The organism is Streptosporangium sp. G11, from assembly GCF_051192615.1.
Lineage (GTDB): Bacteria > Actinomycetota > Actinomycetes > Streptosporangiales > Streptosporangiaceae > Streptosporangium.
The window spans coordinates 1-57,121 of sequence record NZ_JBPJUQ010000060.1 but is presented as its reverse complement, the minus strand read 5'-3'; the positions used below and the strand labels follow the sequence as shown (position 1 = coordinate 57,121).

Here is a 57,121-nt window from a genome sequence, read left to right as displayed (position 1 = left end):
CCGTCTTGCCCCATGTCCGATGGATTTGCACTCTCTCATTGGATCCGGGGCACTAACGCCCGTTCAGTGCTTCGCGGACCTTGAGGCCAGAGCGTGATGCGATATGCCGGTGAACGCCGAAGCTGCCGCCACGGTGCAGGCCGCCCTGGTGGTCGACGAGTAGGCCAGCGCGGCGGGGGAGAGCGGGGGAGAAGAGTGGCCAGGCGGGGGAGTTTCACTCGCTGGAGCGCGCGGCCTTCCACAGTTGCATCCTGGCGGCGTACTGGTCGTCGATGTCTTGCAGCCACGGGTGCTGGTCGCGCTTCTCCTGCGCCTGCAGCCGCACCTCGCGGGCCTTCTGTACTTCGTCCTCCTGCTTGTCGGTGGTCTTCGGTTTGCCGGTCATGATGTCTATCGTCGAGGGGAGAGCGGCGACCAGTTTTTCGACGTGGGCGTCGGCTTGCTCGTAGTCGCGCTGAATCTCTACCAGGTCATTCGGAAATTCGTATGCAGACACGTGTGAATCCAATGGTTTACGGCATGTCGCCCCGGAGGGGCCTCCGTGGTCGGCCTGGACCTGCGGCCGATGTCCTGCATGTGCCCGAGGACTGCCGTGCTAAGCGCGCGAAGCTGAATCGGGCACACGAGACAGCCGGGCGGCGAAGCCACAGAGCAGGCCGTACCGGGCGAGCCGCGTAGTGAGCCCCTGTATATAGGTGTGCGCTTGACTGCGCTTACCCGCCCCTTGACTCTCCGTGCATTTCCATGACTGTTCCGTGAACCCGCGATAAGGAACCATTCATCTGCCGGAGCTTCGCTACCGGACCGGACTCCCTCGACCACGGCGCCGGAGTCGTCGGCGTCCGTGAAGGTGAAAACCAGTCCTTGCTCGGAGTCGTTGCCGAGCCGGAACGGCGCCTGCTCAGTGCCCCTCTGCTCAATGACGGTGTACGTGCCATCCTTGTCGTTCCAGCGAAGCCAAGCCGAAACGGTGAAACTCTGGTCGGTGCGGATCACGGGTCCGCTCGTTTGCGCGAGAGGCTCCTGCCAGGCTTGATCAGTTGGACGATGCCGTCCTGCCAGTCCGACCAGGCCGATGCCACTGTGGGCGAGACCGCGCGGGCGCGCCAGCGGACCTGCCAGCCGTCGGTCAGTTTCCCCGCCGGAACGGCGAGGCCGGCCTGGCCCCGGAGGCGACGTTGTCCACGCCGCCGGCCCGGATCTGGCCGGTGCCCTGTCCCGTGGTGGCAGGGTCGTGCTCGACCTTGAACTCGGCCCTGAGCCTGCCCCCGGCGGGGTCGGTGACCTGCGCCAGGAGGCTCGGGGTGAGCGAGGTGGTCAAAACCTGGCCATCGATGACCTGGGACGGATTGACTTGTAGCGCGCCCACGGCCGGTTCGGAGACGGAGTCCGGCACGTCGACGGTCAGGGCCTGCCAGTCCGACCAGGGCGAGCTGAGCGTGGCGGCGGTGGTATTGGCCGCGCGGGCGCGCCGGCGCACCTTCCAGCCGTTGGTCAGCTTCGCCGTGGGAACGGTGAGGCCGACCTGGGTGCCAGAGGCGACATTGTTGAGGCTGCCTGCCCAGATCTGGCTGGTGCCCTGCCCGGTGGCGGCCGGGTCGTGTTCGATCTCGAATGTCCCCGTCAAGGTACCGGTCGCGGTATCGGAGACGGTGGCCGCGAGTTGCGGGGTGAGCGAGGTGACCGTGGTGATGCCCGCCACGTTCTGCGCCGGGGTCACCATCAAGCCAGTGATCGTCGGAGCCGAGGCCGGACAGAGGTGGTGACGGTCAGTTTGGGCGAGGAGTTGAACTCGAAGGTCTCCTCGGAGGAGGGGAAGACCCGGTAGTTTTCGGCGGTGTTGGCCTCGTTGGGGTGCTAAACGTCATCTGTAGCCACCCTGAAAGCCATCGAGCTGTTAAAACGCCTACTCCATGTCCTGGGAGTCATGGGAGCCAATTTGGGGAGCCAACGCCTTCAAACCGGCTTCGACCGCTTCCGACCTCCTCGGAAGTTTCCCCAGGTAGAAGGCTCCCCGTCCGACACCCTCAGATCGTCCCAGACACCCAACTCGTGGCTGGGGGTCAAGGGGTCGCAGGTTCAAATCCTGTCGTCCCGACAGATCGAAAAGGTCTGTTGGTCTGGTTGAAAGTCCAGATCAACGGGCCTTTTTGCATTCCCCTCTCGTCACTTGCGATCACCTAGACGACCCGCAGCCGGGGACCATCTGGGGACCGCCGGACCGTGAGATGAGCGCTCAGCGCCTCCCCGGCATCGGCGATCGAGCGCGCGTTCGGGTCTAGGTATCACTGAGTCGTCGTGAGCGAGCCGTGACCGGCGATCTTCCGTAGGACGTGCACGGGAACGCCGGCGTCGGCCATCCAGGTAAGACCGGTGTGGCGGAGATCATGATGGCGAAGGTGCTCGTAGCCGAGCTTCGTTCCAATGGGGCGTGTCCCGGAGAACCGCGGTGGTGATGCCTCCGCCCCCTTCAGGAGAGGTCGGCATGGTCATCCACAACCGCACACCGCCGCCTGGAACGCTGATCCACTCCGATCGCGGGGTGCAGTTCACCTCCTGGGCGCATCCCTGGCGCGCCAAGGCATCCGGCCTGGTCCCGTCCATGGGATCGATCGGTGACTGCTTCGACAACGCCGTCATCGAGTCGTTCTGGGGACGGACGCAGACCGATCTGCTCAACCGTAAGCGATGGAAGACCCGCATCGAGCCGGCATGAGAGTCGACCAAACCGACTCCACCGAACTCGGGGTACATCATGGTCGGAGCGGCTCTGGGTAGGCTCCGGATGTGGATCATCGAGCCTTGTTCGAGTCCAGTAAAGCCGTCGCGCGTGCCTCCGCTCGGATGATTCGGATGATGAGGTAGCACGGTGACCGACCACGATGAGGTGGCGACTGTCCGACCGTTGACACTGGCCTGGGTGAGCCGGCACCTGGAGGTCGGCGAACGGATCGTCAGAGCTGAGGCACTGCACGGCGGCATCACTGCCGAAATGCGGAGGCTGACCATCCGCACGCAGGACGAAGGCACCCGTGACCTGGTGCTACGGACTTTCGTCAATGTGGAGCACGCCGAGGACTGGCTGAACAGGGAGGCAGGCGCACTGACCCTGCTCCCGGGGACCGGCGTGCCGGCTCCTGGACTGGTCGCGGTTGATCCGACCGCCGCGCATTGCGAGTATCCGTCGCTTCTCATGACACATCTGGCGGGCCGGAGGGTCCTCGACGATGAGGGATTGGAAGCGCGCGTCCCTCTGCTGGCCCGTCAACTCGTGGCGATCCACGCGTTGCGACCCGCCGAGCGGCCCCGGGAGTATGTGGCGTTGACGACCGCCGACACCGTCGTGACTCCAAAGGGCGCAGACGCGGCGGCATGGGCCGCGGCGATCGACGTGATCCGCAGGCCCGCGCCGTCCTATGAAGGGCGATTCCTGCACCGGGACTTCCAGCCCGGCAACGTGCTGTTCGACGTGCCGCCCCCACAGCCGGCAGGTGCCCGGATCACCGGCGTCGTCGACTGGGCGGCCACCTCCTGGGGCCCGGCGGATCTCGATGTGGCGCACTGCTCCACCAATCTCGCGCTGCTGCACGGCCCCGCGTGGGGTCTGCGGTTCGCCGAGGCGTATCAGGAGGCCGGCGGGCTGCTGGCCGCAGCCGCGAGCGAGCGGCTGTACTGGCAGGTCCGGGACGGGCTGGCGTGCTCGGAAGAAGTGCAGTCGGTGGCGCGGCCATGGCGGGAAGCAGGGAGGACGGAGCTGACGACGCGAACCGTGGAGGAGCGGCTGGATGCCTATGTCACCGCCCTGATGGACGCGCTGGGCTGAGCCAAGACGGTCCTGGGCGCAAGGCCCCGGCCTCATCGTTCACCGCTCGACCAAGTGGGGGCGGTGCGCGACGGTGACGACGCCCGTGTCCGCGATCTGCTGCGGGCGTTGGCGCAGTACGCGGACGGCGAAGTACTATCCGTAACCCCTTTTTCCGATCTTCGGGAGCCAGGCGGGGAGCCACCGGGTCACGCGGACCGGCTCTGCCTCTTCAGGATCTTGTCCATGGCCTGGGCGCCCTTGGTGAGCGCCGGCCTGATCTCGTGACGGTAGACCGTCTCGGTCACGTGTGTGCTGACGTATCCCACGAGATCGCTGATGTCCTCCACAGGCACGTCACAGGCGTCGGCATCGCGGAAAACGACCGTGACGAACCAGCCCGGCCCTTGCTGCGGGTCGGGCTGGCCACGCCGAGCGCGTCGTGGAGGGTGGCGCCCGTGCCGGAGCACGGGGCCCGGCTGAAGGCCGACATCGGGAGCAGGACAGCGGGCAGCCCGCTGGGACATCTCCTCCTGGCCGGATACAGGGTGGTTACGGTGGGTATCGGCGGCCACCGTTCCCAAGCCGTCACGGGTGCGCCCACCACGGGTGATGCCGTGAAATGTCTTTTCCGGTGGGGTGGGCTATGGTCGGCCCTATGACGGGACCGTGGAAAGCTCCACAAGGGTCCATCGCGTTCACCAGCGTGATGGGCCTGGTTCTGTTGTTCCTGGTACTGGCCGGTGCTCCGTGCAAGGCGAGCTGCGACGGCCCGGCTGTTGCGCAGAGTTCGACCTCCGGCCCGGCGTGGGAGCTCGGCGGATGGGATGCCGACCTGTCCAGCCTGCCGCCGCAGGCGGGCAGCGCCCGCGCGCACCACGTGCTGTCCCTGTGGCCGCCCATGCGCGGCGAACGCCACGGCGAATCCGCACATCTGGTGCTGCTGCCGTCGCCGGGCTCGGACGCGGATACGCTGCGCGAGCCTCAACAACTGGCTCACCGCACCACGGGATCGCGCAGCCCGCCGCTGACCTAGCCGATGTCTTCCCGTCGGGCTCTGTGGCCACGCGCGCCGCGGAGTCTGACAACGCGCACCCAACGCACCCCCACGCCCGCATCCAGGCTTTCCCCTGGCGCCGGCCCGGGCGTGCCGTCGCGCCCTGAAGACGCCTTGCGACTGTCCCCTTGGCAGGAGAAGCGGCAGGCCGTCTTCGTCTGAAGCCGCTCCTTTGTTCGAGCTGCTTTCGCCTTGCCACCTTTCCTGTCGGCGTCCGCTGGGAGCTGATCATCGTCATGGCCGTTGTCGCATCAGTCCATGCCCATCCGCGGCTGGAGCCTCCGGACCGACCCGCCGTCTACCGGTCCGCTGCTCCTGCCGCGTGGCCTCGCGCGGCAGAGTGGAGCACGAAATGAGTCCGACCCGGCGTTTGATGGCGCTCGACCTGAGCACCGCCCGCACCCGGTCGCTGACCGTATGCGGACCCACGATCGCCGACCGGCCCTCGAGCATCGTGAGGCGGTCGTCCACCTCCGGTGAAAGGGACGTGGTGCGGCCATTCGGCACGGCATGGTGGCCGACCCGGATGCCTGCCTGCGGCTGGTGCGCATGGCGGTGCGGGACACTCTCCACTACGACCCTCAGCCGCTGGAGCAGGTGCTGGCCGGGGTGCCGGTGGCGGCCTCGCCCAGTGATCGCCGGGCGGTCCGCGCCGCGGTCGCCGAGATCGCCGGATGCGAGGTGCGGCTGGTGGAGGAGCCGCTGGCCGCCGCCGTCGGTGTCGGCCTGGACGTCATCGATCCCCGGCCCTGCCTGCTGCTGGACGTCGGGGCGGGAATCGTCGAGGCCGTGGCCATCAAGCAGGGAGCCGTCACCGATGCGGTCGCCCTCCAGCTCGGCGCCACCACCAGCGTGGGGTTGGTCGCGTACGCGCTGGAAAACGTTGTCGACATGACAGCGGGCTTGCTACGCCGCCTGCCCGATATCTCGTGCCCGGCCGCGCGCGCCCGGGGCGTGGTGGTCACCGGTGGCGGTGCGCACCAGGAGTTGCTGCTGCGCCGGCTGCGCGCCACCCTGCGGCTCCCGGTCAGCGCGGCGCCCCAGCCTCAGCACGCCACCGTCCGCGGCCTGATGCGGCTGTGCCTGCAGCCGGCCCTGGCGGCCGGCCTCACCTCGTCTGCCCGCTGACGCGCTGCGACGCAAAAGAGACCCCGCGCGAGGGCTCCTTCCCCAGCGCCTTCCTGATCCATCACGGAAAGGATCATATGATCATGACCGACAGTCACACGACATCACATCTCAGTAGCGTGCAGCTCCAGTCACTGCGCCAGGACCTGCGTGAGCAGCTGGAGCAGCGCAGCAGGCACCTGCACGACCTGCGGGCCCAGGAGCAGGACAGCAGCGGCGCCGACGGCACCTGGCAGGAACTGGTCGTCTCGATCACCGCTGCCGAGCGCACCGTCGCGGAGCTGTCCCAGGCCTGCGACAGGCTGGCGGCCGACACCTACGGCCGCTGCGCCCACTGCCAGGGGCCCATCCCGTTCGAACGGCTCAAGGTCCGGCCGCTGGCACGCACCTGCATCGACTGCCAACGACGGCACGAGGCCGCCTGAAACCATGAAAGGGGGCGGAGCAGTCTGCCCCCTTTTCAACCACCCGGAGCTGACCATGATCACATTGGACCGTCTGGTGAACGTGCTCGGCGGGTACGGCGTGCGACTGTGCGGCCATCCTGGGGCGCGCTCGACCTGGCTGCGCAGCGTGGCGATACCGGACGCCACCGATCACCACGTCGCGGGCGACGTGCTCCTCGCCGTCGGAACCTCCTCACTCGCCGAGGCGGTCCAGTGGGCAGCCGCGGCCAAGGCCACAGCCGTCCTGGTACGCCCCGTCCGAACCGGCACCGGCGGCGAGAGCGAGAGCGGGAGCGGCGCGGACGTCGAGCGGGAAGCCGCCGCGATCGCCGACCGGTATGGAGTGGCCGTGTTGCTGGCCGACCCCGCTGTCTCCTGGAGTCAGCTGGCCGGCGTGGTGTACGGGTTGGTGCTGGAGAGCCGCGAGACCGCCTCGGGACGCGGCCCTACCGATCTGTTCGCCCTGGCCGACAACCTGGCCGACGTCATCGGCGGTGCGGTGACCATCGAGGACCGGCACTCGCGGGTACTGGCCTACTCCCGCTCCCAGCAGGCGGGAGATCCGGCCCGGGTGGAGACCATCCTCGGACGGCGGGTCCCGGAACGGCTGCGCGAGCTGTTCCAGCAACAGGAAGTGTTCGCCCGCCTGGCGGCGACGGACGAGCCGGTGTTCGTCCCCGCCGATGCCGGACACGGCCTGACCGGACGGATGGCGGTGGCGGTGCGGGCCGGCCGCGAGCTGCTCGGTTCGGTGTGGGTCAGCTGCGCCGGCCCGCTGACGGGCGCCCACCGCCGCGCGCTGGCCGACGGCGCGCGCACCGTCGCCCTGCATCTGCTGCGATCCCGGGCCAGCGCCGACCTGGAGCGGCAGGTGGAGTCCGACCTGGTCATCCGATTGCTGGAGGGCAGCGCCGACGCCGCGACGGTGATCAGCCGGCTGGGCCTGGCCCCGCAGGGGATACGCGTCATCGCGGTCCGCGCGTACACCCCCGACGATCGCCATGCGGCGCTGCTGCTGGCCCTCGAGCAGGCCACCACCGGCTTCGGCTGGTCCCGGCCCGGGCGCAGCGCGCTGCTCGGCGACACCCTTTACACCATCCTGCCGGCCGAGCGGGCCGAGGCTGCCAGGCAGTGGATCGCGGCCCTGCGCTCCGAACTACCCGTCCGGGTGCGCGTCACGGCCGGGATCGGCGCACCCGCCGAGGCGGCGGACCTGGCCGCCGGCCGCCAGGAAGCCGACGAGTGCCTGGCGCTGCACGAGAGCGCCGAGCCCGGCGCCGCCCCGCCCGCCTACGACGAGTCCTGGGACGACATCCTGCTGCGGCGGCTGCGCGCGGCCGCGCGAACCGGTCGGGCTCCGGCCCGCGGGCCGGTGAGCACGCTGCTGCGGCACGACACCCGTCACGGCACGCGCTTCGTCGCCACGCTGCGTGCCTGGCTGGAGAGCCAGGGCGACCTCACCCTGGCCGCCGAGCGACTCGCGGTGCATCCCAACACCGTCCGCAACCGGCTGCGCAAAATGGGCGAGCTCGGTCCGCTGGACCTGTACGACACCCGCCAGCGCCTGGCCATGACCATCATGCTGGCCGCCTTGGAGGACGAACCCCGCCGGTGACCTGTTCAAGACCCATCACCGTTCCCGGTGCCGGCGTTGTGCCGGATCGACAACGGTGGCGCCGCGATTGTCGCCCGCTCACAACGCCGCTGGTCGCCACCCGGACCATGCTGGCCAGGACATCGACATTCGTACTTGTTGGAGGTTGGCATGGTCGGCAACTGGCCACGATCGGTGATCGTGGTGGGCGCGGGCATCGTGGGCCTGTCGACCGCGTGGTTCCTGCAGGAGCGCGGCGTCCGGGTTGACGTGATCGATCGCGGCGGCGTGGCGGCCGGCGCGTCCTGGGGCAACGCCGGCTGGATCGCGCCTGGTCTGGCCATCCCGCTCAACGAACCCACTGTTCTGCGCTACGGCCTGCGCTCGCTGCTCAACCCGGCCGCGCCGCTGCACGTGCCCATGAGCTTCGATCCAGGCCTGTGGAGTTTTCTGGCCCGTTTCGCCGCCAACAGCCACTGGCGGTCGTGGACCCGCGCCGCGCGCGCCAACCTGCCGCTTAACGACGAATGCGTCGAGGCCTACGAGGTGCTCGCCGCCAACGGTGTGTCCGCACCCGTCATCGCGGCGCCGATCACCGCGGCGTTCCGTACGCCGCGTCAGGCCGAGAGCCTGCTGCGCGAGCTGCGCAGACTACAGGCGGCCGGGCAGCGGGTCGAGCACACCGTGCTGGACGGCGGCCGGCTGGCCGAGCAGGCCCCGCTCGTCGGCGAGGCGCTGACAGCGGGGGTGCGGATCGACGGCCAGCGTTACGTCGACCCGGGCGCCTTCGTGCACGCCCTGGGAAAGGCCGTCATGCAACGCGGCGCGACCATGTACGCCGTCGAGGTCGACGAGGTGCGCACCGACGACAGGAAGGTGATCGTCCGCTCAGCCAAGGGCACCGTGCTGTCCGCCGACGCGGTGGTGCTGGCCACCGGCGCTTGGCTGCCCCGCCTGGCCCGGCAGTGGGGCGTGCGTGTCCCGGTGCGGGCCGGCCGCGGCTACTCCTTCACCGTGCCGGTCGACCATCCTGTCCCCGGCCCCATCTACCTGCCCGAGGAGCGGGTAGCGTGCACGCCGTACCGCAACGGGCTGCGGGTGGCGGGCACCATGGAGTTCCGCGACCCGGACGCCCCGCAGGTGCCCGCCCGGCTGGAGGCCATCATCGCCTCCGCCCGGCCGCTCCTGCGGGGTGTGCACTGGGAGGAGCGTACCGACGTCTGGGTGGGGCCCCGTCCCGTCACTCCGGACGGACGGCCGCTCGTCGGCGCGACGGTGGCCCCCACCGTCTACGTGGCGGGTGGCCACGGCATGTGGGGCCTGGCCCACGGCCCGATCACAGGCAGGCTGCTGGCCGAGCAGATCACCACCGGCAAGCAACCCGCCGCCCTGGCCGACCTCGACCCCCTCCGCTGACGCGGACCGCGCACAAACCGTCCAGCCCGCCGCGCCGACACGACGAGCGGACGGGCAGCGCCGCACCCCGCGCGGCGGCCTGGCGGCTGCACCGGCCGATCCCGCAGGCGGCTCTTGCGGACTGCCTGAACTGCGAGCGGATCGGCCGGTGCAGCCGCCACCGGCTCGATGCGGACCGGCCTTTCCGCCACCGGGCCGAGGCCGGGCCGTCCTCCCGCCTGCGATCACCCTCGTCACCGACCGTAACCTGCGCCGCCGGGCCGAGACCGCCGACGCCCGGTGCCTGTTCGCCTTCGACACATACGTCTCCGCAACGCCATGTGGCGGGCGGGGCGCTGTCCGTGACGGTCAAAGCCGCCGCGCTGCTCCGGCACGCCGAGGCGCTCCTGGCAGAGGCTCCGGCCGAGTACGGCCGCTACGGGCCGCTCGTCAAAGCGCTCAACCCGGGCGAGCTCGACGGGGCGGCGCTGCTGCACGCGGACCTGCACGCGGGCAACCTGCTCGTCGACGGCGACCGGTGCCGGGTCGTCGACTGGTCGATGGCCTGCCAGGGCGCCCCCCCGGGTCGATGTGGCGTTCTTCATCCCGCGGATGATCGACGCCGGCCACACGCCCGCTGAGGCTGAGAACGTCGCCACCCGGGTGCCCGCGTGGAGTTCAGCTGTCGGGGACGCGGTGACCGCGCTCGCCGCCATCCGAGCCCTGTTCGCCGCCCGCATGGCCGAGACCGGGCCGCAGTGTCTGAGGGCGAAGCGGTTGCGGACCGCGACGGCGTGCCGGGCGTGGGTGGAGTACCGCACCAGCTGAGCCGCAGCGCGAAAACGCCCCGCCGGTCCAAAGACCGGCGGGGTGCCGTCATTAAGACCTGTGAAAGCGCTCGCGAGAAGACGCACCATAGAGCCGCAATATGGAGAACCAGTATCTCCTCAAGCCCGGTAGCCGGTGCTCATCTGAAGGTGTTCTCCTTCCCGGATGTGAGGAGTCACCCACAATGAAGATCCGCCGATTACATTCCGCTGTACTCGCCGTGGCGCTGGGCGCCAGTGTCCTGGCTGGTACCGCACCCGCCTTCGCCGCCACCCAGACCAGCGCGGCCGCGGTCGCCGCGAATTGGCCGACACCGGACTGGTACCTGCAGGGCCCCTACCAGACCCTGGCCGCCTGCGACCTCGCCTACGAGGACGCTGCGCAGAACGGTCAATACACCGGGCTCGCCTACTGTCACTGGTTCCGCGGGGGTGGCCCTTATCTGGCGGGCTTCTACTACGAGGTGTACATCCCCTGAGCTTCAACAGGTGTGAGGGGCGAGCCGCAGGTGGGGGATCTTCTTGGCTGCGCACTCATCTTCGATCCAGGTCGCCCGGCAGCCGAGGAGCTCGGCGAGCCGGTGCTTGTCGATGACGATCGGCGCGGCCATCAGGCGCTCCGGCGGACGGGCCGGGCCGACATCGCCTTGATGGCGGGGAGCATGCTGGTTGTGGTCATGTTGGGTCCGACCCTCTGCGGTCGCGGATCGGGCGAGGGAGCAGGTCCTCGAACCCTGTGCTCCGCAGCGGCGATGTGGACGCTTTCCTCTGCGGCTTCCGTTTGTCGTCCGGTATGTCGGTGAGGCCGATGAACCCGCCCGCTGCCCGCCGCCTGCCGGGCGCCGCGCGACCTCGGCGGCGGGGGAGCTGCTTCCCGCCGCCGGGTGGCGGGGTGGGTGATCAGCCGCTCGATCTCGGCCACGTCTTCGGGAGAAGCGCAGCTTGCCGAGCACCTTGTGGGCCGGTCAGTCGCCGGACGCGGTGTTGCGGTGGATGCCGTGCACCGAGTCGAGGTTGAAGCGCTCAGCAAGCTGCTCGGGGGTGAGCTGGCGGCCGGGAGGAGGGGACATCACTCCAGTTAGCGGCATAACGCCTTGTTAGCCAAGCTTACCGAGTGTCTCCGCATTCCGGTGCATATGCGTATGAGAGCTGACGAAGTAGCGGCGCCCCCACCTGAGGACGAGTCAAGGTGGAGGCGCCGATCACGGCTGGCGTTCACAGGGAGCCCGTCCCTGAGGCGTCGCTCCGGTCGCGCTCACCCCCCGCAGGCGGCCCCTGGTGTGCGCGCCACCGCCCGCGGGGAGTTCAGGAAGTGAAGGTGTGGCCGGCTCGCGCCCGGTGTATCCGCTCCATCTGAGTGGCCAAGGCAGTCGCGAGCGCCTCCGCGGAGAACCGCATGAGCTCGGCCGGCACCCCGGCCGCCTTCTGCTGGTCGGTCGGCGCGGTGCGGAGAACGGCGTGCCAGACCGGGGTGGACGGCTCGGCCACACGGGTGATGTCCCAGCCAGGGAACTCCTGCCCACCCAGGTGCGCACCGTCTCGGCCGTGTCGATCCCCAGTTTCGCCGCCAACGCCTTCGAACCGGTTCCGACCGCTTCTGACCTCTCCGGAGGTTTCCCCAGATGGGAGGCTCCCCGTCAGATCTCCCCAGATTTCTCACTCGTGGCTGGGGGCAAGGAGTCGCAGGTTCAAATCCTGTCGTCCCGACCAGGTTTTAGCTGGTCGGGAAGGGTTTCACCCGAAAGGGGCGTTATCTTCATGGTTGACTGGAATCGCCGGTGCGGCGGAAGCTCTGTCGCTCCTTCCGTGCCGTCAACGCGTTCCGGTGATCCTGGTCGGGGCCGGACATGTCTGACGCGCGCGAAAACGAGGTGAGACCGCGGGGGCTCGCTCGGTAGTCTCACCTCAACGCGCAGGGGCTGAGCACGTGGTGAGCTCACTCGGTTGTAACCCGGACGCTTCGGCTGTGGCGGTTCGACTCCGTCCTCCTGCACGCCTGCATAGCTCAGTCGGTGAGAGCGCCGCACTCATAATGCGGAGGTCCCAGGTTCGAATCCTGGTGCAGGTACGTCTCGGTGTCGATCATGCGGGCTGTGGTCTGGGCGCCCGGGGGTGGCACTCTCGCGGAGGGGCCACATGTGAGGGGTCACGGGTCAGGGTTGGCACTCCTGCGTTGCACCCCCGTGGCATCTGCCATGGCAGGGGTGGGGCATCTGGCCGTCGCACCCCGTGGCAGCGAGATCAAAAATTTCCGGGGTTTCCCACCCGCGCGCAGCCGTACGCGAAACCGCGGGTGGCGCCGGCGGGGGCTGGTATGTCGCCCCTCGGCCTGCGAGAACCCTCGATAACATCTGTCATGCGAGCCGACGACATTCCTTTTGATCATGAGGGGCTAACGGGTGAACGGCGCGATCGATCCTGAAGCCGATATCCGGGCTCGGCTCAAGCGGCACTGGGAGGCCTCCGAACGCGGGGACCTCGACGCTGAGCACGCGATCTACGCTGCGGACGCGATTCTGGACTACCCGCAGTCGGGCGAGCGCTTCAGAGGCCGGTCAAGGATCCAGGCGCAACGCGGCGGGCACTCGGCCGAACGCCACTTCGCCATCCGACGGATCCTGGGCGCCGGCGACCTTTGGGTGAGCGAGTGCGTGATCACCTATGACGGCGTGCCCACATACTCGCTCAGCGTCATGGAGATCACCGATGGTCTCGTAACGCACGAGACCCAGTACTTCGCAGACCCCTTCCCCGCGCCTGCTGGGCGCGCTGCGCCGGCTGAGCCCATTCCGGGCCGCGACCATTGAGCTGATCGAGCCGTCAGGTCGATGGGCGACATCGACCGGGCGCGCCCGCGTGGTCCTGGCCCCTCTCAAGCACTACGCCGATGTTCCCCACGTGCGCGAACCGCTGACTCGCCACCCCATGAGCGCCTGACCTCTTTGCCTGTCACCGCGGCCGGCCGCATGGACGCGAAACCGGTCACCGGTCACGAACCGCGGCACCGAGGAATCGCGTGCTCAGCATGTCCTCGGAGAAGGAGAGGCCGGTGATCCTTTTCGCCAGGGCGAAGGACCGTGGGAACGGGGCATCGCCGCCGGGCCCCTCCCAGGACAGGCCGACTTCGCGCATCTTGCCGGCCAAGCGGTCTGGATCACTGCCCCAGCGTGTACCGGGAACCAGCTGATCGAAGCATGTGATCTGTTCACCGTCGACCGCGTAGACGAAATAGTCCGAGGCATGGAGGTTGCGATAGATGGATACGACCTCGGTCGACTGGGAGAGGCTGCGCAGTAGGAGCTCGTTGAGGCCGATCGATCCAGTCCAGAGCTGGATCAGCACGGTCCAGCCGTTCACCTCCAGTGCGCCCACATAGCTGGTGCGCATGTTGTCCGAGTCGATGTACTCCATCGTTCGTTCCTGGTGCTCTTCAAAGGTCACCTCTTCGATCCCGCTGCTGTCCGCGCCGAGACGCGTCAGCGCCTCGCGAGGGCTGAGGGATCGGGCGAAGGTGACACAGGAGATGTCATGGAACGGGCCGTGTTTTGTAAGCCAGCCGAATTCTTCGCATGAGTTCGTCACCGTGTCTCCCTTGATCACTTACGTGTGATGATGACAGCCGTCACCGGCGGGGACGGCGTTTCGGAAGACGTAGGCGTGAGTGACCAACCGGGTGGCAACGACCGGGGACGGGGCCGGGCGCCGGGAGGCGACCAGGGACGGTCTTTGCAGGTCAGGGCTGGTATTTGGCCCTGGTTGCGCCCCTGCTCGGGTTCCTGGGGGTCGAGGGGGTCCAGGTTCGAATCCTGTCGCCCCGACCAGGGTTTGCTGGTCGGCAGGGATTTCGGAGTTTCTCCGGAGCCCTTTTTCCGATCTTCGGGAGCCGGACGGGGAGCCACCGGGTCACGCGGACCGGCTCTGCCTTTTCAGGATCTTGTCCATGGCCTGGGCGCCCTTGGTGAGCGCGGGCCTGATCTCGCCGTCAGGGTGAGACCGGTCGCGTGCTCTTCCGGAGATGTCCTCACCGGCCCGCGGAAGCGCGCGAGCCCGCTGTCGCTTACTTGAACGCTGTTAGGGTTGAACGGTGTTCAGGTTTTGTGCGAGACTCCGCGTATGCAGTTGAAACGGGCGGACGTCGTGACCGGGGCCCTGGCCCTGCTCGACACCGACGGCCTCGACGGGCTGACCATGCGCAAGCTGGGCGCGCGGCTCGGAGTGCAGGCCGGCGGCATCTACTGGCACTTCAAGAACAAGGAAGCGCTGCTCGGCGCCATGGCCGACCGGATCGTCGGCGAGATCACCGAAACCCCGCTCGCCCCCGGCCCCTGGGACGCGCAACTGAGGGAGATCGCCCACCGCACGCGCCGCGCCCTGCTCGCCCACCGTGACGGCGCCCGCGTGGTCGCCGGCACGTACGTGGTGGAGCCGAACACCGTACGCGGCGGCGAGCAGGCCGCGCGAATCCTCATCGACGCCGGTTTCCCGCTCGACCGGGTCGGCTGGGTGATCTTCGCGACCATGTACTACGTGCTCGGTCACACGATCGAGGAGCAGGCCCAGCGCACCGCCGGTGACTGGGAACAGCGCGGAGCGGCACTGGCCGACACGGAACTGCACCGCGTGATGGACGGCGTGATCAAGGCCGACCCCGAGGAGCGTTTCGGGTACGGCCTGGAGCTTTTTCTCGACGGCGTACGCCTGCGGCTCGCGGCGGCCCAGGCGTGATCCCGAAGGTCAAGCGGTCCAGGCAACGGCGCATGATCCCGCTGGAGGTCCGCGCCAACGTCCGGGTGAGCCCGTCGTTCAACCGGCTCACCCTCGGCGGTGCGGCCCTCGCCGGGTTCACCAGCCCCGGCCGCGACCACGCCGTGCGGCTCTTCTTTCCGCGTACGGGCCAGGCCCGGCTGTGGCTGCCGAGCCTGCACAACGACGCCTGGATGGCCGAGACGCTGCTGCAGCCCGCCTCCCGGCGCCCGTGGGTGCGCAACTACACCGTGCGCGACCACCGGCCCGAGAAGCAGGAACTGGACATCGAGTTCGCCCTGCACGGCGACCAGGGGCCCGCCTCCGCCTGGGCCGCCCGCGCCCGCCCCGGCGACCCGGCCGGCATCTTCGAGGAGGGCTACAGCTATCTGCCGCCCGACGGCGCCGACCGGCAACTGCTGGTGGGTGACGAGAGCGCGCTGCCCGCGATCCTGTCCATTCTGTCGACTGCTCCGGCCGCCCTCACCGGGAACGTTTTCCTGGAGGTTCCGGAGACCGCTGATATCCGCAGCCGAATCGAAAGCCCTGTGGGCGTACAGGTGAAATGGCTGCCTCGCGACGGCGCCGGCACGATCCCCGGAGCCCTCGCCCTTGAAACCGTCCGGAAGACCCCCGACCTGGGCACGCCCTCCTATACCTGGATCGCCGGCGAGGCGAAGCTCGTCACCGGCGTGCGCCGCCACCTGGTCAACGAACGACGCATCGAGAAAAAGGACATCGCGTTCATCGGCTACTGGCGGCACGGCCGCTCCAGTCCCGGCTGACCGGTAGGAGAAAGTGTGACGAAGATAATCGGCACGACCGCGGAACTGCGCGAATACGTGAAACCGCCGCTGCGCGTCATCGCGGGAAAGGGCATCGACCACATCGACGCCGAGTCGCGCCGCTTCATCGAACTGAGCCCGTTCTTCCTGCTGGCGACCTCGGCGGAGGACGGAACCTGCGACGTCTCGCCCCGCGGCGACCCACCCGGAGGCGTCCTGGTCCTCGACGACCGCACCCTGGCGTTCGCCGACCGGAAAGGCAATCGCCGCCTGGACAGCCTGGAGAACATCCTCCAGCGCCCGCACGTCGGAATGCTGTTCCTCGTGCCCAGATCGGGGGAGACCCTGCGGGTCAACGGCCACGCCCGAATAGTCGCCGAAGCCCCTTACCTGGAGCGGATGACCATGCAGGGCGTAACGCCCCGACTGGCCGTGGAGGTACGCGTCGAGGAACTGTTCCTGCACTGCAGCCGGGCCTTCGCCCGCTCGTCGCTGTGGGATACGGGCAGTTGGCCGGAGCGCGGAGAGGTGCCGAGCGCGGGAAAGATCGCCCGCAGCCAGGCCGGATTGAAACTACCGGCCGCGATGTTCGACGCCGTCCTCAACCGCGCGGCCCGCGACCCGTACTGAGCCGTTTTCATGTCGGTCCCGGTGGTGAGGCCGATCACTCTCACCGCCGGGCTCACGGTCGCGGGCGTGGTGGTCGGGGTCGCGGCCTGTCCCGACGCGCGGCCCGGTCCCCCCGACGGACCGGCCTCGGGCCTGGTGGTCGTCCTCGCGACCGCGTTCGTCACCGCCAATGCCGGAGCCGGTAGGCAACGGTGTCGTGCTGCTCCCAGTACCCGGTTCTCGGCCTTGCCGTATTCGCTGTGCGGGATGTGGCGGCCATCAAGGAGAACCCTGTGATCCACGCCATCCTGATCTTCGGGATGGCAGGGCCTGATCGCCGCCTGGGTGAGGTGCCGCACCGGCTGAGCCCGCACCCGGCGAAAGCGCCCCGCCGGTCCGAAGATCGGGCGGGGCGTTCGCGTGTTCAGCCCCGGGCCGCCTTCTGGAGTGCCATCCGCGCCTTGTGCGGGTCGTCGACCTGCTGGAACCAGGGGTGCCGGTACAAGATGTCGACGAGGCGCAGCCGTTCGGCGCGCGCGTCGGCCAACTCCTTGCGCTGCTCCTCGCTGACCTTGGCCTCCCCGGTGAGCACCGCCACCGACGGTGGCATCGCGTCCGCCGCGGCCCGCACGCGGGCGTCCGCGGCGTAGAAGGCGCGCTGGGCTTCCAGTAGATCTTCCGGAATGTCGTAGTCAGCGGTCATCGGTAAGTCCCCCCGGGTCGTGCGATACCGGGGCGAGCCTACGAAGGGCGTTGAGACAGGGAAAAGCCGCCTCGCCCTCCATGGAGGAGAGCAAGGCGGCTCGTGGTCCGGCGCTGGGCTCCGGGCGGGCCGGCCGGAGTCGGCCGCGGCGTTGCCTCGGCGGCGGGGGAGCCGCCGAGGGCGCGCCGTCCTCTCAGGCGCGGGTGGGACTCAGGGGCTCGTGCACCGGTAGCCGGACGGCGTCTGGGTGTTGCCGTTCGGACGGTTCGCCTGGAAGCCGAAGGTGGTGCTCTGGCCGGGACCGAGCGTGCCGTTGTGCCCGGTGCTCCTCGCCGTGACGGTCTGCCCGTCGGTGGTCAGCGTGGCGTTCCACGAGCCGGTGACGGCGTGGCCGCTCGGCAGCGTGAAGGTCACCGTCCAGCCGTTGATCGCGGACGTGCCGGCGTTGGCGACCGTGACCGGCTGGACCACGTACCCGTTCCCCCACTGTGCCTGGACGGCCGCCGTCACCGAGCATCCGCCGGTGCCCCCGCCGCCCGTGGTGGTGACCGTCGCCGTGTTCGACACCGGCGAGAGGTTGCCCGCCGCGTCGCGGGCCCGGATCTGGTAGCGGTACGTGGTGTTCGCGGTGAGCCCGGTTTCCGCGAACGAGGTGGTGGCCGAGGTCCCCACCTGCGTGAAGGCGCCACCGGACGCGCCCGGCGCGCGCAGGACGTCATAGCCGGTCACGCCCACGTTGTCGGTGGAGGCGGTCCAGGCCAGGGTGGTGCCGGTGGAGGTGGTCCCCGACGAGGCGAGGCCGGCCGGTGCGGTCGGCGGGGTGGTGTCACCCCCGGTGGTGGCCGGTGGAACGCGGACGACGCGGTCGTCCTGCGCCACCGGGCTGCCGCGGCCGTCCCGGTTGCTGGTCGTCACCCAGAGCCAGCCGTCCGGCCCGACCGCGACCGTGCGGAGCCGCCCGTAGGCGGACTGGAACTCGGCCAGCGGCGTGCCGGGCGTGCCGGCGCCGGTCAGCGGCACCGCCCAGAGCCGCTGGCCGCGCAGCGCGGCGACGAAGAGCGTGTTGTTGGCCCAGGCCAGCCCGCTCGGCGACGCCTCGGCGGTCGTCCACGTGACGATCGGGTTGCGGAAGGAGGGGTTGGTGCAGGTGCCCTCGCACGTCGGCCAGCCGTAGTTGGAGCCCGCGACGATCTGGTTGATCTCGTCCCGAGTGTTCTGCCCCAGTTCGGCGGCGTACATCCTGCCCTGGGAGTCCCAGGTCAGGCCCTGGACGTTGCGGTGGCCGTAGGTCCAGACGCGGGAGCCCGCGATCGGATTGTCCGCGGGCACACCGCCGGTGGGCGTCATGCGCAGGATCTTCCCGGCGAGGCTGTTGACGTTCTGCGCGTTCGCGGTGTTGCCGGCGTCGCCGGTCGCCACGTAGAGCATGCCGTCCGGCCCGAAGGCGATGCGGCCGCCGTCGTGGAAGGTGTTGCTCGGGACCCCGGAGAAGACCACCGGCTGCGTCTGGGGCGCGGTCAGTTGAAGCCTGACCAGGCGGTTGTCCCCGGCGGTGCTGGTGAAGTACGCGTACACCCAGCCGTCCTGGGCGTAGGTGGGCGACACGGCGATGCCGAGCAGGCCGCTCTCACCCGAGGCGCTCACCCCGCTGACGGTGGCGACCGTCGTGGGCGTCTGGCCCGGCCGCACCTGCAGGATGCGTCCGGTGTTGCGTTCGGACACCAGCGCGCTGCCGTCGGGCAGGAACGCCAGGCCCCAGGGAACCTGAAGGCCCGTGACGGAGACCTGCGCCCGGGAGAAGTCGAAGCCGCCCACCACCTGGGCGCGGGCCTCGGGGGCGGTGACGACCAGCGCGAGCAGAGCCAGAATCAGGGCCGGGATGACGCGGGCGCGCATGAATGGACTCCTTGACCGGATCACTGTGCGGATGTCAGCACCGTAGGCACGCGGGCCGCGGAACCTCAAACACCGTGATCGGTTCGCCCTCCCAATCTGGGAGGACTACACCGCGACGGTGAAACTTTCATGTGAGTGGCGAAAGTTGCGGTACGGCGAATGCTCCGGTCCTCCGGTGACGGGCGAGGCAGGGCGGTCCACGCGTCCTCGGCCCGGCCTGCCGCCGAGTCGGGCGCTGAGCGGCCGGTCCTCGATCGCCATGACGAGTTTCCGGAGCATCCCGCTCATGCCGGGAATAAGACTTTGATCTCTACTATTCATGTAGGGATAGAAGAGATAGAGAGGAACGACATGCCGAAGGCGTACACGTACACCCAGCACGGCGGGCCCGAGACGGAGACGTTCGCCGACCTTCCCCGGCCGGTTCCCGGTCCCGGCCAGCTCCTGGTCGCGGTGAAGGCGGCGGGGGTCAACCCCGTCGACTGGAAGCGGAGGGCGGGTTACCTTCCGCCCGGTGCGGCGGCGGCCGAGCTGCCGGCCGTCCTCGGCGGCGAGGTCGCCGGGGTGGTCGAGGAGGCCGGCGAGGGCGTCGAAGGGTTCAAGCCCGGTGACGCGGTGTTCGGCAACCCCCTCACCGGCGGATACGCGGAGTACACGCTCCTGCCGGTCGAGCTGGCCGCGCACAAGCCCGATGCCGTGTCGTTCGCGGACGCCGCCACGTTGCCCATCGCTGCGGCCACCGCCTACGACGGTGTGCACCAGCTCGAACTGCCCCCCGGTGCCACACTGCTGATCGTCGGCGTCGGTGGCGGGGTGGGCGTGGCCGCGGCGCAGATCGCCAGGAACGCCGAGCTCAGGGTGATCGGCATCGCGAGCGCCGCCAAGAAGGACTTCGTCGAGGAACTCGGCGTGGTCCACGTCGAGCCTGGGCCGGATGTCGCCGACCGGGTGCGTGCCGCCGCCCCCGACGGAGTCGACGCGATCTACGACCTGGTCGGCGGGGACGCGCTGGCGGCCGTGGCAGGCCTCCTCGGCGACCCCTCGAAGCTGATCACCGCCGCCGACCGGGACACCGTGGCGCGGCTGGGTGGTTCGCCCGTGGAGCGTAAGCGCAACCGCGAGGTGCTGGAGGCGGTGGCGCGGCTCGTCGCGCAGGGCGTGCTGCGGCCGTACGTGACCGAGACCTTCCCGCTCGACGAGGCGGCCGAGGCGCTGCGGACCGTGGAGGCCGGTCACGCGCGAGGAAAGATCGTCATCGAGGTGGCCGGGTGAGCGAGCCCCACCCGCTGGACAACCCCGCCTGGTCGTCCCTGACCGGGCCGCACGCGTACCTGGCCGAACGGCGCGGCAATGTGCTGCGCTATCCGGTCGACGTCTCCCCGTTCATCGCCCTGCCCGAGGAGCCGGAGGCCGCCGACTGGGACGCGGTGGCGGCGATGGCCGGTCCTGGCGCCCTGGTCCGCTTGTCAGCCTGGTCCGCTCGTTACCTTGGTCCGCTTGTTACCCTGGTCCGCGCCGGAGTCGTCTCCGCGGGCGGCGAACTCGTCGAACGCCCCCGCGACCGGTTCAGGCTCCAGGCGGCCCGAGAATGTGACGCGGCACCCGCGGGACCGAGGCCCCGAAGAAAGGCGAGCGAATGAGAATCGTCCTCGACGACCTCTCCGGTCCGGAGATCGCTGGATTTCTCGATGAGCATGTCCAGGAGATGCGATCCATCACGCCCCTGGAGAGCAAGCACGCCCTCGATCTGGACGGGCTCCGCAAGCCCGAGATCACGTTCTGGTCGGTTGTGGACGGTGACAGCCTGGTGGGCTGCGGTGCGATCAAGAGGCTGGACGCGGGGCACGCCGAGGTGAAGTCGATGCGCACCGCGCCGGCGCGAAAGCGGAGCGGGACCGCGTCCCTGCTGCTGGAGCACATCATCGTCGAGGCCAGGCGCATGGGGTTCACCCGGCTCAGCCTCGAGACCGGCGCGAACGAGTTCTTCCTGCCCGCCCGGAAGCTGTACGAGAAGTTCGGGTTCGATTACTGCGAGCCGTTCGCGGACTACCGGCCCGACCCGTACAGCGTGTTCATGACAAGGGTGCTCTGAAAGACCTTGGTCCACGGGGCCTGATGATCGCTCGGGTCCAGACCGCGGGAGGACCACTGATCGGCTGGAGCCCCGGCCTGTACGGGGCCCGCCTGTACGGGGTCCGCGCCACCTGTGAGAAGGGCGAGGGCGCCCACCCCCGCACCGGCATCCAGGACGAGCACGTTCCGAGTGGTTCGGTCAGGACACGGAGCGGCCCGGCCGCGCTGCCGCTGTCGAGCGGGACTCCTGGAGCTTCGCGCGGGTCAGGGGCTACTCGCTCCGGGGGGAATCCGGCCAGTACGGGACCGACCGCTCGGCGGCGGACACGATGGCCGCGCCGTCCAGGACGGCGATGCTCAGCTCGATTCCGCCGGCGGGCCACTCCACGGCGAGTTCGAAGGTGTCACGGGGTGGCGGGGGCCAGAGCCACAGCCCCATGGTGATGACACCCGCGTCTTCGTCACCGCTGCGCATGGACACGCCGCCGAGCAGCCAGGAAAGCCGCGGGGCCGGTGGCGGATCGTGCGGGAGCCGCGTCATGTCGAAACGCTGTCCGATGGTGGTGGCCTTGGTGCCGTCGGCGAAACGGACGCCGAACCGCAGCAGGTTGTCCGGTAACCGGCCGGCGCCCACACCGGTGATCATGTGGGGGTACACGGACATTCGAAGGGCCTGGAAGTCATCGGGGGACAGGGTGTGCCGCCTCATGACGATGTTCACGTTGATCAGGCAGCCGGTCTTGAACGCCTGGATCGTCGGCACGGTGATGGCGACATTCGGGCTGCGGGCCAGCACCAGGCCGCTGACCGTCACCGCGCCCATTTCCTCCGCCGGCGGGGCGTACCAGGCCGGCAGCCCAGGTTTGGGCGGGCGAGTCGATTCTTCCTGTGCCGGTGGGGGCTCGAAGAACATGATTTCACCATACGGAAAAATCCTGTGGTCGCGCGGTCCGCGGAAACGCCTACCTCGGTGTCCTGGGGCAAGGGGGCGAATGTGCCGAAGCCGATGTCCTCGCGCCGGCTTCGGCGCATGGCTTCACCGACGCGACGTAGCCGCCGACCACCGGGCGGTCGGAGCGGACGGGGTAGACGGAGCGGACGGGTGGCCGGGGTAGACGGGGGCCGGGGAAAGGCGCCACGACGGTCGCGGCCGGCCGGCCAGGTGGCCGAAACCCCCGCCGGGCCGACATCACGGCGTTCGATCCCGTAGGCGCCGCCCGACCCCATGGAAAAAGCTTTACCCTTATTGCCATCGATGTGAGCCGAGACGTCTTCCTTGGTGTATGCATGGCGTCGGCTTGATCGAGAATTGACTTTTTGGTGAATAGCGTGGAAGGCTGATAGTCGAGTCCGACAAGGCTCAATCCGTTAAACAGACGCTGGGGCATCGCCATCTCGGTCCGTTCGGAGGGACGTTGGACGGCCCCAACACCAGCGAGGCGCGGCCCATGTCTATTTTCTGGGACCTCAAACACCGGTTGGGTGAGGCGATCAACGCCCACGACCTGCGAGGAGTGCTTGACTGCTACGATCCGGACGCTGTCTATGTCACCCCGTCAGGCGTAGCGGAAGGGCGTGAGCAGATCGCCTCGTTGTACGAGCAGTTGTTCAACGGATTCCCGGACCTTCACCTGACGCCGTGGTTCGAGCTCGGTGACCACGACAATCCCGCTGTCACGGAATGGACGATGACCGGGACGCACTCCGGGCCTTTCCTGCTTCCGGACGGCCGTGAAATAGAGGGCACCGGCCGTCGCATCGCTATTCGCTCCACGTGTTCCACTTTCGTCGAGAACGGCAAGATCAAAACGCATCGGGAATACTTTGACCAGCTGGAGCTGTACAACCAGCTCGGCTACGGATTGACGGAGCTCAAGCACGCCTCCGCGTGAGTCGTTCGTCCTGACGCGGCCCTCGTTCAGGCCGGGTGTGGCACAGCGTGACCCCGAGACCCCTCATCCGGAGCGCTCGGCCCGGGCCTGGCGGTAGCGGGTGGGGGAGACGCCGAACTCGGCGACGAACGAGCGTCGGAGGTTCTCCGCGGAGCCGAACCCGCAGCGGGTCGCGAGGTCCGCCACGGAGAGCGAGGACGAGACGAGGAGCCGCTCGGCCGCCTGCGTGCGTGCCTGCCTGATGAAGCGACCGGGCGTCTGGCCCAGATGCTCCAGGCTGAGCCGAGTCAGGTGACGCTCGCTCACGTTCAGCCGGGCGGCCAGCGTCGTGGGGCTCAGATCACTGTCGAGGTTGCCGACGATGTGGTCGACCATCTGCCGGATCAGTGGATGTTCCGGCGGCGGCGCGCTCACGAACATGCTGATCTGCGCCTGGTCGCCCGGCCGCTGCAGGTAGGTCACCAGGGCGCGCGCCACGATGCGGGCCAGGTGAGGACCGTGGTCCTCCTCGATGAAGGCGAGCGTCAGGTCCAGAGCGCTGGTGACGCCCGCCGCGGTCGATACGCGTCCCTCGCGGATGTAGAGCGGGCCGGGATCGACGGTGACGTTGGGGTGGTGGGCGGCGAGCGTTCCCGCGTACCTCCAGTGCGTGGTGGCGCGCCGCCCGTCCAGCAGCCCGGCGGCGGCCAGCAGGGTCGCGCCCGTACACACCGACGCCACCCGCCGGCTGACCGCGGCCAGCCGGCGTATGTGTGCCAGGAGCACGGGGTTGCCCGCGGCGATCTCGTGACCGACCCCGCCGGAGACGACCAGGGTGTCGAGCGGCCCGGTGATGTGCTCGAGGGCTCCCTGGCTTTCCAGCGTCAAACCCGAGTCGCACGACAACGACCTGCCACCCGAGGTGGCGAGGCGTGTTCGGTACGGGGGAGCGGCCCCCAGCTGGTTGGCCATGTGGAGCGGCGTGGTCACCGAGGCGATGTCCAGCAACTCTGACTGCGGATACCCGATCACGACGGTCAGTCGCTCGTCCATGAGTGCCCACCCTGGTGGAGAACCGACACGAATCCCAAGTTTACCGACAGGACCGTGACCGGCCGTGGTTCGCGCGACCGGCCGGCCGTTAGACCTGAAGCGCGAGGGGGCCACGGCCACCGAGCGCGCGGTGTGCGCGGCGGGGACGACGACGCACATCGGAAACAGTCCACACGGGAAAGGGTGGGATCGAATGGTGAAAGTAGTCTCCCGGATGGCCATCGCGGCGGCCGTGACCGCCGCCGCGACCGGATTCACCGTCGTCGCCGCGTCGCCGGCGCGGGCCGACTATTCCGACTGCCTCTCATACCTCGAAGGAGCGGGGTATCCGATCAGTCCCCCGAGAAGGGACGCCTGCTGGACCGGCTCCACTTCCGCGGCCGGAAGCTGGTTCCTCTGCTGGGACGGCCTCGTGGACACGCGAATTCCGTCGCGGGTGGCCGCGATGGCCTGCGATCGGGCGAAACGGTAGCGGCGGCGCGTCCACGGACCCCCGGACGGCGCTCGACGGCAGCCATGCCCGCAGGGGCCGAGCGCATCGGTGGTCCGCGCCGTGGACGCGAACGGGCTCTTCGGCCCGCGGAGCGCCGCTCCCCGTACAACGAATGTGGGTCCCCGGCCGTGAAGCTTCCGGGGACCCACGAACACGGCCGATCTCAGCCGGGCGCCGCTACTTCGTGAGCGGGGCCAGCTTGGGGTCGTTGGCGTACGCCTCGACGACGTTCTCCTTGGTCACGATGAGCGGCTCCAGCAGGTACGACGGGACGACCTTCACCCCGTTGTTGTACGACTTGGTGTCGTTGACCTGGGGCTGCTTGCCGGTCTGCAGGTCCTTGGCCATCTGGATGGTCTGCTTGACCAGCTCGCGGGTGTCCTTGTTGATCGTCGAGTACTGCTCGCCGGCCACGATCGACTTGACCGACTCCGCCTCGGAGTCCTGGCCGGTGACCACCGGCAGGTCCTTGCCGGCACCCTTGACCGAGGTGATGATGGCGCGGGCCAGCGTGTCGTTGGGGGAGAGCACCCCGTCCAGGGTCTTGCTGCTGTAGGTGGAGGTCAGCAGCGAGTCCATCCGACGCTGAGCGTTCTCGGCCTTCCAGCCGTCGGTGGCGGTCTGCTTGATGTCGACCTGGCCGGAGCCGACCACCACGGTGCCGTCGTCGATCTTCGGCTTCAGCACCTCCATCGCGCCGTCGAAGAAGACCGCCGAGTTGTTGTCGTCCGACGAGCCGGAGAACAGCTCGATGGTGTAGGGGCCGTCCGCCTTCTTCGCCTTCATGCCGTCCAGCAGGGCCTGGCCCTGGAGCTGGCCGACCTTGAAGTTGTCGTACGCGATGTAGTAGTCGACGGCGTCGGTGTTCTTGATGAGCCGGTCGTAGGCGATGACGGTCGTGCCGGCCGCCTTGGCGGCCTCGACCTGGGTGCTCAGCTGCGCGGCGTCGGTCGCGCCGATGACGATGACCTTGGCGCCCTTGGTGACCATGGCCGAGATCTGCGCCTGCTGGTCGGCGACGGTGGTGGAGGAGCCGGCGTACTGCACGTCGGACTTGAAGCCGGCCTCCTTCAGGCCGTTGGTGAACAGGTCACCGGCGAGGACCCAGTTCTCCGAGGTCTTCGAGGGCAGCGCGACGCCGATCAGCGAGTCGGCCGCGAAGCCCTTCGCGGCCTCGGTGGAGCCGGGGGAGGCGTCCGTGCCGGCGGCGGGGGTCTGCGAACGCTCGGAGGCACAGGCGGTGAGTGCCAGAAGCGCGATGGCCCCGGCCGCGACACCCCTGACGAGAATATTGCGCATTTTCGAAATGCCCTTCTTAGAAGTAAAACGGGGCGGAGCCTTCCGCCCCGTCGGCGGTGACCGTCAGCCGGCCACCGGACTCTTGCCGCGTGCCTGGTCCGTTTCGGTGCCGGGCGCCGGACCGGCCGGTGCGTCCCGGCGGAACGGACGCGTCAGCGATCCGATGATCGAGAAGCGTCCCTGCTTCTTGTTGTAGACGTCGAGCGCGACGGCCAGCAGCAGGACCAGACCCTTGATGATCTGCACCCGGTCGGACCCCACGCCCATCAGCTGCAGGCCGTTGTTGAGCACGGCCATGACGAGACCGCCGACGATGGATCCGCTGATCGTGCCCAGGCCGCCGGAGACCGCCGCGCCACCGATGAAGACGGCGGCGATCGCGTCGAGCTCCCAGCCGATCCCGTCCTGCGGCCCGGAGGCGGCCGAACGGGCGACGAAGATCATGCCTGCCAGGGCCGCCAGGACCGACATGTTCATCATCACCAGGAAGTTGACCCGCCTGAGCTTGACGCCGGACAGCTCGGCGGCCCGGGCGTTGCCGCCGACCGCGTAGATGTGCCGGCCGCCCGCCGTGTTACGGGTGACGAAACTGTAGATCACGACCAGGACGCCGAGGATGATCCCGGAGATCGGGAAGCTGGTCCCGACCCGCCCGCCGGCGAACTGCAGGGTCGCGAACACCACCACGACGACCGGGACGGCGATCCGGATCGCCGAGATCCATATCGGGGCGACGTCGGCCGCCATCTCCCGCCGGGTGCGGCGGGCCCTCCACTCCCGGACCACCACCGCCGCGCAGATCAGCAGGCCGAGCAGGAGCGTGAGGTTGTTGTACCCGGTGTCGGGGCCGACCTCGGGCAGGAAGCCGGCACCGATGGCCCTGAACCCCTCGGGCACGGGAATGGTGTCGGCGTTGCCGATGTACTGGTTGCCGCCCCGGAACAACATCATGCTGGCCAGGGTGACGATGAAGGCCGGCACCCCGACGTAGGCCACCCAGAAGCCCTGCCAGGTGCCGATGAGGACGCCGACCGCCAGGCCGATCAGGATGGCCGGGAACCACGGCACCGAGTACTCCTGCATGACCTTCGCGACCACGATGCCGACGAACGCGGCGATCGAGCCGACGGACAGGTCGATGTGCCCGGCGACGATGACCATCAGCATCCCGATGGCCAGGATCAGGATGTACGAATACTGGCTCACCAGCGAGATGAGGTTGCCGGAGTTCAGGGTCAGGCCGTCGGTCAGGATCTGGAACAGCAGGACGATCGCCACCAGCGTGAAGATCATCCCGAACTGCCGGGCGTTGGAGGTCGTCCCCCCGAACAGGGACTTCTGAAGTTCTTTCACGCGGCTCATGATCGATGTGCCTTCTTCGCTGAGGTCATCTGCTTCATCAGTAGTTCCGGGTTGGCGTCTCGCCGGTCGATGTTGCCGGTGATGGTCCCCTCGAACACCGTGTAGATCCGGTCGCACAGGCCGATCAGCTCGGGCAGCTCCGAGGAGATGACGATGACGCCCTTACCCTGGTCGGCGAGCCGCTGGATGATGCCGTAGATCTCGTACTTGGCACCCACGTCGATGCCCCGGGTCGGTTCGTCGAGGATCAGCAGGTCGGGGTCGGTGAACATCCACTTCGCCAGCACCACCTTCTGCTGGTTGCCGCCGGAGAGCTTGGTGACCCCCTCGTCGACGGTGGGGGCCTTGACCCGCAGGCTCGTCCGGTAGCCCTCGGCCGCCCGATGCTCCCGCACCGCGTCGACCACGCCACGGGTGGAGACCTTGGACAGCTTGGCGGACACCATCGAGGTCTTGATGTCGTCGAGCAGGTTCAGGCCGATCGACTTGCGGTCCTCGCTGACGTACGCCAGGCCGTGCGCGATGGCGTCCGACACGGACTTCAGCACGATCTCCCGGCCGTCCTTGAAGATCTGCCCGGAGACGTAGGTGCCGTACGACCGGCCGAAGACGCTCATCGCCAGCTCGGTGCGTCCGGCGCCCATCAGGCCGGCGAACCCGACGATCTCGCCACGGCGCACGGTGAAGCTGGAGTTCTTGACCACCATGCGCTCGGCGGAGATCGGGTGCCGGACCGTCCAGTCGCGCACCTCGAAGAAGACCTCACCGATCTCGGGGGTGTGGTCGGGGAACCGGCTGTGCAGCTCCCGGCCGACCATGCCCCGCACGATCCGGTCCTCGTCGACGCCGTCCGCCTTGATGTCGAGGGTCTCGATCGTCCGGCCGTCGCGCAGGATGGTGATGGTGTCGGCGATCTGCTCGATCTCGTTGAGCTTGTGGGAGATGATGATCGAGGTGATGCCCCGCTGCTTGAAGTCGCGGAGGAGATCCAGCAGGTGCTGGGAGTCGGCCTCGTTGAGGGCGGCGGTGGGCTCGTCGAGGATGAGGAGCTTCACGTCCTTGGCGAACGCCTTCGCGATCTCCACGAGCTGCTGCTTGCCCACGCCGATGTCCTTGATCAGCGTGTCCGGGTCCTCCTCCAGACCGACCCGGGCCATCAGCTCCAGCGCCTGGCGGTTGGCGACCTTCCAGTTGATCACGCCGCCGCGGCCCGGTTCGTTGCCGAGGAAGATGTTCTCGGTGATGGACATACCGGGCACCAGGGCGAGCTCCTGGTGGATGATCACGATGCCGGAGTTCTCGCTGGCCCGGATGTCGGAGAACCGGCTCTGCTTGCCCTGGTAGAGGATCTCGCCGGAGTAGGTGCCGTACGGGTGGACCCCGCTGAGCACCTTCATCAGGGTCGACTTGCCGGCGCCGTTCTCCCCGGCGATCGCGTGGATCTCACCGGCCCGCACCACCAGGTTGACGTCGGAGAGCGCCTTGACCCCAGGGAACTCCTTGGTGATCGAACGCATCTCCAGCAGGACGGGTGCGCCGCTCATGACCGGCCCACCCCCGTCCGGACCCGTGCCGGGTACGGCCGCGGGACGGCGGGGTCGCCGTCTCTGGGCCGGCCGCGGGATCCGCGCGTGTCCGGCCGCAGGGGACCGCGCCAGGTCGCCACCGACATGGTTGCCTCCGGGAGGTTCGTCATCAGTTCATTTACTTCGTTGTGGCCTGAACCACATGTGGAAGGCAGGGACTTTCCACAGAGCCTAAATTAATTCATTATTCGTGCGATTCGCCCGTTGGGTGGTGACGTGTCCCGCCGCCTTGGTCGTACGCGCGCCGCCTCGTCGTACGTGGTCACACGCCGCGCCCGGCCGCCGTCGAAGGGCGGGTCCGGCCGTCTCGCCGTGCGGGCCGGTGACGACGTCCGACCGTCGCGGCGCCCGCGGGCGGGCGTGTCCGTGCCCGAACGTGGTTCCCGGCCGGACGCGACGCCGCGAGAGGGCGAAAGTCAGTGATCATAACGATTCCGGTTCCCTCCGATCGGCCATGACATCGTTGTCAGCAGGCAGCGGGTAGAGACTCCACCCGCGTTACGGGCGTGTCAATTGGCCCCCTCCCAATGTGGCCATTTTGTAACGTATCGTGACGCCCAGTGAGTTTTACGGCACATGATCCTTTGATCGGTCCCGGTCCCGGTCCCGGTCCCGGTCCCGGTCCCGGTCCCGGTCCCGGTCCCGGTCCCGGTCCCGGTCTCGGTCCCGCTCCCGGGTCCGGTCCCGGGTCCGGACGGCGTGACGCGCGCGCCGGACCGCGGACGACCGGCCGTGCCGGCCCGGCCGCTCCCCGTGGTCGCCCGGCTCGGCCAGGTCAGTGCGGTTCGGCTTGTTAAATGTTGATCAGCCAGGTTCGACCCGATTCGGCGGGCTCAGCGCGGCGGGATGCCCCGATCGACCAGTTTGGTGGGAAGCACCACGGTGCGCGGCCACGACCGGTCTCCCTCGATCCGCCGGAACAGCAGCTCGGCGGCGGTCCGGGCCAGCTCGCGGGTGTCGTAGGCGATCACCGTCAGCGGGTACGGCACCAGGCTGGCCATGTCGAAGTCGTCGAACCCGAGCAGCGCGGCGTCGCTGTCGCGCCGGTGCAGTTCCTCGACCACACCGAGGGTGATCCGGTTGTTCAGGCTGAAGAAGGCGGTCGGCGGATCCGGCCGGTCGAGCAGTTCGGAGACGACCCGGGCGGCCGCCGCCGGATCGCGGACGCCGTCACGGACGAGCCGGGTGTCGTACGGCGCACCGGCCGGGGCCAGCGCGTCCTGGGCGCCGTCGAGCCGCTCGCGCATCGTGTAGACGCCGATCGAGTCGAGCAGGATGCCGATCCGGCGGTGGCCCGCCTCGACGAGCCGGCGCACCCCGGCCCGCGCGCCGCCGCGGTTGTCGAGCAGCACCGTGTCGGCGAGCAGCCCGCCGGCCGGCCGGTCGAGGAAGACCACGGGGGTGCCGAGCTCGACCTCGGCGCGCATGAACGAGTGGTCGTCGCCGGCGGGCACCACGAGCAGCCCGTCGACGCGGCGGGCGCACATGTCCCGCAGCAGTTGCTGCTCGCGCGCCGGATCCTCCTCGGAGCTGGCGATGATGAGCATCGTGTCGTGCTGCCGGGCGACCTCGGCGGCGGCTCCCGCGATCGCCGAGTAGAACGGGTTGGCGATCTCCTCGATCAGCAGCCCGATCGTGGCGGTCGTCTGCCCTGAGCGCAGCGAGCTGGCCAGGTGGTTGCGGCGGAAGCCGAGCTCGGCCACGGCGGCGAGCACCCGTTCCACGAGCTCGGGCTGGACGTGCGGCGCGTTGTTCACGACCCGCGAGACGGTCTTCAGGCTCACTCCGGCCCGGGTCGCCACGTCCACCATGGTGGGCCGCCTCGTACGGCCGCCGTCACTGGTCATGCCACGAACCATACCGACACGCCGTACGCCATGGTGACAACGTTGTCCGGCTCGTTGCCCCCTGGTCAACGCCGAAGGGGCCGTCGCCGGACGCCGGAAACGGCCGGCGGTCGCGTGCCCCAACCGTGACGTTGCCCCGCTCAACCGGCCCGCTCACCCGGCCCGGGAAAACTCACGGTTTCGAACAGGTTACACGGCCAGCTCTTGACAACGTTGTCTCGCAGGGGAAACGTTGGGCCGCGATCCACCTCCGGGTGCGCCCTTCCGCGAGCCCGCCATCCCCCATGGAGCTTCCGCATGGTCTGAGGCCTACGTCCCGGCACCGACGACGACGCCCACGCTCACCCCGGCGTGCGGCGAGCGTCCCGGATGCCCGGCGGGAACCTTCGCTCCATCGCGGCAGCCACGATCACGATCTTCATCCCCGACGTTGATGCTCTCGACCCCCCTATCGAGTCAAAAGGCCCCGCCATGTCGTATCCCCCCTTTCCTCGCATCCTGTCCCTTCGACGGTTCGCCGCGGCCACGGCGCTGTTGCTGCCGGTGTGGCTGCTCGTCGCCGTACCCCCGGCGAGCGCCGCGGCTCCTCCCGGCGACTTCGGCTCCTCGTTCGAGTCGCCCGACCCGCAACCCGCGACGAGCACCGTCGAGGTCGGCGCGAACGGCTCGCCGATCCAGGCGAACCTGAGCGGCTCAAGCCCGACCGGACTGCCCGGCAGCCTGCTCGGCCAGGTCGGCGCGGTGTCCGCGAGCGCCGAGAACGCGCCGAACGAGACCGCCGCGGCCCTCAAGGACGGCAATCCGTCGACCAAGTGGCTGGCGTTCGCCAGGACCGGCTGGGTGGCCTACCGGCTGGCCAAGCCCGCGGTGGTGGTGCGGTACTCGCTGACCTCCGCGGACGACGCGCCGGGCCGCGACCCCAAGGACTTCACCGTGCAGGGGTCGAACGACGGCGACACGTGGACCGACCTGGACAGGCGGACGGGCCAGAGCTTCAGCGGGCGGTTCGCCACCAACGTCTACGACTTCACCAACACGACCGCCTACGAGCACTACCGGCTGAACGTCACCGCGAACTCCGGTGACTCGATCATCCAGCTCGCCGACTGGAACATCAGCGACGGCTCGGACGTCAGGCCACCGGTCACCCCGATGGTCAGTGTCGTTGGCACCGGCCCGGTCAGCGGCTACAACATGAAGCCGCGGGCCGGATTCACCGGGACGGCCTCGCTGCGATACTCGGGTGGCGCCGAGGCGGCCGGCCGCTCGTACGCGACCAACAGGCTGTTCGACGTCAACATCCCGGTCGGGCCGAAGACCCGGCTGTCCTACAAGGTCTTCCCCGAGTTCACCGGTCAGGACGCCCAGTACCCGTCCACCTACGTGGCCGTCGACCTGCACTTCACCGACGGCAGCTACCTGAGCGCGCGCTCGCCCCTCGACCAGCACGGCTACCCGCTCACGGCCGCCGGGCAGGGCGCCTCGAAGGTGCTCTACGTCGACCAGTGGAACGCGGTGCGGTCCGAGATCGGGGCGGTCGCGAACGGCAAGACGATCGACCGCGTCCTGCTCGCCTACGACGCCCCCCAGGCGACCGCCTCGACCCGTTTCCAGGGCTGGCTCGACGACGTCACCCTGACGGGCGTCCCGGCGCCGATCGACGGCTCCCGCCTGACCAACTACGTCGACACCCGGCGCGGGACCAACTCGACGGGCGGATTCTCGCGCGGCAACAACCTGCCGATCACCGCGGTGCCCAACGGCTTCAACTTCTTCACGCCGGTCACCAACGCCGCGTCCAACTCCTGGGAGTACGACTACCAGCGGGGCAACAACGCGGCCAACCTGCCCACGCTGCAGGGACTCGCGATCTCGCACGAGCCCAGCCCGTGGATGGGTGACCGCAACCAGATGTCGGTCATGCCGGTGCCGGCCGGTGGATCGCTCACCGGAGAGCCCAGCGGCAGGGGACTCGCCTTCAGCCACGACGACGAGATCGCGCGGCCGGACCTCTACCGGGTCACGCTGCAGAACGGCCTGGTCGCGCAGATGACCGCCACCGACCACGGCGGGATCATGCAGTTCACCTTCCCGTCCGGGCAGGCCACCGGAAGCCTCGTCTTCTACAACGGCACGTTCGCCATCGGCACGGACGGCACGTTCACCGGCTGGGTCGACAACGGAAGCGGCCTGTCGGCCGGTCGTAGCCGGATGTTCGTGTCCGGCACCTTCGACCGGGCGCCGACGGCGTCCTCCGCCACGTCCGCCACCTTCGACACCTCCGAGAAGCAGCAGGTGACGCTGCGCATCGCGACGTCGTTCCTCTCGGTCGACCAGGCGCACCGGAATCTCGGCCTGGAGGTCACCGGCAGGAGCTTCGACCAGATCCACGCCGCCGCCACCGCGGAGTGGAAGGACCGGCTCGGCCGGGTCGAGGTGCAGGGCGCGACCGAGACGCAGCTGGTGACGTTGTACTCGAACCTGTACCGGCTGAACCTCTACCCGAACTCGCAGTCGGAGAACACCGGCACCGCCGCCGCCCCGCGCTGGCAGTACGCGAGCCCGGTGTCGGCGCCGACCGGCACGTCGACCGCCACGCAGACCGGCGCGAAGATCGTCGATGGGCAGATCTACGTCAACAACGGGTTCTGGGACACCTACCGCACCGTGTGGCCCGCGTACTCGCTGCTCTACCCGGACGTCGCGGCCAAAATCGCCGACGGGTTCGTCCAGCAGTACCGCGACGGCGGGTGGGTCGCCCGCTGGTCGTCACCCGGTTACGCCGACCTGATGACCGGCACCAGCGCGAACGTCTCGCTGGCCCAGGCCTACCTCAACGGCGTCAAGCTGCCCGACCCGCTCGGCGCGTACGACTCGGCGGTCAAGGACGCGACCGTCGCGTCCGGGCGCGGCGAGGTCGGCCGCAAGGGCATCGAGACATCGCTGTTCCTCGGCTACACGCCGATCTCCACCGGCGAGTCGGTGTCGTGGGCGCTGGAGGGCTTCATCAACGACTACGGCCTCGGCAACATGGGCGCGGCCCTGGCCAAGGACCCGGCCACCCCGAGATCGGAGCGCGACCGGCTCAAGGAGGAGTCGCAGTACTTCCTGCAGCGGGCCCGCAACTACGTCAACCTCTTCGACACGAACACGAAGTTCTTCCGGGGCCGCGACGCCGCCGGCAACTTCATCGCCGCCGACCCGCTGGACTGGGGTGGCGTCTACACCGAGACCAACGGGTGGAACTTCGCGTTCACCGCGCAGCAGGACGGCCAGGGACTGGCCAACCTGCACGGCGGGCAGCAGGCGCTGCGGCAGAAGCTCGACCAGTTCTTCGCCACCCCGGAGAACGCCGACAAGCCCGGCGGGTACGGCGGCACGATCCACGAGATGCTCGAGGCGCGTGCGGTGCGCATGGGCCAGCTCGGCATGAGCAACCAGCCGTCGCACCACATCCCGTACATGTACAACTATGTCGGGGCACCGGCGAAGACGCAGGCGATCGTGCGAGAGATCCTGCAGCGCCTCTACGTCGGCGGCGAGATCGGCCAGGGCTACCTGGGTGACGAGGACAACGGCGAGATGTCGGCGTGGCACGTCCTCGGCTCGCTGGGCATCTACCCGCTGCAGGCCGGCTCGTCCAACTGGGCCATCGGCTCGCCGCAGTTCACCCGGATGACCGTCCACCGCAAGAGCGGCGACATCGTCGTCAACGCGACGAACAACAGCACGAAGAACGTCTACGTGCAGAGCGTGAAGGTCAACGGAAAGCCGCAGCGCGAGGTGTCCGTCGACGCCTCCAAGCTCGCCCGCGGCGGCACGATCGACTTCCGGATGGGCCCGAACCCGTCGTCCTGGGGCACCGGTGAGAACGACGCGCCGCCGTCGCTGACCAAGGGCAGGGCGGTGCCCAAGCCGTTGCAGGACACCACGGGTCCCGGCCTCGGCACCGGGACCGCGAGCGGAGGGCAGGACGCGTCGAAGCTGTTCGACGACTCGTCGACCACGCAGATGACCTTCACCTCCGGCACGCCGCAGATCAGCTGGGCCTTCCGCGGTGGCAAGCAGGCACCCGTGTACTACACCCTCACCTCCGGCGCGAGCACCGGGGCCCCGGCCTCCGGGGCGAACAAGGGCGACCCGACCTCCGGGGCGACCACGGGCGACCCGGCGGACTGGCGGTTGCAGGGCTCCAACGACGGGATCACCTGGGCCACGGTCGACTCCCGCAAGGGCGAGGTGTTCTCGTGGCGTAACCAGACCCGGCCGTTCAAGATCAGCGATCCGGGGCGGTTCACGCGGTTCCGCCTGGCCGTGACGAAGGCCGTCGGGGGCGCGCAGACGAACCTCGCCGAGATCGAGCTGCTCGCCGGCGGCGACGTCCAGCTCGGTGGCGGCGACATCACCGTCACCCCCGCGAGCAGCGTGCACGCCACCTCCGGCGTCGAGGCGTCGGTGGTACTGGCCTCCGTCACCGGGGGCACCGCGAGCGGCTACCAGGCCACCGTCGACTGGGGTGACGGCTCACCGGTCACCAAGGGCACCCTGACCCTGAGCTCGCGGAGCGTGTACGGCGTCAGCGGCTCGCACACCTACGCCAAGCCGGGTCACTACCAGGCGAGCGTCACGGTGACCGACGGCACCGGCCAGGGTTCGGGAACGGCCGGCGTCGACGTGGTCTACGCGCCGGAGTCCAGTCTCCCCGCGGCGTTCGACACCGTCTGCATCGGCGACGAGGGCGCCGTCGCGGCCAACTGCGACGCCAAGTCGTGGGCGTACTCGCGCGCGGCCCTCGCGGAGGCCGGAGTGACCCAGGGCCGCCGGCAGGAGGTCCCCGGAACGGCGCTGCGCTTCACGCTGCCGGTGATCCCGGCGGGGCAGCCGGACAACGCGACCGGCAACGGCAAGAAGATCGTGCTCAACCTGCCGGACGACGCGAAGAGCATCTCGTTCATCGGCGCCGGAACGCAGGGCAACCAGAGCACCACCGGCACGGCCACGTTCGGCGACGGCACCACGGCCGACATCCCGATCCAGATGAGCGACTGGACGCTGGGCGGCAACGCCAACGGCACGCCGTCCTACGGCAACATCGTCGTCGCCAAGGCCGCGTACCGGCTGCTCGGCACGAGCCGGAACAGCGCGCAGCCGTTCCTGTTCGCCACCGCGCCGTACCGGATCCCGGAGGGCAAGAAGCTCCTGTCGGTGACCCTGCCGGCGCAGACCGGCGACCCGGGCTCGACGGGCAGGATCCACGTGTTCGCCGTCGCCGACGACGGCACGCCGGGCGCCGCGCTGGAGAGCACCGCGCCCAAGGACCAGAAGGCCACCGCCGGGCAGGTCCTGTCGGCCGACCTCGGTTCGGTGACCGGTGGCGTCATCGGCTCGACGGGTTACCACGCCCGCGTCCAGTGGGGCGACGGCACGGTTCCCGCCGACGTCACGGTCGGCCCGTCCGGCGCGATGAGCGGGCAGCACACGTACGCGCAGGAGGGCACGTACACGGTGCGCGTCACCACATGGGACACGCTGTCGAGCAGCACGACGACGTTCACCGTGACCGTGACGCGGGCCGGGGCGCAGCCGTCGATCTCGGTGTCGGCATCCGCCCCCGTCACCGCCGGTGACACGATCACCGTCAAGGGCAGCGGGTTCGCCGCCGGCGAGCGGGTGACCGTCAAGCTCGGCGCCGGCCCGGCGGCCGGCTCGACGGTCGTGGCCTCGGAGAAGGGAGAGGTGCAGGCCTCGATAGCGGCGTCCGACGACGCGCGGCCCGGCCGGTACGCCGTCACCGCCGCCGGCGCGTCCTCGGAGACGGCGGCGACGGCGACCGTTCAGGTGACCGAGCAGTCGGCGGCGCGCACCTACCGGCCGCAGGTGATGCTGTCGGCCACCTCCGGTCCGCGCGGCACGGCGATCACCGTCGACGGTTCCGGGTTCGCGCCGAACGAAGCGGTCACGATCGGCTTCGGTGAGGGCCTCGCCTCCACCACCGTGCACGCGAACGGCGACGGTGTCATCTCCGGCGAGACCGTCAGCGTTCCGGGGACGGCGAAGCCGGGTCCGACCGGCATCACGCTGGCCGGTGCCGACTCGGCGACCCGGGTCGGGCTGACCTTCACGGTCACCGGCCCGAACTGAGCGGCCGAGGCCGCCGGTGAGCGGGCCGTGATCACGGCCCGCTCACCGGCGGCGCCCGCGAGTGCTCGGCGGCGCCGCCGGTGAGCACTCGCGGGCGCCGTCAGGACACGATGCTGATCCCCGGCATGGGGCAGAGCATCTGCCGCTCCGCGTCGAAGTGCTTCGTCGCGCTCCAGCCGACCGTCTTTCCCGGGGGCACCTTCACGAGGGCCTGGGCGTAGTCCAGCGTCGTCGCCCTGGTGGTCGTGAAGTACACAACGATCTTGTAGGTCACGGCCTTGTCCTCGGGGTTCTTCGCCGTTCCCCTGGCACCCCAGCCGCCGGGCACGGACGCGCATCCGGTCTGAACGATGTTCTTGCGGATGCCGGGGTCGTTGGCCAGCTTCGCCGGCAGCGAATTCGTCCCGGTCGCCCGCGCGGCCGGTGTCGGCGTCGGCGGTTTCTCCGACGAGCTCGAGGTGTTGGGCGTGGAGTCCACGTTCGAAGAGCATCCGGCGGCCAGCATCACCAGTACGGAGGTTTTTACCACCGAAGATGCCGCAAATCGTATGTTCACTGAACGACTCCCGCAGTATCGCTTGATTTCTATTAAAACTCGGCTCATTGGCCGACGTGGCATATCGGTATCAGGTCAAGGACATTCATCGGGTGCGCCGGACTCTCGCGGAACCCGCGTGTGCTGTGCGCCGGATGACCGCCGAAATTGCCTTTTTCGCTATTGCCATGGAGTGGCGAATATCATATCGCCAACGATGCTACAACCGTTCTCGGTGGCAGACATTCTTTATTATTCGTAACTGACCCCGTTTTGAGGCAATGTTCACGTTCGGCGGGATTGGGTTCTGGGAGCACTTCGCCGTGGGTCAGGAAGACTCCACGCCGACGGAGGCCGTAGCCGGCCTTGACCGCTTCACGCGCTTTCCGTGGCGGGCGGGACGGAATTCACCCGTCTCGCCCGCCATGGAATCGGGCGCGGCCGGCGGCTGGACCGCCGCCGGGTGACGCCGTCCTGAGCAGCGCCAGGCCGGGAGCGGGCTTCCCGCTGACCGTCGTCGTCGACGGGGCGGAGGTGATCGGTGGTCCCGTTGGCGGGGTGCCCGAGGCGGTCGCGGTGTTCACGATGGATCCGCTGCCGATGTCGGCCTGGTTGACCACGTACGTGCTCGTGCAGGTCGTGGAGGCTTGCGGTGCCAGGGTGGTGATCGGGCAGGTGGTCACCGGTGGTGTTCCGGTGCCGGAGAACGAGGTGTCCGTCACGCCGACGCCGGTCAACGTGACGTTGCCGGTATTGGTGACCAGATAGGAGTACGTCACCACCTGGCCCGCCACCGTCATGGCGGACGGATCGGCCGTCTTCAACAACGCCAGATTCGCGATCAACCCGGCGGTGACCGTCGTCGTCGACGGGGCGGAGGTGACCGCGGGTCCCATTGGCGGGGTGCCCGAGGCGACCGCGGTGTTCGTGATCGATCCCGCGTCGAGGTCGGCCTGGGTGGTCACGTACGTGCTCGTGCAGGTCGTCGATTCCTGGGGTGCCAGTGTCGTGATCGGGCAGGTGGTCACCGGTGGTGTTCCGGTGCCGGAGAACGAGGTGTCCATCACGCCGATGCCGGTCAACGTGACGTTGCCGGTATTGGTGATCCGGTACGAGTAGGTGACCGTCTGACCCGCGTTCTCCACGGCCGACGAGAAAGCGGGCTTCGACACCACCAAACCGGGAGCAGGCGCGGCCGCGATCGTTGTCGTGGACGGGGCGGAGGTGACCACGGGTCCCGTTGGCGGGGTGCCCGAGGCGGTCGCGGTGTTCACGATGGATCCGGCGTCGAGGTTGGCCTGGGTGGTCACGTACGTGCTCGTGCAGGTCGTCGATTCCTGGGGTGCCAGTGTCGTGATCGGGCAGGTGGTCACCGGTGGTGTTCCGGTGCCGGAGAACGAGGTGTCCGTCACGCCGATGTCGGTCAACGTCGCATTGCCGGTATTGACCACCAGGTACGAGTAGGTCACCGTCTGACCCGCCGTTGCCACGTTGCTGGGTGACGCCGTCTTCAGCAGTGCCGCGCCGGGAACGTACTCTATGGCGATCGTCGCCGTCGAGGGGGCGGAGGTGATCGGTGGTCCCGTCGGCGGGGTGCCCGAGGCGGTCGCGGTGTTCACGATGGCCCCGGCGTCGATGTCGATCTGGGTGGTCACGTACGTGCCCGTGCAGGTCGTCGAGGCTTGCGGCATCAGCGTTGTCACCGAGCAGGTGGTCGCCGGGGGCGACCCCGACCCCGAGAACGACGCATCCATCACGCCCACACCGGTCAACGTGAGGTTGCCGGTATTGACCACCAGGTACGAGTAGGTCACCGCCCGCCCCGCCGCCGTCACCACGCTCGGCGACGCCGTCTTCAGCAGTGCCAGACCGGGAGCGGCCGTGGCCACGATCGTCGCCGTCGAGGGGGCGGAGGTGACCGTGGGTCCCGTTGGCGGGGTGCCCGAGGCGACCGCGGTGTTCACGATCGATCCCGTGTCGATGTTGGCCTGGTTGACCACGTACGTGCTCGTGCAGGTCGTGGAGGCTTGCGGTGCCAGGGTGGTGATCGGGCAGGTGGTCACCGGTGGTGTTCCGGTGCCGGAGAACGAGGTGTCCGTCACGCCGATACCGGTCAGGGTGTTGTTGCCGGTGTTGGTGACCAGGTGGGAGTAGGTCACCGTTCGTCCGGTGGCCGTCACCGTACTGGGTGATGCCGTTTTCAGGAGTGCCAGGCTGGAAACAGGTACGGCGGTGATCGTCGCCGTCGAGGGGGCGGAGGTGACCGTGGGTCCCGTTGGCGGGGTGCCCGAGGCGACCGCGGTGTTCACGATGGACCCGGCGTCGAGGTTGGCCTGGGTGGTGCTGTACGTGCTCGTGCAGGTCGTGGAGGCTTGCGGTGCCAGGGTGGTGATCGGGCAGGTGGTCACCGGTGGTGTTCCGGTGCCGGAGAACGAGGTGTCCGTCACGCCGATGCCGGTCAGGGTGTTGTTGCCGGTGTTGGTGACCAGGTGGGAGTAGGTCACCGTCTGCCCGGTGGCCGTCACCGTGCCGGGTGATGCCGTTTTCAGGAGTGCCAGGCTGGAAACGGGATCGACGGTGATCGTTGCCGTCGAGGGGGCGGAGGTGATCGGTGGTCCCGTTGGCGGGGTGCCCGAGGCGGTCGCGGTGTTCACGATGGATCCGCTGTCGATGTCGGCCTGGTTGACCACGTACGTGCTCGTGCAGGTCGTGGAGGCCTGGGGTGCCAGGGTCGAGGCCGGGCAGGTGATCACCGGTGCTGTTCCGGTGCCGGAGAACGAGGTGTCCGTCACGCCGACGCCGGTCAGTGGCGCGTTGCCGGTGTTGGTGACCAGGTACGAGTAGGTCACCGTTCGTCCGGCCGCCGTCGCTACGCTCGGTGCCGCCGTCTTCAGCAGTGCCAGGCTGGAAGCGGGCGCGACGATGATCGTCACCGTCGAGGGGGCGGAGGTGACCGTGGGTCCCGATGGTGGGGTGCCCGAGGCGGTCGCGGTGTTCACGATGGATCCGCTGTCGATGTCGGCCTGGTTGACCACGTACGTGCTCGTGCAGGTCGTGGAGGCCTGGGGTGCCAGGGTCGAGGCCGGGCAGGTGATCACCGGTGCTGTTCCGGTGCCGGAGAACGAGGTGTCCGTCACGCCGACGCCGGTCAGGGTGTCGTTGCCGGTGTTGGTGACCAGGTAGGAATAGGTCACCGTTCGTCCGGCCGCCGTCACTACGCTCGGTGCCACCGTCTTCAGCAGTGCCAGGCTGGAAGCGGGCGCGGCGGTGATCGTCACCGTCGAGGGGGCGGAGGTGACCGTGGGTCCCGATGGCGGGGTGCCCGAGGCGGTCGCGGTGTTCACGATGGATCCGGCGTCGAGATCGGCCTGGGTGATCACGTACGTGCTCGTGCAGGTCGTCGAGGCCTGCGGTGCCAGCGTCGAGGCCGGGCAGGTGATCACCGGGGGCGTCCCTGAGCCGGAGAACGAGGTGTCCGTCACGCCGACACCGGTCAACGTGACGTTGCCGGTGTTGACGATCGCGTAGGAGTGCGTCACGGTCCGGCCTGCCGCTGTCAGCGTGCTGGGCGACGCGGTCTTCAGCAGTGCCAGGCTGGGAGCGGGCGCGGCCGTGACCGTCGCCGTCGAGGGGGCGGAGCTCACCGCGGGCCCTGCGGGCGGGGTGCCCGAGGCGACGGCGGTGTTCGTGATCGATCCCGCGTTGATGTCGGCTTGCGTGGTGACGTATGTGCTCGTGCAGGTCGTCGAGGCCTGGGGTGCCACGGTGGTGGCCGGGCAGGTGGTCACCGGTCGTGTTCCGGTGCCGGAGAACGAGGTTTCCGTCACGCCGACGCCGGTCAACGTGACGTTGCCGGTGTTGGTGATCACGTACGAGTACGTCACGGTCCGGTCCGCCAATACCATCGTGCTGGGCGACGCCGTCTTCAGCAGTGCCAGGCTGGGAGCGGGCGCGGCCGTGATCGTCGCCGTCGAGGGGGCGGAGCTCACCTCGGGTCCCGTTGGCGGGGTGCCCGAGGCGACGGCGGTGTTCGTGATCGATCCCGCGTTGATGTCGGCTTGCGTGGTGACGTATGTGCTCGTGCAGGTCACCGAAACCTGCGGTGCCAGCGTCGTCACGGGACAGGTGATCACCGGTGGTGTTCCGGTGCCGGAGAACGAGGTTTCCGTCACGCCGACGCCGGTCAACGTGACGTTGCCGGTGTTGACGATCGCGTAGGAGTACGTCACGGTCCGGCCCACCGATACCACCGTGCTGGGCGACGCCGTCTTCAGCAGTGCCAGGCCGGGAGCGGACGTGACCGAGACCGTCGCCGTCGACGGAGCGGAGGTGACCGCGGGCCCCGCCGGCGGATTGCCCGAGGCGACCTCCGTGTTGACCACCGATCCGGCGTCGAGGTCGGCCTGGGTGGTGATGTACGTGCTCGTGCAGGTCGTGGAGGCTTGCGGTGCCAGGGCGGTGACCGGGCAGGTGATCACCGGTGCCGTTCCCGTGCCGGAGAACGAGGTGTCCGTCACGCTGATGCCGGTCAGTGGCGCGTTGCCGGTGTTGGTGATCGCGTAGGAGTACGTCACGGTCCGGCCCGCCGATGCCACCGTGCTGGGCGACGCGGTCTTCAGCAGTGCCAGGCTGGGAACGGACGTGACCGTGACCGTCGCCGTCGAGGGGGCGGAGCTCACCATGGGCCCTGTCGGCGGATTACCCGAGGCGACCGCGGTGTTCGTGATCGATCCGGCGTCGAGGTCGGCCTGGGTGGTGCTGTACGTGCTCGTGCAGGTCGTGGAGGCTTGCGGTGCCAGGGCGGTGGCCGGGCAGGTGATCACCGGTGCCGTTCCCGTGCCGGAGAACGAGGTGTCCGTCACGCTGATGCCGGTCAGTGGCGCGTTGCCGGTGTTGGTGATCGCGTAGGAGTACGTCACGGTCCGGCCCGCCGATGCCACCGTGCTGGGCGACGCGGTCTTCAGCAGTGCCAGGCTGGGAACGGACGTGACCGTGACCGTCGCCGTCGAGGGGGCGGAGCTCACCATGGGCCCTGTCGGCGGATTACCCGAGGCGACCGCGGTGTTCGTGATCGATCCGGCGTCGAGGTCGGCCTGGGTGGTGCTGTACGTGCTCGTGCAGGTCGTGGAGGCTTGCGGTGCCAGGGCGGTGGCCGGGCAGGTGATCACCGGTGCCGTTCCCGTGCCGGAGAACGACGTGTCCGTCACGCCGACATCGGTGAGGGGGATCATGCCGGTGTTGATGATCGCGTAGGAGTACGTCACGGTCCGGCCCACCGATGCCACAGTGCTGGGCGACGCCGTCTTCAACAACGCCAATGACGAAGTCTGTACGGGGACCACCGTCGAAGCCGCCGCGGCACCCGTTCTCCGCTGGGTCGGGGTGTTGGAGCCGGCGTATGTGAGGGTCGCGCTGTTGGTCACCGTCGTGCCGGGCGAGTTGGGTCCGAGCGTGACCCGGAATTTCACCGAAGTGGACTGGCCGGGCGTCAGCGTGCCGCCGCTGAAGGCGGTCGCTCCGGTTCCCAGCCGTACGTCGGCCTGATTGTTGACGAACTCTCCCTGGTCGTCCTCCTGGGCGTTTGTCTTGGGTCCGGTGTTGGGCCCTGACGCCACGGAGATGGTCCCCGGAACGTAGGTGGTGCCGGCGGGGATCGGGTCGGAGAGCTCCACGTTGACGACGCTGTCGTCTCCTGTGTTGGTCGCGGTGATGGTGTACTCGACAACGGAGCCGGGCCGGGGATCTCCACCACCTACCAGCTCGGCGGTCTTGGTCATCTGGACGTTCGCCTGGTGGAGGTCGATCTGCGTGAAGAACGCCTGGGGCCAGTAGGCGTCTCCCACGGTGCTGAGGGTGAATCGGGCCGACGTGTCGCTGTTGCGGAACGCCGAGGAGGCGTTGATGACGCTGGAGTCGTACCCGAGCGTGTTGGTATGGATGGGATTCCGGTTGGCCACCTGGCTGCCGAGCGTGGCGATGGTGGAGTCGAAGAAGTTGTTCACCGGGTGGAGGGCGTCGCTGAGCACGGTCGACGGCCCGTTGGTGGTCTGGACGCTCAAGGAGTCGCCGACGATGGCGTTGTCGCCGTCGTAGGCTATTCCGCCCAGCTGGACGTTCACGGAGCCGACGCTCGGGGTCCGGAATCCGGACAGGTCGATCGTCGTGTTCGGGTCGCCGCTTCCCTGCCGCAGGAAGCCGTCGGACACCGATATGTTCCGCAGTGGCAGGGTGGAGTCCCGGTAGGCCACCACCAGCGACCAGCCGCCGAACGCTCCGAGACTGTCGAGCCCTCGGGCGGCCTGCACGTTCGCGACCGTGTAGGCGCCCGCCCCCGCCGACGCCACCAGGGAGGTGACGTCCACGGAGGCCCCGTAGACGATTCCGGCCCTGGTGACGCCGTCGGGGGTCTCGCCGATGTCGCCGGCCAGGGCGTTGACCGTCCGGTAGGCGGTGTCACCCGGGGCCTTGATCAGCACCCTTCCGCGCAGGCCGATGTCGGGGGCCAGGCGGTTGCCCGCCGGCAGGCCCGCCGTGCCGGTCGTGGTCTGGCTTCGCCCACCCCAGTACAGCCGCGCGTAGGCCACCTGCGCACCGGCCGACATCGTGAGGTCGGCCGTGCTGGAGTTGAACGTCGTCGTGTCGGTGTCCACGTCGATGAAGGCGGCGGCGACATTGTTGTTGCCCGAGCCGTTCCGGCGTGTGGCGCAGTCCGCCACCGCCGGGGGATGGCAGGTCACCACCGCGTTCGCCGCCCGGGTCACGGCCCCCCGGTGATTGCTCGTGTATCGCTCGGAGAAGGCGATCGGCGCCGGTCGCGCGTTCTTGTCCGTGCCCGATCGAGCCGGCCCGGCCTCGGCCTTCGCGGGCGGTCCGCGCCGGGCGGCCGCGCCTTCCCGGGCCTTCGACGTCGGATCAGCCGGGGTGTCGGCCGGTGCGGGCTGCTCGCCGGTCGGTGCCCCGGCCGGGACGCCGGCTGGTGCGGGCTGCTCGCCCGCCGATGCCTCGGCCGGGACGCCGGCCTCACCCACCGGTGTATCCGTGGCCTCGGCGTGACCGGTCGCCTCCTGGCAGGTCCGTCCCGCGGTCGCGTCGACCGTCGGGATGGGCAGCCGCTCGCCGGGCATCCGGACGGCGTACCGAACCGCGACGCTGTCACCGACGGCCAGGTCACCCGTCCACCTGAGCAGGGGCCTGTCGTAGGTCAACGTGCCCGAGGTCGCCTGCGCGTCGTCCACGGTCTCGTTGCCGGGAACGGCGGAAAGATCCTCGGCGAAGCCCGCCCCCTCCGTGTCGACCTCACCGGTGTTGGCGACGCGCACCGTGACGATCGCACGATCGCCGTCACGCCGTGCCTCCCGGGTCAGCCGCAGGGTCGGGCCGGTCTGGCCCCGGCCGCATTCGATCATGAATGACGGGATGTCGTCCTCACTGCCGGATGCGGCGGAAGAGGTATGCGCTATTGGCCACAAACCAACCGCACACAGAACAAATCCTGACAAGGCGCTTCTAAGGAAGCTCCCATGCTCATAATCCCAGGGCAGCAAGGCCAACCTCCCGCAGGAATTCGGCGGCTGACACCGAATCGTTGAACGGGGGGTCGGGCTTTTGCGGCGGCATTGTCATGACCGCAGCCCTAGGAGGATAACCGGCTCGCTAACAGCTGAAACCTTAGTCGAGGGCGATAATCACCAGCTGTCCGTCATGTCGCTACCGACGGTTTGATTTCTTTACGTATACCGCCCTTTCTGAAAAGGCCATAGGTCGCGATTCATCCTGTAATAGCCCTGAATGCTCGCGGGCACTGAGGGGTGACAGCGCGGGGGACGGGGCCGTCACGGTCGGAGAGGCCTCCGGCCGGGCCGTGAGGGGCCGGGGTGGCCGACCCGGTGATCGCGTCGGCCCCGGGTGACGGTGTGGACACCCGGGTGACCGTTCATGTCGGTGGCGGGACCACCGGCTCCGGCGTTGTCGCCCAGCGCGTCCGGGCGATCCACGTACCCGGCGACCTTCAGGAGGCGGGCCTCGAGAGGCGGTTTTCAGGAGGCGCCCCCGGGAGTGGGAAAGTGACGGGCAACCGGGTTGTAAGCGGGCTTCGAAGAATGGCTGCCATGACGAATCTCCCCACGACGCGCCTCGTCGCGCCGGTAAGGCCGCCGTTAAGGCACGGCGCCCTCCTCGTCCTCGCGCTGGTGGCGTTCACCGGGTGCGGCCTCGCCGGCGGTGAGACCGGGAGCGGTGCCGCCGCTCCCGTACAGGTGACGAGCGGCGCGACCGCCGCCGCGCCTGTTGAGAACACGCCCGCCCCGGCCGAGAGCGCGCCCGCCCCGGCCGGAACCGGCGGGCAGGACCGGTCCTCGGCGGCCGTCGAGCCGGGCGGCACCCTCGTCGACGGCAGCACGGTCTCGGCCGAGCTGACCCGCGCGGGGGAGAGGCACGAATTCACGCTGGACCTGGGCGACGCCAGGGAGTTCTACGTCACCGACATGGAGGGCGACGACATCCAGTTCCAGGTGTTCTCCGACGTCGACGACGAGCCCCTGAGCCCGGCCGGCGTCAGTTTCACCGCCGGTACGTCGCTCGGCAACAAGCTGACCAAGGTGGGGGGCCACCGGCTGGAGGTCTGGGGGAACACCAACGTCATCGGGGCCTACAGCTTCCGGATCGCGACCGTGAAGGTCCGCACGTTCCCCGCGACGATCGGCCTGAAGATCGGCGAGGGCAGTCCCGCCGGGGCGGGGTCGCTGGACGTTCCCGGGCGGATCGACCGCTTCGAGTTCGACGCGGACGGCGCCACGGCCATCAAGGTCATCGGGGGCGGCGGGCCGTGCACCGCCATTGACATCGAGCTCTACGACGCCGCGGAAAAAAGCCTCGCCGACCCCCGCCAGCCCTACCCGCTGTGCGGCAACGAGTTCGAGATGCCGCTCCCGGGCGGGGACGGGCGCTACGCGCTGGTCGTCAGATCCCCCGCGGCGAAGACCGGAAGTTACTCCTTCCAGATCGTGCGCGCCGGCTGAACGATCAGGAGCGGCGCAGGCTCCCGTGGTATTCCAGCGCGCCCGCGCCCTCCTGCCGCACGCAGTCGAGGGTTTTGGCATCCCGCAGCGTGAGGGTCATGTCCCCGCTCACGCACTGATCGCGCTGCGCGACGGTCAGTTCGAGCACGGTGTCGCCCCTGACGCGGGTCAGCGTGGCCCGCTGTTCGCAGTCGCCGGTCGCCCACGTCCCGGTGGACCGCCCCCCGTCCAGGGTGATCGTGACGTCGGCGGTGCGCCCGCGGTCGTCCCGCGAGACGACCCGCCCCCTCCAGGTCCCCGCGAAGGCCGCCGGGATCCCGGTTCCCCGGGCCGTGGACGGCGCCGGGAGCGATCCGGAGAGCGGCGCCTGGCCGGCGGTCCCGCCGGGTTCGCTCCGGGGCGTCGCCCCGTCCGCGGCGGAGCCCCCGATCGTCCCCGTCGCGTACAGCACGCCGACCGTCGCGAGCCCCGCGACGACGACGGCGGCCAGCGGCACGGCCGTGCGCCTCGTCCGCCGTGTGGCCCGCTCGCCGTACGGCGGCGCGGAGACCTTCGTGTCACGGCCCGCGGTACCGGCGCCGCCGGGAGGCTCGGGCCCGCGCGGGGGCGGGGTCACCGCGTCCCGCACGGGTTCGGCCGGCTCGCCGGGCGGATGCCGCGGCGGGAGGTGCGCTCCGGGCGGGACGACCGGCGGCGGCCCGGTTCCGTCGGTACGGGGATCGGCCGGGATCCGACCGGCAGGGGCGCGGCCGGGCCAGCCTGCGGGGACGTACGCGCTGGGGACCGGGCCGACGTCGGGGACCGTGACGGTGGAGGCCCCGGGGTCGACCAGGCGGACCAGGAGCGACCGGGCCGAGGGACGTCTTCCCGGATCCTTGGACAGGCAGAGGGCCAGGGTCTCGCGCAACCCCTGGGGAACGCCGGAAAGGTCGGGGTCCTGGCTGAGGATGCGGCTGAAGACCGCGGCGACGGTGTCGCCGCCGAACGGCGCGCTGCCGGTCGCGGCGTAGACCATGGTCGAGGCCCAGGCGAACACGTCGGCCGCGGGCGATCCGTGCACTCCCTTCAGCTGCTCGGGCGCCATGTAGGGCGGGGTGCCCGACAGTGCCGAAGGCGCCGTGTCGGCGTCGAGCGGCCGGGCGATGCCGAAGTCGACCACGCGCGGCCCGTCGGGGCCGAGAAGCACGTTGGCGGGCTTGAAGTCCCGGTGAACCACCCCGGCGCCGTGGATGGCCGCGAGGGCGGACGCCGTACCGACCGCCAGCCGGTCGAGGTCGCCGTCCCGCAGGGGGCCGCCGTCGCGCACCCGTTCCTGCAACGAGGGGCCCGCGACGAACTCGCTCACCACGTAGGGGTCCGGCCGGTCGAGCTCGGCCGCCAGCACCCGGGCCGTGCAGAAGGGAGCCACCCGGCGGGCCGACTCCAGCTCCCTGGCCAGCCGGCGGCGGGTGTCGGGATTCGTGCCGCCCTTGAGGACCTTGATCGCGACACGGTCGCCGGAGGCGCTCCAGCCCTCGTAGACGACCCCCTGCCCGCCCTCGCCCAGGCGCCCCACGACCTGGAACGCCCCCAGCGTGCGCGGGTCACCCGGCTCCAGCGGGCCAGCGGCCATGAGCTCCTCCATGCACGTCGGCGCGGGCCCTCAGCGTAGCGACAGCGCGGGCCGGGCCACCACGGTCCTTCGCCCCGCCAGGAGGCCGCGAAGCGGAGAGGCGACGGGCGAACGCGCCGCCGCGACTCGGAGCCGGTGAGGCGTCCCGGCCCCCTCACGGTGGCGAGCGCTCTCCGGGCTCCGTGGACGTCCGCGAGGTACCTGTATGTCGTTTCAGCATGGAACCCGCTATTTCCATCTTTGACGGCATCGAGCGGTGTCGCGAGACTGCCCCTCACATCCCATCCACGACAGGAAGGCCTGACCATGCCTGCCCAGCAGCTTCGACGCGCCGCACTCTCGGCGCTGGCCTCGCTCGCGCTCGTCTCCCTGACGGGTGCCACCTCGGCAGGCCACGCGTCCGCCACATCGTCAGCGGCCCTGTACGCGACGGGACCGGCGGTGCCGTCGACGGTGCCGGACGAGGCCGGGGCCAGGAAAGAACTGCGCGCGCTGGAGGCGTCCTTCAAGGGCCGGATCGGCGCGTACGCCGTCGACACCGCCACCGGCAAGACGATCGGATACCGCTCGGGTGAGCGTTTCCCGATGCTGTCCACTTTCAAGGCGATGGCCGCCGCGGCCGTGCTGCACAAGGCCCGCACCTCCGACCCCGGCCTGATGGACAAGATCGTGCGCTGGACGGCCGCCGAGCTGGAGGAGCACTCCCCGGTCACCGAGAAGCACGTGAAGGACGGGCTGACCGTCGCGCGGCTGTGCGAGGCGGCCATCACCCAGAGCGACAACACCGCGGCCAACATGCTGCTGAAGCAGATCGGCGGCCCCGCCGGTCTGACCGGGTACTTCCGCACGCTGAAGGACCCGGTCTCCCGGCTGGACCGGTGGGAGACCGAGCTCAACGACTGGAGTCCCACGGAGAGGCGCGACACCACGACGCCCGCGGCGATGGGCCGTGACCTGCGCGCGGTCACGGCGGGGAACGCCCTCGACGCCAAGGACCGGCAGCGGCTGAACGCCTGGCTGATCGCGAACACGACCGGGGACGCCCGCATCCGCGCGGGCCTGCCCAAGACCTGGACGATCGGCGACAAGACCGGCACGAACTCGGCCTACGGGGCAGGGAACGACATCGCGGTCATCTGGCCCTCGGCGTCGGCCGCCCCCGTCATCATGTCGATCTACACCAACCGCAGGGCCGTGGACGGCGCCGTGGCCGACAAGGTCGTCGCGGACACCGCCGCCATCCTCGCCCGCGGGCTCGGCAGGCTCTGATGTCACGCGGGGGAGGGGCACGGACCGGGCGGCTCGTTCCGCCGCCCGGTCTCGGTTTTCCGGCGCGCACCGGGGGCGGTGACGGGCGATGAGCCTCTTCGACGAACCGGACGGCGCCGTCACGCCGGGCGGGCGCCGCCCGCGGCGGGCCGAGACGCGATCGTCAGCGGGGGCGAAGATCGCGGGTCTCGCGGCGACGGCCACGGTGGCCGGGGTGGTGGCCGCCGGACTGGCCCTGCCCGCCGTCGGGGGCACGGGGGTGATGATCATGGGCGCGTCGGACGGGCTCGACCTCAGGCCCGCCGTACTCGCCGAGCCCCCGCTCGCCGAGAAGACGACCGTCCTCGACGCCAGGGGCCGCCGGATCGCGCAGTTCTGGGACGTCTACCGCGAGGTCGTACCGCTCAGCCAGGTGTCCGATGTCATGAAGACGGCCATCGTCTCGATCGAGGACTACCGCTTCTACGAGCACGGCGCGATCGACGTCGCGGGCACCGTGCGGGCGCTGGCGAGGAATCTCCAGGCCGGAGGGGTCAGCCAGGGGGGTTCCAGCATCACCCAGCAGTACGTCAAGCAGGTGCTGCTGAACACGGCCGTCACCAGGGAGGGGAAGGAGGAGGCACTGAGGGCCAGCTACCCGCGCAAGCTCAACGAGCTGCGCTACGCGATGGGGATCGAGCAGAAGTACACCAAGGATCAGATCCTCGAAAAGTACCTCAACATTGCCTATTTCGGCGCCGGTGCCAACGGCATCGAGGCCGCGGCCAGGCGGTTCTTCGGCGTGCGCGCCTCCCGGCTCGACCTGTCGCAGGCGGCCACCCTGGCGGGAGCCGTGCAGCTGCCCACCGCCACCGATCCGCAGGGCGGTAAGGAGAACCGGCGAAGGCTGCTGGAACGGCGCGACGTCGTGCTCGACCGGATGGCGGAGCTCGGCGAGATCACACCGCGGCAGGCCGCCGAGGCCAAGTCCAGGAAGCTCGGCTACCGGGGCACCCCCCTGCCCGGTAACTGCGAGGCCAGCCCGTACCCCTACTTCTGCGTGTACGTGCGCGAGGAGTTCCTGCGCGATCCCGCGTTCGGCAGGACCGCGGAGGAGCGCGCCAGGCTCCTCTACCGCGGCGGCCTGACGATCAGGACGACGCTGGACCCCCGCATGCAGGCGGCGACCGAGCAGGCCGTCGGCAGGCACGTCCACGCCTCCGACGAGCCCGTCGCCGCCGAGGCCCTGGTCCAGCCGGGCACCGGGATGATCAGGGCCATGGCGGCCAGCCGCGAGTACGGCACCTCCGCGCGCAGGAACGAGATGTCGTACAACATCGTGGCCGACAACGACCACGGCGGCATCGGCGGGTTCCAGGCGGGCTCGACGTTCAAGACGTTCACGCTGATCACGGCCCTGAAGAAGGGCATGAGGATCGACGACGGCTTCACCGTCGGAAACGGCTACCGGGCCTCGGGCTACGCCGACTTCAAGAACTGCGAGGGCGGCAACATCGGCGACCCGACGCACACCGTCACCAACGACGAGGGAACCCCCGGTTTCAAGTCGCTGCAGACCGGCACCTGGCAGTCGGTCAACACCTTCTTCATGGAACTCGAACGCCGCGTCGGCCTGTGCGACACCGTCCAGACCGCCAGATCGCTGGGTATCAAGCGGGCCGACAACCGGAAGTTGCAGGAGTACGAGACCTTCACCCTCGGCATCAACGAGATGGACCCGGTGACCGTCGCGAGCGCCTACGCCGCCATCGGCGCGCGCGGGAGGTACTGCGCTCCCATGGCCGTCACCCGGGTCACCGACCGGGACGGCGGGGTGACCGGCCACCGGCCGAAGTGCCGCCAGGTGCTGGATCCCGAGATCGCGGACGCCACGGCGCACATCCTGTCGGGGGTGTTCACCAAGGGCACGATGCGGGCGGTGGGCGGCATCGGCCGCGACGCCGCCGGCAAGACCGGCACCAACGACGACCAGGCCAGCGCGTGGTTCGCGGGGTTCACCCCGGACCTGGCCGGCGCGGTGAGCATCGGCGACCCCCGGGGCGCCATCGCGCACAAGCTCAACGGTGTCACCATCGGCGGAAGGTACTACGGCGCCGTCTTCGGAGCCACCATTCCCGGGCCGATCTGGAAGGACACCATGGTCGCGGCGCTGAGGGGGGTGAAGGCCACGCCCTTCACCCCGATCGACCGGGCGCGTTTCGGCGGCTGAGGGCGGGCCGCCGGGGACCGGAAACGGTCCCCGGCGGTGTCGTGTCCCGCCACGATTCGAACCCGCCGCCGGGAGAGTGGGTGCGCCCCCGGTGCGGGAACGCGGCGAGGCGTGAGGAAAAGGCTCCGTGTCCGGCTGCCCGCCGGAAACGGCCGGATGGTGCGCGCGTGATTTTCAGCAGATCTCCGTATTGTCGTTATAATTCAGTCATGAAGGCCGCGGTCCGCATCCGATATGGCTCGCCGGAAGTGGTTCGTTTCGCGGAGGCGGAGAAGCCGGCGGTCAAGGACGACGAGTTGCTTGTCAAGGTCCACGCGACGACGGTCAATCGCACGGACTGCGCGTTGAGGGCGGCGAAGCCCTTCATCTGGAGATTCTTCACCGGGCTTGTCAGGCCCAAGCTAAGGATTCTCGGGAATGAGTTCGCGGGAGAGGTCGAGGCGGTAGGCGGTGGCGTCACGGCCTACAGGGTCGGCGACCGGGTGTTCGGATACAACGACGGCACATTTGGGGCCCACGCCGAATACATGGCGATCCCGCAGGACGGCGCGCTCGCGATCATGCCGGAGGGCCTGACCTACGAGGAGGCCGCCCCCAGCACCGAGGGTTCGCACTACGCCCTCACGATCATCAGGGCGGCGAGGGTCCGAAGCGGGCAGGACGTCCTCGTCTACGGCGCGACCGGGGCCATCGGCTCGGCGGCGGTCCAACTCCTGAAGAGCCTCGGCGCCGGAGTGACCGCGGTCTGCGACACGAAGAACGTCGAGCTGGTCAGGGGGCTGGGCGCCGACAGGGTCGTCGACTACACGGCCGAGGACTTCACGAAGGACGAGCGGGCATACGACGTCGTCATCGACGCGGTCGGCAAGAGTTCTTTCGGCCGATGCAGGCGGCTGCTGAAACCGCGCGGGATCTATCTCTCATCGGACCTGGGCACCCTGTCGCAAAACCTGTTCCTGGCGCTCGTCACCCCGTTGTTCGGCGGCAAGAAGGTCATGTTTCCCATCCCGAAGCAGAACGACCCGGAGATGGCGCGATATTTCAAGGGACTGATCGAGTCCGGAGATTTCACGCCGGTCATCGACCGGCGATATCCGCTGGAGGAGATCGTCGAGGCGTACCGGTACGTCGAGACGGGCCAGAAGATCGGAAACGTGGTGATCAGTGTCGGGCATTCGAGCTAGCCCGGCACGTCGCCATACCTGGGCGTAGGACTTCTCGCGGGTCGGTGCTTCCCGGCCGCCGGGACGTTCCCGAGGCCGTGGAGTGGCGCCGACCGCGGGGGCGTGCTCCCGGCCGGACCCGGACCGGCGCCGCCGTACGGGCGGATGGTTTGCCGCACCCCTCGCGGGGCAGGCGGGCGAAGATCGGAAATGGTGTTTCCGCTCACCGCCGGCAGCGAGGGAGGTGCGATCCCGATGGGCGTGCACACACTGTCAGTCGCGTTCAGCTGGGTCCTTTTGGCGGCCGGATGCGTGATGGCCGCGCACAGCGTTCACGTGCTGGTGACGGGCCGGGCCCCGCGCGCGGCCTCCGGCCGGAGCCAGGTCCTGAAGGTGAGGCCGTACGCCTGGTCGCTGCTGTTCTTCGCCCTCTTCACGGTCTCTACGGCGTCGCCCCGGCTGCTGGGCTGGACGGACGAGCTGTCGCTCACCGTCTTCACCCTGCTCGCGCTCGCCTTCGCGATGGTGGCGCTCACGCTGATGGCGAAGGCGAAGAAGGTGCTGAAGCCCACGACATCGCCCGACCGGGAGGCGTGACGACGGCCCGCCGGGCACCTTGACGGGGCGTACGCGACCGGCCGGAAGGCGCGGTGCCGCGGAGACCGGCTTTGCCCGGGCGGCCACCGGTCCTGAGGGGGCGGTGCTCTTCCAGCGGCGGATCTTCGCGCCGGCGACGTGGTCCCCGAGGCGACAACGGCGGATCCCGCTCGGGGAGGGATATTCCGTTATGGTCGGCCAAAGCATCCCGGTTGAAGTTGATACGGACTCTTTCGCCGGTTTTGTACGGGAAAACCGGGCGCCCGTATTCATTCATGCCTCATGCGGTGCACGGCCGGCGCATAAGCGCCCGGCTCGCTCCCCGGCGGAGCCGTGAAGCGGATCTGAACCCTGTCGCCCTGCGTGACACTTCTCGCGTCGAAGCCAAAAGCGTTGGGTTCCGCCGAGCATCGGGGAGCCCTGTCCGGCTGGACCGCGTTCTCGCCTGACCCGGACGACATCTCGACCTCGTCATGCGGCTCGGCCGCCGTCTTAGCGGGAGCACGTTCTCGTGCGGGCCCGCTCCGGTGCGCATTTCCGGTGACCTGTGCCATCAGGTTGACAGGGTTTCAATAAAATCGCCGTGTTCCGATTACCGGCGACCTGACAACGCTTTTATGTCTGATGATAAATCCCCCGTCAGTCGGCCCGAATTTTGCGTGCAACAAAAAGCCGACAGCTATATTGAAAGTCCGGCCGTGGCGGCACACAATCGGCGTTGAGAAGGTCACCCCCCAGACTTTTGGAGCCACAGTGAACACAGCCGTAACCGGCATTCATGGGCGTAGAAAACCGATGCTCCGGCGCCTCATTTCCATCGCCGTCGCGTTGCTCGCCCTGGCATTCCTCTGCGTGCCGCCCGCCAGCGCACTCGCGCTGCCGACGCCGAAGGATCTGACCGCCTTCCTCGACCTCGAATGCTTCAAGACCAGCCCGTACCAGCCGCCCGCCGCCACGCTCACGCTGCGGCACATCAACCCCGTGCTCGGCAACCTGCCGATCGAGACCGTCACCCTCGGCCAGCGCGAGCAGCTGTGCGTCCCGGTCGCCAAGAACAACCAGCTGCCGCCGTCGCCCGCGCTCGACTTCATCAGGTTCATCGACCTGGCCTGCTACAAGATCTCCGGTACCACGGTGAGCACGGGTCTCGTGCTCAGCCACCTCAACCCGCTCTTCCAGAGCCTGCCGCGCACGCAGATCTTCATGAACACCCCGCAGCAGCTGTGCGTGCCGGTCATCAAGAACAACGTGTTCCCGCCCGCCGAGGTGCTGTCGCTCGTTCGTCACATCGACCTCAAGTGCTACGGCATCACCCCCAACACCCCGCTGAACCAGCAGCTGTCCCTGCGCCAGCTCAACCCCGTCCTGACCCCGATGATCCCCACGCACGGCGCGCAGGTCCTCAACGCCCGCCAGCTGTGCGTCCCGGTGCAGAAGGCCGGCGACGTCATCCCCGACGAGGTGTTCAAGATCGTCCGGTGGATCGACCTGGAGAAGTTCGACCTCGCCACCCCGGCCCTGCCCGCGGTCTCGCTGACCCTGCGGCACATCAACCCCGTCCTGGCCGGCCTCCCGCCCGAGCAGGCCGTCCTCAGCGGCGCCAGCCAGCTGGCCCTGCCGGTCGCCAAGAACGGCAACTTCCCCCCGGGCTGAGCCCCTGACCCGGAGCCCCTCCACCCGTGCCGGTGGAGGGGCTCTTCCGTCGTACGGCCGAGGTGACCGGCGCGGTCTTACACCCCGGCGTTCTCGTTCCCGGGGGCGGCGTTCCAGAGGCGCGCGAGGAACAGGGTGAGCGTGCCCGCGACGGAGTCACCGGGCTCGCCCGGGTGGTCGAGTGCCCATGTGTCGAGCGCGTCGAAGACGCCGATCGTCGCCACGGTGATCAGCTCGGCGCCGGGAAACGGGTCGATCAGGCCGATGCGCAGGCCGTTCGCGACAAGTTTGTGGATCCAGGAACGGCTGTCGTGGGCGAGGTGGGACCGCTCGGCGAGCACGGCCCGGTCGTCCGGATGTTCGCGCAGGTGCGCCACCAGCCGCGTCGTGCCCGCCGTCACCTGCTCCCACAGCTCGTCTTCGGCCGCCACGTCGGCCCAGGGCCCGAGCGCGGCGAGCGTCCGGGCGCCCGCGTCGGCGACCACGGCGCCGAAGAGGTCGTCCTTGCCGTCGAAATAGTGGTAGGCGGAGGTCTTGGAGATGCCCGCCTCGGCGATGATCTGGTTGAAGGACGCGGCGTCCTTGCCGTCGCGCGCGAAGTGGGTGCGGGCGACGGCGAGGATGGAGACCCGGGCGTCGGCCGGCAGCCGGTCGAAGCGTGGAAGCGGCATGGGTGTCCCTAAAGGCTCTCTGTCAGCGGGGCGGCCGGCTGCCGGGCGGCAAGCCTGCGGTTGACGCGGCCCGTCATGATCCAGTGTGCGGCCCAGAGCGGGAGGGCGATCGCCCCGCCGACGTATCCGGCCGTCCCGGGGAAGAGCGACAGGATCTGGAAGGCGCACCAGCCGTATCCGAGCGCCGCCCACCATCGGACGAACCCGCCCGTCACGCGCGCGTCAGCGGTCACCGAGGCGGTCATCGAGGTGGAGACGGTCCGCACGATGAAGAAGTCCTCGGTGAAGTTGTAGGGGATCGCGAACATCCACCAGACCGACGCGGGAGCCCCGGTCCTGGCTTCGGGCGGCAGGAGCGTCATCGTCCGATGAAGGGCGCGGCAGTACAGCGCGACGAGCCCGAAGAAGGCGGCGACGGCGATCAGCCCGCCGGGCATCCCCAGCGCCCCGATCTCGCCCAGGATCCCCAGCCCCCACTCCGGTGCCCAGAGCGGATAGCCGAGAAGGATGGCGGTGAGGACGGTGCCCACGGTCTTGACGACGACTCGCATATCTGGAGTGTACCGGTAGTACACACCACTGGTTCACGCCTGTTACGGAACGGCCTGAAGCACGTGTTCCGGAACAGCCCGAAGTGCATGCTCCCGAACGGCCCGAAGTACGTGTTCCGGAACGGCCCGAAGGGCGCGGAAGGGACCCGGGGGAGGTGCCGGACCCCTGGGCCGTGATGGGCCGGGCTCCGGCCGGCCATTCCCGCGGGTGCGGAATGTTCTCCCACAGATCCGCCATTGCCCGTGGCGGCGACGGCGTTTCTCGTCACTCAAAGCGATCACCGCTGGTAGTGGTGGCACATGCTGACACGACAGCGGCGCCACACGGCCGCCGCCCTCACAGTCCTACCCGCCCTTCTCGTCACCCTCGCCGGGTCGGCGGCCGCCGCGGTCAAGCTGCCCGAGCCGTCAGTCCCGCCGATCGCCCGTGCCGAGCTGAACCTGCTGACCGTCGCGGAACCGCGGTCGATGGACGGCTACAGCCGCGACCGCTTCCCGCACTGGGGCCTGCGCACCCCGACCTGCGACGCCCGCGAGACCGTGCTGGCGCGCGACGGCCAGAACGTGGAGCGCGACGCCGCCTGCCGGGCGATGTCGGGCTCCTGGTACTCGGTGTACGACGGGCGCACCCTCAGCTCCGCCGACGACGTCGCGGTCAGTCACATCGTGCCGCCGGCCAACGCCTGGCGTTCGGGCGCCGACGCCTGGAGTGACGTCGAGCGCAAGAATTTCGCCAACGACCTGGAGCGGCCGCAACTGCTCGCCGTCTCCGCCGCCTCGAACAAGAGCAGGGCCGACCAGGGGCCGGAGTCGTGGAAACCGCCGCTCGCCGCCTCCCGCTGCTTGTACGCCCGCGCCTGGGTGGATGTGAAGTATCACTACCGCCTCGCCGTCACCGCCGAGGAGAAGGCCGCCCTCGCCGAGATGCTCGACACCTGCCGCCCCGCGTCGGCCGGCGAGAGCCGCAAGTGAGCGACGCGGCCGGCCGTGAACGCCACGACGGCCGGGTGCCCGCCGGCCCCGGCCGTCGAGCGGGTGGCGAGAGCGGCGCCGGCGTCTAGTGCTTCGTTCCTCAAAGCAGGTAGATAAACCGACGTCGACGGCGGCGAGGCTCAGGAGCCGGACGGCCCCAGA

At 69.3% G+C, this 57,121-nt stretch carries 49 protein-coding genes and 2 tRNA genes (1 of these 51 cut by a window edge); 29 read left to right on the top strand and 22 right to left on the bottom strand.

Features of this window, described 5'->3' with window-relative positions; all coding sequences use genetic code 11:
* The 5 genes from ACSDR0_RS37620 to ACSDR0_RS37600 all read right to left on the bottom strand — a co-directional run.
* On the bottom strand, nt 1-31 hold the 5' portion of the coding sequence (locus ACSDR0_RS37620; RefSeq protein ID WP_435293723.1) for a hypothetical protein. 281 nt of this gene lie to the left of the window's left edge; only the first 31 of its 312 coding nucleotides appear in the window; it begins with the start codon at nt 29-31; the stop codon falls past the left edge of the window.
* 183 nt (nt 32-214) lie between these two features.
* The gene (locus ACSDR0_RS37615) at nt 215-496 is read right to left on the bottom strand and encodes a hypothetical protein (RefSeq protein WP_329424198.1); all 282 of its coding nucleotides are present in this window, start codon (nt 494-496) and stop codon (nt 215-217) included.
* Nucleotides 463-996 (bottom strand): LamG-like jellyroll fold domain-containing protein, encoded by a 534-nt coding sequence (locus tag ACSDR0_RS37610; protein WP_435293722.1) that lies wholly within the window; start codon nt 994-996, stop codon nt 463-465. The genes ACSDR0_RS37615 and ACSDR0_RS37610 overlap by 34 nt, the downstream gene beginning before the upstream one ends.
* A gap of 133 nt (nt 997-1,129) precedes the next feature.
* Entirely contained in the window at nt 1,130-1,726 is a 597-nt protein-coding gene (locus tag ACSDR0_RS37605) for a hypothetical protein (RefSeq protein WP_435293721.1), read from the bottom strand.
* Between the two features lie 559 nt (nt 1,727-2,285).
* Nucleotides 2,286-2,426 (bottom strand): tyrosine-type recombinase/integrase, encoded by a 141-nt coding sequence (locus ACSDR0_RS37600; RefSeq protein WP_435293728.1) that lies wholly within the window; start codon nt 2,424-2,426, stop codon nt 2,286-2,288.
* Nucleotides 2,427-2,485: 59 nt separating this feature from the next.
* Here ACSDR0_RS37600 and ACSDR0_RS37595 point away from each other — a divergent pair, with 59 nt between their 5' ends.
* Both ACSDR0_RS37595 and ACSDR0_RS37590 read left to right on the top strand, forming a co-directional pair.
* The gene (locus ACSDR0_RS37595) at nt 2,486-2,716 is read left to right on the top strand and encodes a hypothetical protein (protein ID WP_435293720.1); all 231 of its coding nucleotides are present in this window, start codon (nt 2,486-2,488) and stop codon (nt 2,714-2,716) included.
* A gap of 153 nt (nt 2,717-2,869) precedes the next feature.
* Nucleotides 2,870-3,823, top strand: coding sequence for a phosphotransferase family protein (locus tag ACSDR0_RS37590; protein WP_435293719.1), 954 nt, complete (start codon nt 2,870-2,872; stop codon nt 3,821-3,823).
* A 188-nt stretch (nt 3,824-4,011) separates the two neighbouring features.
* Here ACSDR0_RS37590 and ACSDR0_RS37585 read toward each other — a convergent pair whose 3' ends face one another.
* Complete coding sequence (locus ACSDR0_RS37585; protein WP_435293718.1) at nt 4,012-4,158, bottom strand: hypothetical protein; 147 nt, start codon at nt 4,156-4,158, stop codon at nt 4,012-4,014.
* A gap of 302 nt (nt 4,159-4,460) precedes the next feature.
* On the opposite strand from ACSDR0_RS37585, the gene ACSDR0_RS37580 reads away from it, so the two are divergent.
* From ACSDR0_RS37580 to ACSDR0_RS37545, 8 genes are all read left to right on the top strand, one after another.
* Nucleotides 4,461-4,838, top strand: coding sequence for a hypothetical protein (locus ACSDR0_RS37580; protein WP_435293717.1), 378 nt, complete (start codon nt 4,461-4,463; stop codon nt 4,836-4,838).
* A gap of 531 nt (nt 4,839-5,369) precedes the next feature.
* Nucleotides 5,370-5,987, top strand: coding sequence for a rod shape-determining protein (locus ACSDR0_RS37575; RefSeq protein ID WP_435293716.1), 618 nt, complete (start codon nt 5,370-5,372; stop codon nt 5,985-5,987).
* Between the two features lie 83 nt (nt 5,988-6,070).
* Entirely contained in the window at nt 6,071-6,412 is a 342-nt protein-coding gene (locus ACSDR0_RS37570) for a TraR/DksA family transcriptional regulator (RefSeq protein ID WP_435293715.1), read from the top strand.
* Between the two features lie 55 nt (nt 6,413-6,467).
* On the top strand, nt 6,468-8,048 hold the full coding sequence (locus ACSDR0_RS37565) for a PucR family transcriptional regulator (RefSeq protein WP_435293714.1): 1,581 nt from the start codon (nt 6,468-6,470) through the stop codon (nt 8,046-8,048).
* 150 nt (nt 8,049-8,198) lie between these two features.
* Complete coding sequence (locus ACSDR0_RS37560; protein WP_435293713.1) at nt 8,199-9,443, top strand: NAD(P)/FAD-dependent oxidoreductase; 1,245 nt, start codon at nt 8,199-8,201, stop codon at nt 9,441-9,443.
* A gap of 341 nt (nt 9,444-9,784) precedes the next feature.
* Nucleotides 9,785-10,063 (top strand): phosphotransferase, encoded by a 279-nt coding sequence (locus ACSDR0_RS37555; protein WP_435293712.1) that lies wholly within the window; start codon nt 9,785-9,787, stop codon nt 10,061-10,063.
* Entirely contained in the window at nt 10,035-10,250 is a 216-nt protein-coding gene (locus tag ACSDR0_RS37550) for a hypothetical protein (RefSeq protein WP_435293711.1), read from the top strand. The genes ACSDR0_RS37555 and ACSDR0_RS37550 overlap by 29 nt, the downstream gene beginning before the upstream one ends.
* A 184-nt stretch (nt 10,251-10,434) precedes the next feature.
* Entirely contained in the window at nt 10,435-10,728 is a 294-nt protein-coding gene (locus ACSDR0_RS37545) for a hypothetical protein (RefSeq protein WP_435293710.1), read from the top strand.
* Nucleotides 10,729-10,731: 3 nt separating this feature from the next.
* Here ACSDR0_RS37545 and ACSDR0_RS37540 read toward each other — a convergent pair whose 3' ends face one another.
* Complete coding sequence (locus tag ACSDR0_RS37540; protein ID WP_435293709.1) at nt 10,732-10,860, bottom strand: hypothetical protein; 129 nt, start codon at nt 10,858-10,860, stop codon at nt 10,732-10,734.
* 694 nt (nt 10,861-11,554) lie between these two features.
* The gene (locus tag ACSDR0_RS37535; RefSeq protein WP_435293708.1) at nt 11,555-11,737 is read right to left on the bottom strand and encodes a hypothetical protein; all 183 of its coding nucleotides are present in this window, start codon (nt 11,735-11,737) and stop codon (nt 11,555-11,557) included.
* Between the two features lie 424 nt (nt 11,738-12,161).
* Between ACSDR0_RS37535 and ACSDR0_RS37530 the strand changes: the two genes are divergently transcribed.
* The 3 genes from ACSDR0_RS37530 to ACSDR0_RS37520 all read left to right on the top strand — a co-directional run bounded on the left by ACSDR0_RS37530 (nt 12,162) and on the right by ACSDR0_RS37520 (nt 13,056).
* Nucleotides 12,162-12,242, top strand: a tRNA-Tyr gene (locus ACSDR0_RS37530).
* 1 nt (nt 12,243) lies between these two features.
* Nucleotides 12,244-12,317: transfer RNA gene (locus ACSDR0_RS37525), tRNA-Met, on the top strand.
* A gap of 331 nt (nt 12,318-12,648) precedes the next feature.
* Complete coding sequence (locus ACSDR0_RS37520; RefSeq protein ID WP_435293707.1) at nt 12,649-13,056, top strand: nuclear transport factor 2 family protein; 408 nt, start codon at nt 12,649-12,651, stop codon at nt 13,054-13,056.
* Nucleotides 13,057-13,231: 175 nt separating this feature from the next.
* On the opposite strand, the gene ACSDR0_RS37515 is transcribed toward ACSDR0_RS37520, so the two are convergent.
* Nucleotides 13,232-13,849 (bottom strand): DUF6461 domain-containing protein, encoded by a 618-nt coding sequence (locus ACSDR0_RS37515; protein WP_435293706.1) that lies wholly within the window; start codon nt 13,847-13,849, stop codon nt 13,232-13,234.
* Between the two features lie 513 nt (nt 13,850-14,362).
* Between ACSDR0_RS37515 and ACSDR0_RS37510 the strand changes: the two genes are divergently transcribed.
* Genes ACSDR0_RS37510 through ACSDR0_RS37500 form a run of 3 tightly spaced genes read left to right on the top strand, consistent with a single transcriptional unit; the run spans nt 14,363 to nt 16,407 of the window.
* On the top strand, nt 14,363-14,974 hold the full coding sequence (locus tag ACSDR0_RS37510) for a TetR/AcrR family transcriptional regulator C-terminal domain-containing protein (protein WP_435293705.1): 612 nt from the start codon (nt 14,363-14,365) through the stop codon (nt 14,972-14,974).
* Between the two features lie 32 nt (nt 14,975-15,006).
* Nucleotides 15,007-15,777, top strand: a complete 771-nt coding sequence (locus tag ACSDR0_RS37505) for a siderophore-interacting protein (RefSeq protein WP_435293704.1) — start codon at nt 15,007-15,009, stop codon at nt 15,775-15,777.
* A 15-nt stretch (nt 15,778-15,792) separates the two neighbouring features.
* Nucleotides 15,793-16,407, top strand: coding sequence for an MSMEG_1061 family FMN-dependent PPOX-type flavoprotein (locus ACSDR0_RS37500; protein WP_435293703.1), 615 nt, complete (start codon nt 15,793-15,795; stop codon nt 16,405-16,407).
* A 403-nt stretch (nt 16,408-16,810) separates the two neighbouring features.
* Here the strand turns inward: ACSDR0_RS37500 and ACSDR0_RS37495 are convergent, their stop codons facing one another.
* Nucleotides 16,811-17,089 carry a hypothetical protein gene (locus ACSDR0_RS37495; RefSeq protein WP_435293702.1) on the bottom strand — a complete coding sequence of 93 codons (279 nt, stop codon included), beginning with the start codon at nt 17,087-17,089 and terminating at the stop codon, nt 16,811-16,813.
* Nucleotides 17,090-17,299: 210 nt separating this feature from the next.
* Nucleotides 17,300-18,985, bottom strand: a complete 1,686-nt coding sequence (locus ACSDR0_RS37490) for a PQQ-dependent sugar dehydrogenase (RefSeq protein ID WP_435293701.1) — start codon at nt 18,983-18,985, stop codon at nt 17,300-17,302.
* 351 nt (nt 18,986-19,336) lie between these two features.
* Here ACSDR0_RS37490 and ACSDR0_RS37485 point away from each other — a divergent pair, with 351 nt between their 5' ends.
* The 3 genes from ACSDR0_RS37485 to ACSDR0_RS37475 are packed head-to-tail and all read left to right on the top strand — an operon-like array spanning nt 19,337 to nt 21,077.
* Nucleotides 19,337-20,257: an NADP-dependent oxidoreductase gene (locus ACSDR0_RS37485; RefSeq protein WP_435293700.1), complete on the top strand. Its 921-nt coding sequence runs from the start codon at nt 19,337-19,339 to the stop codon at nt 20,255-20,257.
* Nucleotides 20,254-20,625 carry a hypothetical protein gene (locus tag ACSDR0_RS37480; RefSeq protein ID WP_435293699.1) on the top strand — a complete coding sequence of 124 codons (372 nt, stop codon included), beginning with the start codon at nt 20,254-20,256 and terminating at the stop codon, nt 20,623-20,625. Before ACSDR0_RS37485 ends, ACSDR0_RS37480 begins: the two co-directional genes overlap by 4 nt.
* Complete coding sequence (locus ACSDR0_RS37475; protein ID WP_435293698.1) at nt 20,622-21,077, top strand: GNAT family N-acetyltransferase; 456 nt, start codon at nt 20,622-20,624, stop codon at nt 21,075-21,077. The genes ACSDR0_RS37480 and ACSDR0_RS37475 overlap by 4 nt, the downstream gene beginning before the upstream one ends.
* 252 nt (nt 21,078-21,329) lie before the next feature.
* On the opposite strand, the gene ACSDR0_RS37470 is transcribed toward ACSDR0_RS37475, so the two are convergent.
* Entirely contained in the window at nt 21,330-21,971 is a 642-nt protein-coding gene (locus tag ACSDR0_RS37470; RefSeq protein WP_435293697.1) for a hypothetical protein, read from the bottom strand.
* A 535-nt stretch (nt 21,972-22,506) separates the two neighbouring features.
* Here ACSDR0_RS37470 and ACSDR0_RS37465 point away from each other — a divergent pair.
* On the top strand, nt 22,507-22,950 hold the full coding sequence (locus ACSDR0_RS37465; RefSeq protein ID WP_435293696.1) for an ester cyclase: 444 nt from the start codon (nt 22,507-22,509) through the stop codon (nt 22,948-22,950).
* Between the two features lie 63 nt (nt 22,951-23,013).
* Here ACSDR0_RS37465 and ACSDR0_RS37460 read toward each other — a convergent pair whose 3' ends face one another.
* Entirely contained in the window at nt 23,014-23,982 is a 969-nt protein-coding gene (locus ACSDR0_RS37460; RefSeq protein ID WP_435293695.1) for a GlxA family transcriptional regulator, read from the bottom strand.
* 193 nt (nt 23,983-24,175) lie between these two features.
* Here ACSDR0_RS37460 and ACSDR0_RS37455 point away from each other — a divergent pair, with 193 nt between their 5' ends.
* Nucleotides 24,176-24,454 carry a hypothetical protein gene (locus ACSDR0_RS37455; RefSeq protein WP_435293694.1) on the top strand — a complete coding sequence of 93 codons (279 nt, stop codon included), beginning with the start codon at nt 24,176-24,178 and terminating at the stop codon, nt 24,452-24,454.
* A gap of 198 nt (nt 24,455-24,652) precedes the next feature.
* On the opposite strand, the gene ACSDR0_RS37450 is transcribed toward ACSDR0_RS37455, so the two are convergent.
* The 4 genes from ACSDR0_RS37450 to ACSDR0_RS37435 all read right to left on the bottom strand — a co-directional run bounded on the left by ACSDR0_RS37450 (nt 24,653) and on the right by ACSDR0_RS37435 (nt 30,569).
* On the bottom strand, nt 24,653-25,774 hold the full coding sequence (locus ACSDR0_RS37450) for a substrate-binding domain-containing protein (protein ID WP_435293693.1): 1,122 nt from the start codon (nt 25,772-25,774) through the stop codon (nt 24,653-24,655).
* Nucleotides 25,775-25,837: 63 nt separating this feature from the next.
* Nucleotides 25,838-27,136: a multiple monosaccharide ABC transporter permease gene (gene mmsB, locus ACSDR0_RS37445; protein WP_435293692.1), complete on the bottom strand. Its 1,299-nt coding sequence runs from the start codon at nt 27,134-27,136 to the stop codon at nt 25,838-25,840.
* Nucleotides 27,133-28,680, bottom strand: a complete 1,548-nt coding sequence (mmsA, locus tag ACSDR0_RS37440) for a multiple monosaccharide ABC transporter ATP-binding protein (protein WP_435293691.1) — start codon at nt 28,678-28,680, stop codon at nt 27,133-27,135. Before mmsA ends, mmsB begins: the two co-directional genes overlap by 4 nt.
* Before the next feature lie 875 nt (nt 28,681-29,555).
* Nucleotides 29,556-30,569, bottom strand: coding sequence for a LacI family DNA-binding transcriptional regulator (locus ACSDR0_RS37435; RefSeq protein WP_435293690.1), 1,014 nt, complete (start codon nt 30,567-30,569; stop codon nt 29,556-29,558).
* Nucleotides 30,570-31,040: 471 nt separating this feature from the next.
* Between ACSDR0_RS37435 and ACSDR0_RS37430 the strand changes: the two genes are divergently transcribed.
* Nucleotides 31,041-36,710: a GH92 family glycosyl hydrolase gene (locus ACSDR0_RS37430; protein WP_435293689.1), complete on the top strand. Its 5,670-nt coding sequence runs from the start codon at nt 31,041-31,043 to the stop codon at nt 36,708-36,710.
* 100 nt (nt 36,711-36,810) lie between these two features.
* Here ACSDR0_RS37430 and ACSDR0_RS37425 read toward each other — a convergent pair whose 3' ends face one another.
* A complete protein-coding gene (locus ACSDR0_RS37425; protein ID WP_435293688.1) occupies nt 36,811-37,188 on the bottom strand; it encodes a hypothetical protein in 378 nt (125 codons plus the stop codon).
* 464 nt (nt 37,189-37,652) lie between these two features.
* Nucleotides 37,653-44,651, bottom strand: coding sequence for a DUF7507 domain-containing protein (locus ACSDR0_RS37420; protein ID WP_435293687.1), 6,999 nt, complete (start codon nt 44,649-44,651; stop codon nt 37,653-37,655).
* A gap of 702 nt (nt 44,652-45,353) precedes the next feature.
* Between ACSDR0_RS37420 and ACSDR0_RS37415 the strand changes: the two genes are divergently transcribed.
* Nucleotides 45,354-46,262, top strand: a complete 909-nt coding sequence (locus ACSDR0_RS37415) for a hypothetical protein (protein WP_435293686.1) — start codon at nt 45,354-45,356, stop codon at nt 46,260-46,262.
* 4 nt (nt 46,263-46,266) lie between these two features.
* On the opposite strand, the gene ACSDR0_RS37410 is transcribed toward ACSDR0_RS37415, so the two are convergent.
* Nucleotides 46,267-47,874, bottom strand: a complete 1,608-nt coding sequence (locus ACSDR0_RS37410; RefSeq protein WP_435293685.1) for a serine/threonine-protein kinase — start codon at nt 47,872-47,874, stop codon at nt 46,267-46,269.
* Nucleotides 47,875-48,180: 306 nt separating this feature from the next.
* Here ACSDR0_RS37410 and bla point away from each other — a divergent pair, with 306 nt between their 5' ends.
* The 5 genes from bla to ACSDR0_RS37385 all read left to right on the top strand — a co-directional run bounded on the left by bla (nt 48,181) and on the right by ACSDR0_RS37385 (nt 54,765).
* Nucleotides 48,181-49,143 (top strand): class A beta-lactamase, encoded by a 963-nt coding sequence (gene bla / locus ACSDR0_RS37405; RefSeq protein ID WP_435293684.1) that lies wholly within the window; start codon nt 48,181-48,183, stop codon nt 49,141-49,143.
* 88 nt (nt 49,144-49,231) lie between these two features.
* Nucleotides 49,232-51,352, top strand: coding sequence for a transglycosylase domain-containing protein (locus tag ACSDR0_RS37400; protein WP_435293683.1), 2,121 nt, complete (start codon nt 49,232-49,234; stop codon nt 51,350-51,352).
* Between the two features lie 209 nt (nt 51,353-51,561).
* Complete coding sequence (locus ACSDR0_RS37395; protein WP_435293682.1) at nt 51,562-52,536, top strand: NAD(P)-dependent alcohol dehydrogenase; 975 nt, start codon at nt 51,562-51,564, stop codon at nt 52,534-52,536.
* Nucleotides 52,537-52,770: 234 nt separating this feature from the next.
* Entirely contained in the window at nt 52,771-53,112 is a 342-nt protein-coding gene (locus tag ACSDR0_RS37390; RefSeq protein ID WP_435293681.1) for a hypothetical protein, read from the top strand.
* Between the two features lie 795 nt (nt 53,113-53,907).
* Nucleotides 53,908-54,765, top strand: coding sequence for a hypothetical protein (locus ACSDR0_RS37385; RefSeq protein WP_435293680.1), 858 nt, complete (start codon nt 53,908-53,910; stop codon nt 54,763-54,765).
* A 77-nt stretch (nt 54,766-54,842) separates the two neighbouring features.
* On the opposite strand, the gene ACSDR0_RS37380 is transcribed toward ACSDR0_RS37385, so the two are convergent.
* On the bottom strand, nt 54,843-55,436 hold the full coding sequence (locus ACSDR0_RS37380; protein WP_435293679.1) for a TetR/AcrR family transcriptional regulator: 594 nt from the start codon (nt 55,434-55,436) through the stop codon (nt 54,843-54,845).
* Nucleotides 55,437-55,444: 8 nt separating this feature from the next.
* Nucleotides 55,445-55,987, bottom strand: a complete 543-nt coding sequence (locus ACSDR0_RS37375) for a hypothetical protein (protein WP_435293678.1) — start codon at nt 55,985-55,987, stop codon at nt 55,445-55,447.
* A gap of 300 nt (nt 55,988-56,287) precedes the next feature.
* On the opposite strand from ACSDR0_RS37375, the gene ACSDR0_RS37370 reads away from it, so the two are divergent.
* Nucleotides 56,288-56,959 (top strand): HNH endonuclease family protein, encoded by a 672-nt coding sequence (locus tag ACSDR0_RS37370; RefSeq protein WP_435293677.1) that lies wholly within the window; start codon nt 56,288-56,290, stop codon nt 56,957-56,959.
* The last annotated feature ends 162 nt before the right edge of the window (nt 56,960-57,121 follow it).

Excerpts from the sequence above, each read along its gene's own strand:
- ACSDR0_RS37455 (WP_435293694.1), top strand. The coding sequence starts at position 24,176 with ATGGTGAAAGTAGTCTCCCGGATGGCCATCGCGGCGGCCGTGACCGCC.
- ACSDR0_RS37420 (WP_435293687.1), bottom strand. The coding sequence starts at position 44,651 with ATGATCGAATGCGGCCGGGGCCAGACCGGCCCGACCCTGCGGCTGACC.
- ACSDR0_RS37450 (WP_435293693.1), bottom strand. The coding sequence starts at position 25,774 with ATGCGCAATATTCTCGTCAGGGGTGTCGCGGCCGGGGCCATCGCGCTT.
- ACSDR0_RS37505 (WP_435293704.1), top strand. The coding sequence starts at position 15,007 with ATGATCCCGCTGGAGGTCCGCGCCAACGTCCGGGTGAGCCCGTCGTTC.
- mmsB (WP_435293692.1), bottom strand. The coding sequence starts at position 27,136 with ATGAGCCGCGTGAAAGAACTTCAGAAGTCCCTGTTCGGGGGGACGACC.
- ACSDR0_RS37560 (WP_435293713.1), top strand. The coding sequence starts at position 8,199 with ATGGTCGGCAACTGGCCACGATCGGTGATCGTGGTGGGCGCGGGCATC.
- ACSDR0_RS37485 (WP_435293700.1), top strand. The coding sequence starts at position 19,337 with ATGCCGAAGGCGTACACGTACACCCAGCACGGCGGGCCCGAGACGGAG.
- ACSDR0_RS37475 (WP_435293698.1), top strand. The coding sequence starts at position 20,622 with ATGAGAATCGTCCTCGACGACCTCTCCGGTCCGGAGATCGCTGGATTT.
- ACSDR0_RS37430 (WP_435293689.1), top strand. The coding sequence starts at position 31,041 with ATGTCGTATCCCCCCTTTCCTCGCATCCTGTCCCTTCGACGGTTCGCC.
- ACSDR0_RS37575 (WP_435293716.1), top strand. The coding sequence starts at position 5,370 with ATGGTGGCCGACCCGGATGCCTGCCTGCGGCTGGTGCGCATGGCGGTG.
- ACSDR0_RS37565 (WP_435293714.1), top strand. The coding sequence starts at position 6,468 with ATGATCACATTGGACCGTCTGGTGAACGTGCTCGGCGGGTACGGCGTG.
- ACSDR0_RS37390 (WP_435293681.1), top strand. The coding sequence starts at position 52,771 with ATGGGCGTGCACACACTGTCAGTCGCGTTCAGCTGGGTCCTTTTGGCG.
- ACSDR0_RS37435 (WP_435293690.1), bottom strand. The coding sequence starts at position 30,569 with ATGACCAGTGACGGCGGCCGTACGAGGCGGCCCACCATGGTGGACGTG.
- ACSDR0_RS37580 (WP_435293717.1), top strand. The coding sequence starts at position 4,461 with ATGACGGGACCGTGGAAAGCTCCACAAGGGTCCATCGCGTTCACCAGC.
- ACSDR0_RS37395 (WP_435293682.1), top strand. The coding sequence starts at position 51,562 with ATGAAGGCCGCGGTCCGCATCCGATATGGCTCGCCGGAAGTGGTTCGT.
- ACSDR0_RS37410 (WP_435293685.1), bottom strand. The coding sequence starts at position 47,874 with ATGGCCGCTGGCCCGCTGGAGCCGGGTGACCCGCGCACGCTGGGGGCG.
- ACSDR0_RS37490 (WP_435293701.1), bottom strand. The coding sequence starts at position 18,985 with ATGCGCGCCCGCGTCATCCCGGCCCTGATTCTGGCTCTGCTCGCGCTG.
- ACSDR0_RS37380 (WP_435293679.1), bottom strand. The coding sequence starts at position 55,436 with ATGCCGCTTCCACGCTTCGACCGGCTGCCGGCCGACGCCCGGGTCTCC.
- bla (WP_435293684.1), top strand. The coding sequence starts at position 48,181 with ATGCCTGCCCAGCAGCTTCGACGCGCCGCACTCTCGGCGCTGGCCTCG.
- ACSDR0_RS37465 (WP_435293696.1), top strand. The coding sequence starts at position 22,507 with ATGTCTATTTTCTGGGACCTCAAACACCGGTTGGGTGAGGCGATCAAC.
- ACSDR0_RS37385 (WP_435293680.1), top strand. The coding sequence starts at position 53,908 with ATGCTCCGGCGCCTCATTTCCATCGCCGTCGCGTTGCTCGCCCTGGCA.
- ACSDR0_RS37550 (WP_435293711.1), top strand. The coding sequence starts at position 10,035 with ATGATCGACGCCGGCCACACGCCCGCTGAGGCTGAGAACGTCGCCACC.
- ACSDR0_RS37570 (WP_435293715.1), top strand. The coding sequence starts at position 6,071 with ATGACCGACAGTCACACGACATCACATCTCAGTAGCGTGCAGCTCCAG.
- ACSDR0_RS37545 (WP_435293710.1), top strand. The coding sequence starts at position 10,435 with ATGAAGATCCGCCGATTACATTCCGCTGTACTCGCCGTGGCGCTGGGC.
- ACSDR0_RS37495 (WP_435293702.1), bottom strand. The coding sequence starts at position 17,089 with ATGACCGCTGACTACGACATTCCGGAAGATCTACTGGAAGCCCAGCGC.
- ACSDR0_RS37595 (WP_435293720.1), top strand. The coding sequence starts at position 2,486 with ATGGTCATCCACAACCGCACACCGCCGCCTGGAACGCTGATCCACTCC.
- ACSDR0_RS37460 (WP_435293695.1), bottom strand. The coding sequence starts at position 23,982 with ATGGACGAGCGACTGACCGTCGTGATCGGGTATCCGCAGTCAGAGTTG.
- ACSDR0_RS37375 (WP_435293678.1), bottom strand. The coding sequence starts at position 55,987 with ATGCGAGTCGTCGTCAAGACCGTGGGCACCGTCCTCACCGCCATCCTT.
- mmsA (WP_435293691.1), bottom strand. The coding sequence starts at position 28,680 with ATGAGCGGCGCACCCGTCCTGCTGGAGATGCGTTCGATCACCAAGGAG.
- ACSDR0_RS37370 (WP_435293677.1), top strand. The coding sequence starts at position 56,288 with ATGCTGACACGACAGCGGCGCCACACGGCCGCCGCCCTCACAGTCCTA.
- ACSDR0_RS37400 (WP_435293683.1), top strand. The coding sequence starts at position 49,232 with ATGAGCCTCTTCGACGAACCGGACGGCGCCGTCACGCCGGGCGGGCGC.
- ACSDR0_RS37540 (WP_435293709.1), bottom strand. The coding sequence starts at position 10,860 with ATGGCCGCGCCGATCGTCATCGACAAGCACCGGCTCGCCGAGCTCCTC.
- ACSDR0_RS37470 (WP_435293697.1), bottom strand. The coding sequence starts at position 21,971 with ATGTTCTTCGAGCCCCCACCGGCACAGGAAGAATCGACTCGCCCGCCC.
- ACSDR0_RS37510 (WP_435293705.1), top strand. The coding sequence starts at position 14,363 with ATGCAGTTGAAACGGGCGGACGTCGTGACCGGGGCCCTGGCCCTGCTC.
- ACSDR0_RS37415 (WP_435293686.1), top strand. The coding sequence starts at position 45,354 with ATGACGAATCTCCCCACGACGCGCCTCGTCGCGCCGGTAAGGCCGCCG.